We start from the raw sequence: 57671 nt of genomic DNA on the forward strand, positions 1-57671 counted from the left end.
TCAGGCGCAACGATTGCCGCCGCGCTGCTGCTCGGAGTAAAGCGCGAAGATGCAGCTCCTTTCTCATTCCTAATGGTGCTGCCACCTATTTTCGGGGCCACCTTGCTGGAGGTGAAAGACTATCTGGAAGTTACAGAGGCTGCACACATACCTGCAACAGCGCTCGCGGGAGGCTTTGTAGCTGCCTTTCTGGTAGGAATGTTTGCGTGTAGCACCATGATTCGGGTGGTGCGCAATAGCCGCTTGCTATACTTTGCTATCTACTGCCTGCTGGTCGGATCGGGAGTGCTGGTTTATCTTCTTACCCGCTGATTTATTTCGCAATCACAAGCTGACATAGTAACTTTTTGGCGTTTTAAATTTTTACCATGAAAACGCTGAAAAAACTACTGTTGGGTCTGCTCATATTGTTTGCAGTAGCTGCCGTCGGAATTTATGGCTGGCTATTGAGTACCCGCCCCAAAATGAGCGGTTCTTTAGATCTGACCGCCCTGCAAGATTCTGTAACGGTACATTTTGACGAGTTTGGCATTCCGCACATTTTTGCCAAAAACGAACCCGATGCCTACTATGCACTCGGCTACGTACACGCACAGGAGCGCCTCTTCCAGATGGAAATGATCCGCAGGCTGGCGGCAGGCAGGCTGTCCGAAGTATTCGGTTCTGATCTGGTAGAAGTTGATCGCTTTTTCCGCACCATCGGATTGGCTCAGGCTGCCCAAAATAGCGCAAAGGCGCACTTTGCGGCCGTAGATAAACCATGGAAAAAAGCGGCTTTAGCCTATTTACAAGGCATCAATGACTTTATCAACAATGGAAGTACACCACCAGAGTTTGCACTGCTGGGAATTGCTAAGGAAAATTACATTCCTGAAGATTTTTATTTGATCAACAATTACATGACTTTTAGTTTTGCGCAGGCTTTCCGTACCGATCCGCTGTTAGACAAAATTTACCGTCGGCTGGGTGAAGATTACCTGAAAGATCTTTCGCTGAATTTTGATACTGCTGTTACTAAAATTCCTGTGTATCTGCCTGAAAATAAGCTACTTCAAAAAGCTACTGAAGTCAATGTTGCGGCGCAGTTTCCCAAGCGCGAACAAACGGCAGCAGACGCTTCCGACGAGGTAATGTCGGCAATCGCGCAGTTAGTCCATCAGATTGATAGCCGCTTCCCGCTCTTGCAAGGCAGCAACGGCTGGGTGATAGCTCCTTCGCGCTCCAAAAGTGGCAAGGTGATTCTGGCAAACGATACGCACATCGGCTACTCGCAGCCTTCGGTTTGGTTCGAAGCACACCTGAGCTATCCGGGGCTGGATTTTTACGGCAATTATCTGGCAGGATTTCCTTTCGCGGTACTGGGGCACTCGCCCGACAGCGGCTGGGGACTGACCATGTTCGAGAATGACGACATAGACTTCTACCGCCTCAAAGCCATTGACAACCGGCAAATTGAAATAGATGGAAAGCCGCACACCTTACAGGTGCGCAAGGAAACAATCCGTGTAAAAGGCGGCGAACCGATTGATTTTGAGGTTAGAACAAGTCCGTTCGGCATCATTCTGAACGACGTGCTCAAGCCGATCAACGACGGTTTGAATTACGTAGATCAGCGCAAAGAAGCTCCGATTGCGATGTGGTGGACGCTGCACGAGTTCCCGACCAATAGCCTCGAGGCGGTGTATATAATGACCCGCGCCAAAAATATGCAGGAAGCAAGGGTAGGCGCTGCTATGCTCGACGTGCCGGGACTCAATGTGATGTTTGGCGATGCTTCGGGCAATATCGCCTGGTGGGCGACGGGCAAACTGCCCAAACGCAATCCTACAGTGCGTCCCGAATTTATCTTGGACGGAACTACGCTACAATCGCTTCCGCAAGGCTATCACCCCTTCGAAGAAAACCCGCAAAGCATCAATCCGCCTTCGGGTTTTGTGTACTCTGCCAATAACCAGCCCGCAGCCGTACAAGGCTACCTGCAACCCGGCTACTATCTGGCAAACGATCGCGCGGACTACATTACCGCCTATCTAAGCGACAACAGCCGCAAATGGAGCGCAGAGGATATTCAACAAATGGCGTTGGATGTCAAGTCGGGGCAGGCAGTGAAAAACATCGCATTAATTATCAGCGAATTGCAAGGCGATCTTTCTGCCGATGAGCAAAAAGCTACCGATTTGCTCAAAGCATGGGACGGCGACCATACGATCGAGGCCGTTGCCCCTGTGATTTACTACAAGTTGATGCACAACCTCAATATTGAGATTTTTGAAGACGAAATCGGGGCTGCTGATCTGAAGCGCATGGATCATACGCACTTTTTTTACAGAAGTTTTGCCAAAGTACTTGCCAATCCTGATTCCAAGTGGTGGGACAAGGCTAAAACACCAACCAGAGAAACCCGTGCGGAGATCATTACAGCGGCTTTCAAAAAATCAATAGCTGATTTGATACAACAGTTTGGCACGGCAGAAATGGCGCAATGGCAGTGGGGAAAAGTACATACAATCGAGCATTCGCACCTGCTGGGGCGGCAGAAGCCATTAGATCGCCTCTTCAATGTAGGCCCCTTCCCGGTGATGGGCGGCAAAGAGGTGATCAATAATATTTCGTTTACCGTTACAGGTAGCGGGCTGTACGCTGCCACTTTTGGGCCTGCCATGCGTCGCGTGATTGATTTTGCCGATCCGCTGCATTCAAAGAGCATACTTCCAACGGGGCAGTCCGGACACTTCCTCAGCAAGCACTACGCCGATCAGGCTGTCATGTACAACACGGGACAATACCGTTTCCAACGCATGGACAAAGCTGATATTGAGGCAAATAGCATCGGAAAACTGATTCTTTACTAATCAACAACATCAGATATGCAATACCGCACTTTTGGCAGAACAGGTTGGCAGGTTTCCGTTTGTTCTGTCTGGCAAAGCAATGCTCGAAATGGCGCTTGAGTTTATCTTGCACCATCCTGCCGTAAGCACAGGGCAGCTAATGGATGCGTAACTGCTGGCGGCGCTCTGCACCCACCGTTGGGACAGAACGCCTACGAGCTGGTCGCAGTAGGCTATCTGCCAAGTTCGATCGCTCGCTGCCAGGCTGCCCGCAGTCCGTCACCAATCAGGTTTTGCAGGTCGTGTGCCTGAAACTGGTGCAGGGCGGCCTCAGTAGTCCCCCCTTTTGAGGCAACTTTCCCTATCCACTCGCGGCAGCTCAGGTTATAGGTATTGAGCAAGTGTACCCCGCCCATAAAGGTCTGCTCTACCATCATTTCTGCCTGAACTTTGGTAAATCCCATTTGCATAGCAGTTGCTATCATCGCATCCATAAAGTAGAACACATAAGCCGGACCGCTGCCCGAAATAGCTGTAACGGCATCTAACTTACTTTCATCGTCGAAATAGAGCGTTTTGCCCGTCGTATTAAGCAGGTTCTGGATGTTAAAAATTTCTTCTTTCGTAACTGCATCAGTAGAGGTAAAGCCAGTCATTCCCATGCCGATTTGTGCAGGCAGATTGGGCATGGCGCGTACGATTTTATTAGTTGGGAGTGCAGCAGAGATGCTTTCCATCCTAACCCCTGCCATGATAGACAAAATAGTCTGGCGGGGGCTTACCAAAGGCGCAAGCAGCGGAAATAAAGCGTGGGTATCCTGAGGTTTGATGGCCAGAATGATAATATCTACCTGACTGACATAATCGCCAACCTCAAAAAATACATGCTCGAAGCCCAATGATTTAAAAAAAGTAACTTTTTCGGGATAATGTTCCAGTATGTATAGGTCTTCCTTGGCGATGGCGTGGTTAGCAACAAAGGCATCGGCATAGGTTTTACCCATATTTCCACCGCCTGCGATCAGTATCTTCATAAAATGCAATGGTTCTATGAGCCAAAAATAGCAGAAAAACGGACTAATTTTGCTACAGACTTATCAGATCAACACATGAAGTACCATCATTCTATCATTGATACCATCGGGCATACACCGCTGATCAAACTCAACAAAGTTACGCAGGGCATTAAAGGTACCATATTGGCAAAAGTAGAATACTTCAATCCCGGCAACTCGGTGAAAGATCGCATTGCGCTGCGCATGATTGAAGATGCGGAGCGCGAAGGCCGTCTCAAACCGGGTGGTACTATTATCGAAGGGACTTCGGGCAATACCGGCATGGGCTTGGCTCTGATAGCCATTGCTAAAGGCTACAAATGTATTTTCACCGTTTCCGACAAGCAGTCGCAGGAGAAAATCAATATTTTGCGTGCAATGGGCGCAGAGGTAATAATTTGCCCAACCAACGTAGAGCCGGACGACCCACGCTCGTACTATTCGGTAGCTCGCCGCCTAAACAAGGAAATTCCTAACTCAATTTATCCGAATCAGTACGACAACTTGTCGAATACTGCTGCCCACTATGCTACCACAGGCCCCGAAATCTGGGAGGATACCGATGGTAAAATCACGCACTTTGTGGCAGGTGTAGGCACAGGCGGTACTATCTGCGGTACGTCTAAATACCTCAAAGAGCGCAATCCGAACATGCAAACCATCGGTATTGATACCTATGGTTCGGTTTTCAAAAAATATAAAGAAACAGGCGTTTTCGATGAGAAAGAAATCTATCCTTACCTGACCGAAGGTATTGGCGAGGATATTCTGCCCAAAAACGTAAACTTTGATCTGATTGATCAATTCATCAAAGTAACCGATAAGGATGCTGCCATTATGGCGCGTCGGATGGCACGCGAAGAAGGACTTTTTGTCGGTTGGAGTTGCGGATCGGCAATGTTCGGGGCGTTAGAGTACGCACGTCAGCACCTCAAAGAAGATGATGTGATGGTCGTAATTCTGCCCGATCACGGCACGCGCTACCTCAATAAAATCTACAACGATGTGTGGATGAAAGATCACGGATTTTTGGAGCAGCGCCACTTTGCAACCGCCCGCGATATTATTCGCGCACGCAACGGTTCGGCAAAGCTCATCACAGTTGATAAAAACGATACCATTAGTCATGCAATTAAGATCCTGAATAAGGCAGGTATTTCGCAGTTGCCTGTGGCAGATGGCGATAACATCGTTGGCAGCCTCGACGACAGTACGCTACTCAATATACTGATAGACAACCCTCAAGCGAAAGACCTGCCTGTAACTGAAATCATGGGCGCACCTTTCCGATTCGTAGGCATTGACAATACAGTAGATACGCTTTCAGGATTGATAGACAAATCAAATAAGGCGCTTTTAGTACGCGATGAAGCCAATCAGGTGCACATCATCACCCAGCACGACCTTCTGGTTGCTTTGACGAACTAATCGTGGCTATGGATGCAACAGAAAAGAGGCTGTCTAAAAAGGCTGAATGTAGCACATACTTCAGCCTGTAGTTATTTGACTATCAATTATTTAAAAAAAACACAGACTAAAGTCTGCGTTTCTTTTTAGACAGCCTCGTTGTATGGATGCTTATCCTCAGATTTCCGCAGATCTTTACCTACTTTTTGGAGAGCGACTTTTGCCTCCGCCACCTACCAGAAAGCGAACTCCGGCAGTAGCCGCCCCAAAATTGATCAGGCTCGTTTCCCAGATGGTAGTTCGGTTGAGAAAGGCATTCACGTGGATAGCTGCCTTTGCTTCCAGAAACAGGAATGCGCCGCCTACAGGTACTTCGCCGCCCAAACCGAGATTAATGTGCCCTGTTTCAATGCGTCGGTCTTCAAAAAACTTACGCTCACCTGAAGACACTAACTCTACCGCACCACTTACATCGTGGTTCGACAGGATCGCGCTAAAGCCTGCCAATACGTAAGTTTTAGCTTCCGGAAAGCTGTATCTTCCTGATAAATAGCGGTGGTAGTTCAACTCAAGCTCCATATTTTGCACCCGCAGCGATGTTTGCACATAGCTGCCGTAGTTGCCTAATGGTGCAGAAGGAGCAAAATAGCCAAAACTCAGATTGATACTATTTCGCTCGAAAAAGCCATAGCTGCCGCGCAGTTTCCCGCCGAAAATAAAGGGAAAAGTATTAGGATCAACCTGTGGATAAAGACCAATAGTTTTGCCAAAATATTTAGCAGTTCCTCCCCCAAGGCTGACACTGAACTGGGCAAAAGCACGAGAAGTACTTAAAAATAGCAACACAATGGCTGCAACGAGCGTGAAACCTTGCTTCATAAAAGGGCGTATTTGTTGCATAAGTTCGAGCAAATATAGTACCTTTTCGCAACGGGCATTTGTGAATCATGTGGAAAAAGGCTGTAAAAATAAGCATCGGGCTGTTACTAATCCTCGGGCTTGGTAGTTGCGAACGGCAGGAGGTAATAGATCCCGTGCCTTTTGTGTTTGTTCAAAAACTGATAGATCTGAATAATATAGCTTTTCAGGCGCTCAGATTCGATCGCGGTTTTGTGTATGAAACAGGCGGGGTACGCGGGCTGATTATCTTTCGCCGCTCGGCTACTGTGTTTCTGGCATTTGACAGGGTTTGCACTCACCACCCTTCCAATCCCTGTGGGGTTGTAGAGGTAGAGCCGACCGGTTTTTTTATGCGATGCCCCTGCTGTGGTTCTGCATTCGACTTTGAGGGCAACCCGATCAATGGTCCGGCAAATTTTCCGCTGGTGCGTTACCGTACTGCACTGAGCGGGTCGCTGCTAAGTATCAATAACTGATTTACAGCGCCTTTTCAACCTCTGCTTTACCTACCAGTCCTTTATGATGCCAAGTTTGCTGTCCGTTTTTGAAAATCTTCAATACCGGAATTTCCTCTACCTGCAAGTTTTTGGCTAATTGTCTGTTTTCATCAATATTGATGCGGACGATTTCGAGTGTTCCGGCATGCTGCTTTGCCAGTTCGTCCAGCATAGGCTCCATCTGCTTGCAAGGTGTACACCAGGGTGCATAGAAGTCCACCAGTACAACTTTTTCGCTGTGAATCAGGCGCTCGTAGTCCTGCTGTGAAATTTTGTCTTGTGCGGCTACTTGAGGCATCTCAACAGGAAGGCTATTTTTTTGCCAAGCAAGAATACCGCCTTTGAGATCATACACTTTTTTAAAACCGTTTTTGCGCATATAATTGGCAGCAGCAGCGCTTCTTGCCCCTGAGAGGCAGTAAACGAAATAGGTTTTACTCTTGTCCAGATTGGCTACCATGTCGGGGAATTTATCGTCGTTGTAGTCCATACAACTGGCAGCCGCAAGATGTCCTTTGACAAATTCGCCTTTGGTACGTACATCCAGCACCATGTAGTCAGTTGTGTGCTGCATCGTTTGGTAGAATGCGGCCGCATCCAACGATTCGCCGCCTTTACTTTGTCCTGTACACGCGCTAATACTCAGCCAGACAATTGAAATCAGAAACGGAAGATACTTTTGCATAGGTCTGAATTTTAAATCCGAAGAATATTGATCGTAAAGAGTACATCTGCCATCAACAACAAAATAGCAACAAAAAGAAAATAGAAATAGTTGTTTGCCGTAACGTCAAGTTCTTTTTTGTCCATTAGTTCGCCTTCAATCTGGTTGATTGTTTCGATCAGGCGGTTAGTTTCGATCGTGTTGGCATTGATCGCAAAGTAGCGCCCCCCTGTGCGGTCGGCAATACTCTGCAACAGTTCAGGATTGAGTTTGGTAATCACTTCCCTACCCGATAAGTCTCGTTTAAAATTATTATCGCGGAAAGGGATACGCCCCCCCTCTTCAGTTCCTACACCGAGTGTGAAGATGCGAATTTCATCCTGTTCAAATTTTTTGACCATTTGATGGGTTTCATCGCCAAAATCTTCGCCGTCGCTGATGAGGATAAGTAATTTTGATTGCGGCGCTTTTTTCTGGACTTCGGTCGTATCGGTCAGTTTGCGGTGCGCCAAGGCCAAAGGCTGGGCAAAATCTGTACCGCTGGAGGGCAGCAGCGAAGTCTTCAGCGACTCAATCCATGTGTAAATTGCTCCCCTGTCGTATGTAAGGGGGCATTGAATAAATGCTTCTGTTGAGAAAATAATCAAACCGATCCGATCATTGGTAAGGTTATCTACCAGCCTCTTCAGTTCAAATTTTACCTTAGTTAAACGAGAAGGCTGAATATCAGTTGCATTCATAGATAGCGACAGATCTACGGCGATGTAGATGTCCTTACCAACAGATTTAACCTCCTTGCGGATTAATTCGCCAAAAGATGGTCCCAAGAGCGCTATGATCAGCAAAGTAAAGTAAGTGGAGCGAAGCGCAAATTTGATCCAGACACGGCGGGCACTGCTTCGCAACTGCTTTGCCAGCCGATAGCTGCGCCAAATGTACAACCCGTATAATAACAAGTAGCTGCTAATAAGAATTGCTTCGGTGATGCCAAATTTGCTAAACCACTGCATATTGTTTCTTGATTAACAGCTTGCAAAACGACAAAAAATACCCAGCGGCAATCGCTTCCCAAAGCGATCAGGCAGATACAGCTCGCCAATTTCCATATTGGCTACCCTTCCAAAAATACTATTCACCAGATTTTCTACAATCAGCGGTGAAAAGCCGATAGAATACAGGTTAATTATACAAAAATAATTATCAGGGTCAAGAATTTGGGTGCAATTTTTTAGCAGTTCATTGATCTGGTCTTCAAGCACCCATTTTTCGCCATTGGGTCCGCGCCCGTAGGCAGGTGGATCTAAGATCAGACCATGATAGCGATTGCCGCGCCGTCCTTCGCGTGCTACAAACTTAGGCGCGTCCTCTGCCATCCAGCGGATACCATCTAAGCCGGAGGCTTCCATGCTTTCGCGCGCCCAGGTAATAACTTGCTTCACCGAGTCCACGTGTGTAACCTCTGCTCCGGCGTGTCGGGCTGCCAGCGAGGCTACGCCTGTATAGGCAAACAAATTCAGCAAACGCGGCTTGGCAACTTTCATCACCTCGATTTTTTCGGCTATATAGTCCCAATTTACGGCTTGCTCAGGAAATATCCCTACGTGTTTGAAAGAGGAAAGAGAGATCTTCAGTTGCAGATCCATAGCGCCGCGCTTGTATTGCATCCACCATTTTTCGGGCTGTTCAGGGCGGGTATGCCATTTGCCGCGCTCGCTGTTGAGGTCCTTATCGCCCTCGTCGCGGCGAAACCATGCCCCAGCCAGCTTTTGCCACTCTTGCTCCGGCAGGGATTTGTCCCAAACGGCCTGCGGCTCAGGACGGGCAACAATATATTTGCCGAAGCGTTCCAGCTTTTCAAAATTACCGCAGTCTATCAGTTCGTAATCTGACCAGGGAGTAGGCGCAAGGGCTTTTATAGCAAGCATTGATGATCTGTAAAATTAAGCGTTAGGAGTGATAAACGATACTTCGTTGACCTGATTGAGGGCATTGAAGCGGATTTGTATGTAGCGACCTTGTCTGCCGCTGTTATTGCCTTTGCACTGCCGCCCTTCTTCTATGTAGTACTTATAAAATTTCATGCCGCGTTCAGCAATTTCTATGGCATCTGCTTTACCGAGCAGGCTGCGTACTTCTGCCTCGCGCAGCGACTGCTCCAACAGGTATGGCTTAACAATAGTCAAAAAGGCTTCAGATTGTTCAGCGCGTTTGCTTTGGCAACCCATGTAGTCGTTGCGCCAACTTTGATCGTCGAAGCCTATTAAGGTGTTTTTTTTACTACAACTGCTCCATGAAAGCAGCAGAGCAATTAGATAAACTATTCTTTTCATCCGCTAAGGGTTGTAACTTAATGGCAAAAGTACCGTTTTCATACCAAGAAACACTTAATTAACGAGGAAGCCATGTTTAATCTGTTTAAGAAAAAAGACCAAAATCCCCCCAAACCGCACTACGATCCTACGAATATGAAGGTAACTGATCTTCGCGTGGGCTTTATTTTTGACTACGACCTCAAAACCTGGGAGGTAGTGGACGAGTTCGAGTACGACTGGGGCGATAATTTCTTTACCTATGAGTATAAAATCACCAGCGGAACTGAAACGCTATACATGCGCATAGAAGAAGACGATCAGGTGTATTGTATTTTTACCCAAAAACAGCCTTTTGGCAAGTTGGGTGAAGCGGCACAGTACTTCAAAACGCAACAGACCGCCCCTCCTAATATTGAATTTGAGGGAATGACTTTCTATTTGGAGCGCGAAAATCCGGGCTTTTTCCGCAGCACGCAAGACGAAGATTCTATCGAAATGGTGCAGTGGGACTATCTGGACGACACAGGCAAACGCATGCTCATTATTCACCAGTGGGACGAGCAAGACTTTGAACTTTCTATCGGCATTATAGAGCCTGCTTCGGTGGTCAGCAATATTTTGCCGCGATAAACTTTATCAGCCGCGCAAACGTTTCAATTAAACAAACACTTGCATAGAGCAGGTATAAACTAAAATCAGACACAGATGAAAAAATTTCTTTTCATACTTCCCATTGCCCTGCTTTGGCTGGCATCATGTGGAAGCAACGAGCGCAAATTCGTTAAGTCGCCGTTAGATGACCTGATCCGCGACATGGATGCAGAGCAGAATTTCACCATCCTGCTCTACGATATGGCGATGGAAGACAAAATTGGCAGCAACGAGTTCAAGCACAGGTATAAGATAGTAACTATCAAAGATAGCGTACCACAAGAGCGCATTACCGACTGGTTGCCTGTGAGTGAGCAGTTTTTCTTTGAGCACGAAAACAACATGGGCATGGAGATCGCCAGCAAGAAAGATGGCAAACTCAGCAAAGTAGTATCGCCTCCCGGCTACTCTAACTATGTAGGCAACACACAGTACGGACAATGGCGCACAGGCTCAGACGGTAGTTCCTTCTGGGAGTTCTACGGCAAATATGCGATGATGAGCAGCATGTTAGGCCTTGTAGGCAGCATGATAAACCGCAACAGCTACTACGACTACCGCGACAACTACTATGGTCGTCGCCCATACTATGGCACATTACCCGATGGTCGTCCGGCTTATGGAACCTATTCGCCGCATGGACAACGCGCCAATCCTGACTTTTACAACCGCACAGGCGGTGCTACAGCCTTCAAAGAAAAGGTGAACAGTCGCGTAACACGCAGTAGCTCTTCTGGTCGCTCCTCTTCCATAAACAGCAGCAGCAGTAAAAAACCAAGTTCTTCAGGTCGCTCTTCAGGCGGTATGCGCAGAAGACGATAGACTTCCGGCTTCATACGTCCGTCCGTATGAGCCAAAAATTAATAAGTTTTAATTACATTCATTTCATTAAAAAGCCTGATAAAACAAACACATGTAAGTTTTATCAGGCTTTTATATTGGTATGAACCTAACAATCAATGGCGTCCTGCAAATAGACATGTATAAGACAATTAAAAATAAAAAAAATACAATTTTTGAGTTAGCAACCATGCCTCTCATTCTATCCAAGAAGTCCACAACTACAACCCCAATTTGACATAAACTAAGCGTAAAAGTTGCTTAGCATGACAATTACAATGCTATGCGGTGGAACTTTACATAGTCAAATGGTTGTAATTTTGATAGGAAACTGAAAAAGTGGAAAATCCTATGGTACGATTTTTACAAATTTTTATTTTGACCTTATGTGTCATAGCTACGCTTTGCAACAAGGAGGCTTTGGCGCAAATAGACCGCACGTTTTGGTTTGCGGCTCCTGATGTATCTCAAACGCACGGAGATAACCCTATTCTTATCCGTGTAACCACTTTTTCAGACCCTGCTATCGTTACCATCAGCATGCCGGCAAACGGCTTGTTTACGCCGATTAACCTTAGTATCCCGGCAAATACGACAGTTTCGCAAGATTTGACGCCTTTTTTGGCGATGATAGAAACTCCTTTTGACACAGGCGGACCGCCGGCGGCAAAAAACACAGGCATTTTGATAGAGTCTAACGCTAACATAGCCGCTTACTACGAAGTAAACAGAGTCAATAACCCCGATATTTTTGCGCTGAAAGGAAAAAATGCCTTAGGAACCAACTTCTATCTGCCGCTTCAAAATGTATGGGACCATCAACCTTTGACGATTCAAGGTCGTTCGGGTTTTATAGTGGTAGCCACCGAAGACAACACGACCGTTACCATTACGCCAACCAAGACGCTGGAAGGCGGACGAACCGCCGGCGTGCCTTATACCGTAACGCTCAATAAAGGTCAAAGCTATGCCGGAACGGTAGCAGGCGCTACAGGCCCCAATATGCCTGCCGGAACGCACATCACCGCCAACAAACCGGTGGCTGTAACCATGTTTCACGATTCTATTAAAACTTCATCGGGCGGATGCTATGACTTAGCCGGCGACCAATTGGTGCCTACCAATATTTTGGGAACCGATTACGCCGTTGTGCGCGCATTTTTGAACAACGACGAGCGTGTGGTGGTGATGGCAACGCAGCCTAATACAACCGTTACCATGCAGCGCGTAGGCGATGCCACCCCGTTTAACGTTACCCTGACTTCACCCGGCAATTTGTACATTCTCAATTTAAACGCTACGCAGTTGCGGGCCTCTATTAAAGCCAACAAGCCCATTTACGTGGCGCACTTTGGCGGGTTTGGTTGCGAAACAGGCGTAGCGTTAGTGCCGCCGCTGGCTTGTACCGGCTCTCGCACCGTACGATTTACCCGCTCTACCTCTGATTTTTTTGGCGTTTATATCATGGTCAAAGATGCGCATAAAGGCAGTTTTACCTCTAATTTTCTTACCATCAATCCGGCAGATTTTCAAAACGTTCCTAATTTGCCCGGTTGGGTGGTGGCGCGTTATGACAACATCCCTGTTACCAGCCTCAACGCTGGCGGCACCGGTCTGATTAGCAACTCCACAGGGCTTTTTCATGCGGGCATTATCAATGGCGGCGCCGCTTCAGGAACGCGCTACGGTTTCTTTTCCAGCTTCAACTCAGTGAACTTGGGCGCCGATATTAACGTGGCTTTTAACACCACCATCACCTTAGACGCCGGACCCAACGGCATCAGCTACAAGTGGTATCGCGTGCCAAACCCTACCGTCATCGGCACATCGCAAACGATTTCATTGAACATTTACACACGCGGCAACTACGCCGTTGAAGTGGAAGGCAACGACTGCGTCTTGAAAGATACGATTTGCATCGGCACTTTTGAGTACGTGTGGGAAGGTGGCAAAGATAATAACATCAACGACCCGGACAACTGGAGCATTCCCTGCGGCTTGAACGGTTTGCCTAACTGTAATTACGATATTATCATTCCGCAACTTTCTCAGCGGACAGGCACGCACTGGCCTACGCTTGCCGCTAACGCCTCTTTCTCGTGCCGCGATATTTATCTGTATCAAACAGGGCAATTAACGCTTGCCGCCAACAGTACTTTTAATATTTGCCGCCATTTTTGGCACGAAGGCATACTAAACGCCAACGCTTCGGCGAATATGAAATTTATCGGCACAACTCCGCAAAACTATTCTTTCTTTACCGCCACCGCTTCGGGTGAATTGCCTAACGTAACGCTTAACAATACTACGCCCACCATTTCAATTAACACGGACGCCTATTTGAAAATCAAGGATGGCGCGGGATTAGGCAACATGGTGTTGCAAAACGGCTCTGTGTTTACTTTCCAAAACGGGCATGTGCGCACCGAAGGGCTTCGTGAGTTGGTGATTAAAAACCGCGCGACCAATGCCGTGCAAGGGCACAACGAAGCGGCTAAGCGTTTTGTCGCCGGCAGATTGCGCCGCTATGTCAATTCGCTGGGCAGCTATGACTTCCCTGTGGGGCTGGTCAAATCTATTGTCAATACAACCATAGACCCTGCCAAACAAGGAACTTTGCAAGGCAACAGCAGCAACCTGCCAACTTGGCAAACGGCCAACTACAGCCCCGGCATTGGCCCTACCAAAGTGCTTAGCTTCAATCCAACGCACAATCAGTTTGTTCAATTGCCCGCTGCGGTAGGAATTTCGGGCAATGCGCCGCGAACCGTAGAAATGTGGGCGCGCCTGAGCGCTTTTGACGGCAGCAGAGGGTTGTTTTCTTTAGGCTCTACCGGAACTAATTTGCAAGATTTCTCCTTGCGCGTTAATAACGGCACAAACTCAGTCTATAACTTCCGCATTAACTTGGAGGGCAGCAACATTGATGGCAACAACGCGCCTTTTGCTTTACACAATCAATGGGCGCACTATGCTATCACTTACGATGGCTCGCTGGTGCGTTTTTACATCAACGGGCAACTCTTTGTGCAAGGCAATCGGAATTTGAACACCGTCATCGGCACGCAAAATTACTTAGCCCGTTGGCTGAACAGCTACATGAACGGACAAATAGACGAGGTGCGCATCTGGAATGTAGCCCGCAGCCAAGCCGATATAGACGCTTGGCGCAATCAGTTGATAGACCGATGCAATCCGCCTGCCGGTCTGGTGGCTTACTACGACTTTGAAGAAGGAACAGGCAACGTCATTAACCACTACACAAGCGCCTGTTCGGTAGAAAAGCAGTACCAACTGGCAAATGTGAACTTTACAACCGCTTCGGGTGTGGATAACTTGTTGGCCTATTTCAATCCGTTTGGCAGCGTGCCTACGCTGACCGGGCTGCCGCTTAGTTGCAACGCAGACTTCAACTGCCAAATGCTCAACCACGGGTATTGGACAATTAACGCCTTCAATGCGTCTAACACACAGATTACCACATCGGGCAACTACAACATGACGCTCTACAATCGCCATTATTCCAACTTTGGCATCACTTGCAACAGCGCTACTACCGTTAGCACTACCATTATTCGCCGCGCCAACGGCAGCAGCCCTTGGCAAATAGGCGGCGGCATCTGTTTGGACGATAACCCCAACAATACTGCGCGCGGCGGCATGTCGGGCTTCTCTGATTTCGGCATTGGGCAGTCGCCGAATCTGGCGCTGCTGCCGGTTGAGTTGGTTGAATTTTCCGGTAAGAAAAACGGCGCCACCGCTTTATTGCAGTGGCAAACCATAAACGAAGTAAATTTCGACCGATTTATTGTAGAAAAAAGCTCTGACGGGAAAAATTTCTTTGTCATCGCAGAGATACCCGGCAGAGGCGCGCGTGGCGGATTCTACACGCACACCGATGAAGAGCCTCGCCGAGTGAATTACTATCGCCTTAAAATGACCGATAAAGACGGTTCTTTTGAATACTCAAAAGTTATCGCTGTCTTGTTTGACGACTTGCAAAGCGATTTGAGGGCTTATCCTAACCCAGCCGAAATAGGCAAAGGATTCTACCTGAACGAGAAAGCTGACAGAATAGAGCGCGTAATGATTTACAACCTCTTAGGGCAACTTGTCTATGAAGACGTTCCGCAACAGACGCTCCAAGACGCTTATTTGCCTTTCTATGGAGCGGCAGGCGTGTACATTATCAAAGTATTATTTAAAGGCGGCGCGACAGCCTCTGTCAGAATGACCGTTCGTTAGCGTTTTGGAGGCGCGTAGAACCATGAAACCTGTCGGCAATGATAAATGCCGACAGGTTTTTTTGTTTACTTTGCCCTATGAAAAAGTTGTTCCTACTCGACGCTATGGCGTTGATTTATCGCGCTCACTTTGCCCTGAGCAAAAATCCGCGCATCACTTCCAAAGGGCTGAATACAAGCGCCGTTTTTGGCTTTACCAATACCTTATTGGAAGTAATAACCAAAGAAAAACCCACTCATTTGGGCGTTGCTTTTGATACGTCAGCGCCTACTTTTCGGCACGACGCATTTGAAGCCTATAAAGCCCAACGTCAGGAACAACCCGAAGACATCACCATAGCCATTCCCTTAGTGAAAAGGCTGTGCCGGGCGATGGATATTCCCGTTTTAGAATTAGACGGCTACGAAGCGGATGACATCATCGGTACGTTTGCCAAAATTGCCGCCCGCCGCAACTTTCAGGTGTACATGATGACCCCCGATAAGGATTACGGGCAACTGGTTGAGGAAAATATTTTCCTCTACAAACCCGCCTTTATGGGCAATGGAGTAGAGATTTTAGGCTCGAAAGAAGTCTGCGAAAAATGGAGCATTAAGCGTGTAGAACAAGTTGTAGATATTATAGGCTTAATGGGCGATTCAGTAGATAATATTCCCGGCATTCCCGGTATTGGCGAAAAAACCGCCGCCAAACTCATCGCCGAATTTGATACTTTAGAAAATTTATTAGCTAATACTGATAAACTCAAAGGCAAGCAAAAAGAAAATGTGATTCAGTTTGCCGAGCAAGGGCGCATATCAAAAGAATTAGCAAAAATTGATACAGAAGTTCCCATAGTATTCGATGAGGAACGGCTCAAACTGCACATCACCAAAGGTGAAGAATTAAGGCAACTGTTGGACGAGTTGGAATTTCGCACCATTAAAAAGCGCATTTTTGGTGAAGAGGCAGGGCAGGAAAAACCTATAGCGCCTGCCGCTAAGGTCTCGGCACAAGGTATGCTCTTCGAAGGGTCTTCGCCTGCTGCGGCAAAGGAACGTCCGCATGATGATGAAGTTGTTGCCATCCAAGAAAAACAAACCATCCGCACTGTAGCCGTTGATTATCACACAGTAGATACACCTGAATTGCGTCGCCAACTTATTCGCTTTCTAGCGCTGCAAAAGGCTTTTTGCTTTGATACGGAAACCACTTCGGAAAGCGCCTACGAGGCCGAAATTGTAGGTTTATCCTTCTCTTATCGCAAAGGCGAGGCTTTTTACGTACCCCTTCCCGAAGAGCGAGAGGCTGCCGCCGCTGTCTTGCAAGAATTTCAACCTGTCTTTTCAGACGAAAAAATCGGCAAAATCGGTCAAAATTTAAAATATGACCTCATTGCGCTTGCCAACTATGGGATAGAGGTCAAAGGCGAACTTTTTGACACCATGCTGGCGCACTACCTCATAGAACCCGAAGGCAGGCACGGCATGGACATCATGGCTGAAAACTACCTCAACTACAAAACCATCAGCTATAACGAGCTGACTATGCGCGGCAAAAAGCAACTCTCTATCCGCGAAATACCCCTCGCCGATATAACCGAATACGCCGCCGAAGATGCAGACATCACCTTACAACTGTACGAAAAATTTGCTCCGCTGCTCAAAAAACAAGAGCTGGAAAAGCTGTTCTACGAGGTAGAAATGCCGCTCGTACAAGTGCTGACAGACATGGAAAGGGCAGGCGTACGCATTGATACTGAGGCGCTTGCAGCTTATTCTAAGGAGTTAGAAGTGGATATTCGCGCTGCCGAGCAGAGAGTTTATGCCGATGCAGGCGAACAGTTCAACATCGGTTCGCCTAAACAACTGGGGCATATTCTGTTTGATAAACTCAAATTAATTGACAAGCCTAAAAAAACCGCCACAGGTCAGTACGCCACAGGCGAAGAAATTTTAATACAATTAGCCGCTGAATATCCCATTGCGCAGCATATCTTAGAATTCAGGCAGTTGCAGAAGCTCAAATCTACTTATGTGGATGCTTTGCCGCAACTGCTAAGCCCTAAGGACGGACTGATCCACACCACTTACAATCAGGCAGTAGCCGCCACAGGGCGATTGAGCAGCAACAACCCCAACCTGCAAAACATTCCCATCCGCACTGAAAAAGGGCGCGAAATCCGTCGGGCTTTTGTGCCGCGCAGCCCCGACTACGTACTTATGTCGGCCGATTATTCCCAAATAGAACTGCGTATCATGGCATCGTTTAGCAAAGACGCATCTATGATAGAGGCTTTTCGGCAAAAGCGAGACATTCATGCAGCAACTGCTGCTAAAATTTTTAAAGTTACGATAGAAAAAGTAGACATCGAAATGCGCCGCCGCGCCAAAACTGCCAATTTTGGCATCATTTACGGCATCTCCGCCTTCGGATTGGCGCAGCGACTCAATATCCCGCGCAAAGAAGCTACCGAGCTGATCAATGCCTATTTTGCCGAGTTCCCCGCCGTGAAGCAATACATGGACGACGTGATACACACCGCCCGCGAACGCGAATACGTAGAAACCATCCTCAAGCGCCGCCGCTACCTGCGCGACATCAACAGCCGCAACTTTACCCAGCGCGGCTTTGCCGAGCGCAATGCCATCAACGCACCGATTCAAGGCAGTGCTGCCGATTTGATTAAAATTGCCATGATTAAAATTCACAACTGGCTGAAGAACAGCGGGATACAGTCAAAAATGATTTTGCAGGTGCATGATGAACTGGTGTTTGACGTGTACCGCCCCGAACAGGAAATCATGCGCGCCAAAGTGAAAGAACTGATGGAATCAGCCTATACTTTGGAAGTGCCGCTCGAAGTAGAGGTTGGCATAGGAGAAAATTGGTTAGAAGCGCACTAACTAATCGAGCGATTTTGTAATTTTCTTATTGCAAAGCATCTGAATAAATTGTAGATTCACAGTCAAACTAAATCAAACAAGCAATACGATTATGAAAAAGGTTTTTGAAAACCCATTTGCAGAAATTTACGACATTAGAGACGAAGTCAATGACACAGTTTTTGCTTATTGGAAAGGTTTTTTGTCGTTAGATTTTCCCGAAGCTATTGAAGCCTGCCAGTTTTCCTTGGATTTTTTCAAAGCGGAAGGTATAAAAGCGATGATTTCTGATCATACTTATCTGGAAAGTGCTTCGCTTGATTTTTTAGACTGGATTCAAAAATACTATTTTCCCACTTGCATTAAAAATGGCTTAAGAGCGGAAATAATTTTAGAGTCTTCTTACGCTATGGGCAACATTACCCTCGAACTGATGTATGACCAAGAAGACCTTCAAAAAAATATGAGTGCCGGCAATTTATACACGCCTAAGGCAAAAAATTTGGAAACAGCCAAGGAAATGGCGCGTAAAGTGGTGGCCCATAATTGTAGCCTTAATTGAATAGTGTGTTAGTATTTATTCAATCGCTTGTCATCATGTCTAAAAACGTTTTAGGGGGTCGGTTGATTCCTTGCAGTTTAGCGCCGCTGACCGGCTATTACCGCAATGGCTGTTGCCATACGGGCGAAGAAGATCTGGGCACACACACCGTTTGCGCCGTTGTAACAGATGAGTTTCTACAATTTTCGCTCAGCAGAGGCAACGATCTAATTACCCCACGCCCTGAGTACCGTTTCCCGGGCTTAAAGGCAGGCGATAAATGGTGCCTGTGTGCCTCGCGGTGGGCAGAAGCTCATCGCGCCGGAGTTGCGCCACCCATCGTACTGGAAGCTACGCACGAAAAAACGCTGCAATATGTACCGTTGGATGTGCTGATCAGGCATGCCGCTAAGCACCCATAGTGGCCTGTAGCTGCGCTTTATACTCCTCCGGAATGTACGCAGAATGCATGTGTACAAAGTCAAAACCGACTAATGTAAAAGTAGCATCGGCTGTAATGCGCCAGTCTTCACCATTCTGTTCGGCCAGCATACTACTGAAAGTCAGACTTTTATTGCCAATATGTGTACATTGTAAAAAGCCGTAAAGCTCACCTTTATAGGTCATCGGGAGCCTGTAGTTGATATTTGCATTGGCAACGACCAGCCCGTGCTGCTCCCAATCCCACGACAGTACCTGATTCAAAAAACGAATGCGGACTTCCTCGAAATAAGTCATCACCTTAGCGTTATTCACAACACGGGCCTCATCCAGATCTGACCATCTTTTGTCTAATTTTGTCTTGAAAAAGTACTTTTTCTCAGGATTCATTGTCGCTTAAATTAGGTTTTTAGGAAATCCGTGCTATTTTTGCGATCGGATGGCACAAAGCTATACGAAACAAACTACATAATTAGGCATGATTTTACTGCAACGAGGTCTGTGGACAGTGTTGTGTATATCAGTGATTGCATTCACAAGTTGTACACAAACAAGTCCGCTCGCACTGTTAGTCAAGAATCGCCCGGACAGCTTAGGTAAGCGCGTTAAGTCTACCCAACCTGCTGCTGTAACTATTACCGAGCTTCCCACGCTTCCTATCAAGTGGGAATTTGAACTTCCCCAAATTGCTGCCAATCCGCAGCCCATTCCCTTCAGAACTCCCTTGCAGCTATGGCTGCCCGATCCTTATGAAACCCTCCGCGACAGTATCGTTCTCTACGCCAAGCAGTACCTTGGCAGACCCTATCGCCGTGCGGGACAAGGCCCCAGAGGCTTTGATTGTTCAGGTTTTACATCTTACATCATGAGTCGTTTTGGCTACTCGCTGCCCCGTTCCTCTGCATCTCAGGCAGTATTTGGCACTCCGATAGCCATTGAAGAAGCCCGAAAAGGCGATCTGATTTTCTTTGGCAATAAAGATCGCCGTGGCAAATTCAGAGTCAATCATGCAGCTTTGGTGATCTCTGAAGCAGGCGAAGAATTGGTAATGATCCATGCTGCCAATCGCGGAATCACGATTGATAACGTCAATAATGTTAATTGGGAATCTTATTACGGACGCAGGCTGATAGGTGCCCGTCGCGTTATCCACGACGGAGTTATGCCGCCGATCGAGCAGTTACTCGAACTGATTGCAGATAATCAAATCGTTACAGATAATCTGTTATCCACCAGACATACAATGGAGAACTTCACTGATTGATTGTCGTAAAGCCAACGTCTCGTATACATACGTCAATCTTTCACGATCAGAGTTTTACACCGACAATAAGCATATCGTCTAATTGCTTTTCGTTGCTTTCCTTTTGCCACTCATCAATGAAGGTCTGAAACTGATTTACCTGCATATCGACAGGTAAATTGTGTACAATCCCTAATAATTCTCTGAAGTTCTTTATCCCGAGTTTGCGCTTTTGAGCGCCGCCAATCTGGTCTTTGTAGCCATCTGTAAATGCGTAAAAGCAAGTTTTGTTGCAAATACATATGCTGTGATTATTAAATGCCTCCCTTCCAATGCTTCCGCCGATGCTGATTTTATCGCCCTTAAAGATCTGCTGATTACCTTTGTCATCAAAAATCACCAAATCACTTTTTGCTCCTGCAAAATGTAATTTTTTGGCTTCCTGATCAATCACAATAACACTGACATCCATCCCATCCCGATTACCGGTGGTTTCCTGCTTCAGAGCCTTGTAAACTCTTGTCCGTAGTTGTGCAAGTATCAGCGCAGGCGAGATAATCTTATCCATTTTAATAATCTGGTACAAAAAATTGATACCAATTAGGCTCATAAAAGCACCCGGTACACCGTGCCCTGTACAATCGCCTACGACCAGAATCTTCTTTCCGTCAACTTCCTCGACCCAGAAAAAATCGCCGCTGACTATATCGCGGGGCCGGTAAAAAACTACAGCCTGAGGGAATATCTCGTGCATGCGTTTTTCATCGGGCAGCAGCGCCTCTTGTATGCGCTGGGCATACTGTATACTCGCCTGCACATTCTGATTCTGTCTCTGCAGCATTTGGTTCATATACGAGATCCGCTCATTGCTAGCGTAAAGCTCCTCAGATGTCTGTTTAATCTCTTCGATGTAGGACTCGTTGCGCTCAAGAGTCGCCAGTAACTCGTATTGTTGTTCATCAAGAATTTTGGCATATGCGGCATCTTTAAGCGTCTGTTTGTGCAGCATATGCCCCCACAAGCCAGAAATACCCGCTACAGTAGCAGCCAGCAGCCCATGGAAGATAAACGTCGTCAGATCCATATAGTCTAACTGCGTAAAATAAACTTCCTTGATACCTATATACTGTAAATAAGCAAATATGGCATGGTGCACCACAACGATTGTAATGAGAGGCAGTTGCAAGCGCCAGTTCTGGTAAGTAATCAGAACTGTAGCACTAATGAATACCCAGAAGTGCATCTCAAAAAGCCCGTGCATCTGGTAAATGAACTGTGCTGCAAAAATTGCAGAAATAGCGCTAAGCACATATTGGTATAGATTCTTTTCAGGATAAATCCACTTAGCCGCGTAATAAAGCCCTATCGAGGACCCACCTACAATCAGTGCTATGAGCCAAGTATCATAAAAAGATGCAATAGCAAGCCCAAAGAGAAATTTAACTGCCAGCACATAGTTGATAATCTTGTCTGACCTTCTGTATAGTTTGCTAAATATTTCTCTTTTTTCTGCATCAGAAAGACTGACAGCATCAACAGTGTGAATCTTCTCCATTTCAAATAGTTTAATAACAACTGCTTATTGTGATACTGATTATTGCGATAGCGCACAACCATAAGATATAGTTGCTAAGGAGTCGAAAGCAGGTAAGGGGCGGTTATTTATTAAACTGACTAATGCCTGTTCCACGTAATTGGTTGCTTTGTCGGTACAATAGCGTGAACGATTGTAATTACCCCTGAAAAACAAGGTGTTATCTGTTCTGATAATCGCTGCCTGTGGCGTAGAATAGACTCCGCAAGCCTGCGCCAGTCGGTCATCTTTATCGTGTATCACAGTTATACCCTCCGGCAAATATCCTCTGGCTTTTTCTATGTCCTGTGCATCGGGCGTTACGGCAAAAAAATCTATCCGGTTGCGGTATGTTTTGTACAGCGCAGCAAAATGGCGCAGGTTAAAACGCGAGCAAGGACAGGAAGGGCTGAAGAAGTGCAGCACAATCGGCTTTTTGTGCTGTTGCGGAAGTAATTGCTCATTGAAAGCTACCAGCTCGCCCGGCGAGACGATTCGATAGCCTTTGGGTACAGGTGTAGGCAAGAGATATTGTAGTTCTTGGTACCAAAAAGTAGCGCCAATAAGTCCGAGCAGCAGGCTGCTGACAGCGCCAAAGAGTAATATTCGTTTCATTACCGCAGGTCTTTTATGATTATATGTCGTATTGTACGAAAACTGTGCCTCACATGTTGGGTACATGAGAAGGCACTTGATGAAAAAGTGGATAAATCTAAAAATCGCGCAGAACTTCTTGAGCAGCCTACACTGAACAAATCGTATTGACAGGTTGTTATCTATTATGAAATATTTTCTGAAAAATTACTTTTTACCGGCAACATGCAACAAGTTCCCCGATGGAAAACGGCTATCGTTATATGGATAGCTATCTACCCGACCCTTACACTGCTCCTTTCCATCATTGGCGATTATGTAAATAGCATTCAGGTGCTACCCCTGCGCACTTTAGTACTGACGCTCATTATTGTACCGCTGATGGTTTTTGTGCTCTTGCCTCTTCTAAACAAACTGCTGCGCCCTTGGCTGCACAGCTAAAAACTCAGATCTACCGATGTGCAGCATTCCCTTTGCCCAAAAATTGCTGTAGGTTTGTATCGGATTTAATCATCAATTGCATGTCCTACACCATCCTTACCGTATATGCTTCCGGAGATCTGTCAGATATACTCAAAGCAGAACTCTCGCTGACGGGCTTCGATACTTTTTTGGATCTGGAAAGTGGCGCATTTGAAACCTCTGTTGAAACAGATCTTTTTAACCCGACAGTTGTTCAGCAGATTATCAGCCGCTACAGTGGCGGCGCTGACATCCGCATGGAAATTCGGGAGGAAGCTAAACAAAACTGGAATCAGATTTGGGAGGAGAACTATCAGCCTGTGGTAGTGGACGACCGTTGCATTGTACGGGCAGAATTTCACACTGCTCCAACAAATAGCCAGGGACTCCCTTACCCCTACGACCTGCTGATTACCCCCAAAATGTCGTTTGGTACAGGGCATCACGAAACAACCTCACAGATGCTGGCACTGATCTTAGATCTGGATTGTACAGGCAAAAAAATAGCTGATTTTGGATGTGGAACGGGTATTTTGGCAATTCTGGCGCTGAAAAAAGGCGCTATACAAGCCGATGCATGCGATATTGAGAACTGGTCGGTAGAAAGTACTAACGAAAATGCCCAACTCAACGGCGTACGGATAAACACTTACGTGGGTACAGTAGCAGATTGTAGCCGCCCTTCGGGCTACTATGACCTGATTTTTGCTAATATTAACCTGAGTGTATTGCTGGCAGAGATTCCTGCATATGCCTCGCTACTAGCACATGGTGGTAAATTGCTCCTTAGCGGCTTTTACACAAGGGATGTTGCTTATGTAGAGGCTGCCTGCCAATTGCAAGGACTGAAAAGAGAACGCATGAGCGAGAAAAACAGTTGGACAGCGCTGCAATTCGCAAAACAATAATGCGTTATTGAACCAAAACAAGTTGAATTATTTATGGGAAAATTTGTGCTTTATCGTTGGCTACTCATCTGCTGCTTTGGCATAGCTGCCGGCGCTGTTCATGCGCAGTCTATTGCGCTGAAAGAAGAAGGCAGCTTTATTGGCAATCTGGAGGTACTCTACCAACGTTCGACCAGCCCAACTGCCAAAACAACCCTGACCAATTTCCAGCCCATCTGGGACGGACAAATGGCAGCCGCAGAAAAAACAAAGCTTTTTAATATCGCCCGCAATATTCAACTCAAGAATCCTAATTTTCTTACCCATATAGAAAATCTGCTCATCTGCTCTACTATTGCAGTAAGAGATCGGAAACTGCCCGCAGATCAGCAAGCGGCAATGCTATCTATGATTGAAGCAACAGCCGAGGAGAAAAAATATGCCTCTGAAGCCTTGATGCGAATGCTGACTATTCTCAAGCAATTCCTCGCAGAAGGAGTGATGTACAAATCAACAGCCTCTACCGTCAGCATACCCATGACCACTAAATTCAGCTTTGAATATGCTAAAACAGGCGACCGAACAGCCGCACCACCCGATACCGAAGAATGGATGCCACAGGAAGAGCCGGTCGCACAAAACCCGACACCTGCCGCTGACCCCTGGGACGACAGCAACTGGGACAACAGCAGTGGTTGGGATACTTCCGAACCCGAGGTTGCACCTGAACCCTCCAAAAGAATGCGTCCGGGACAGACGGCTATTATTTTTGAAAAACCGCAAATGCCTGTACTTGGCGGTGGATTCATCAAAATTGAGCCAACAGACCTGACAATCCGCACCTCTGCCGATACGCTAACAATCAGAGGAACAGAAGGCAGGCTCTTTATCATGCAAACCCGCTTTATCGGCAAAGGCGGAAAAACAGACTGGACGCGCGTTGGGCTACCTGCCAACGAAATCACCTGTACTTTCGACGAATACCATTTCGATGTGCGTCGCCCTACGCTCAAAGCAGAGTTTGCCCGCCTGAGCTACCCTGCCAAAACAGACTCCGTCGTATTGGGTGTGTATGAGTTTAACAGCCAGCGCGTCGCACAGCGCGAAAAAGCTACTTACCCACGCTTCCAATCCTACTATGCCAATATTCCTGTCAAGGGGATCGCCAAAGATGTTGAATATATCGGTGGTTTCAGCCTCATCGGGCGGAATTTTTCAAGTGCTAATTTCAGCAACCGCCCATCTACTGTTTTTATCAAAAAGAACGGTGAGTTAAAATTTCGGGCTGCCTCGCGCCGCAACTTCAACTTTACAGACAGCACCTTAGCCAACCCTGCATCGGAAGTGGTAATTTATCTGAACAATGGACAGGACTCTGTTACGCATCCCGGAGTGATGCTGCGCTACAACCATGGCGCAGGTAAACTTTCTGCCCGCAAAGAACGCCGCGAATATGGAATGGCGCCGTTCATAGACACCTACCACAAGGTAGAAATGTATGCCGACCGCCTCACGTGGGACGTAACGCAGGACAGCATGATCTTAGACCTAACCGTATCGAACAAAAATGTTTCCGATACCAACCGCGTTGCGCTCTACATCCGCTCGCTTGACTATTTTTCTGACATGGTCTACACGCAGGAAGTGCGCATGAAATCAACTTTTAATCCTGTAGGAATTGCCGTTGCACATGCCAAACGGGTAAAGAGCAATAACTTTACCGCCCTCGAACTTGCAGATGCTTCCAAAATACCTGTGCGCAACGTAAGACTTGCCATGAAGCGCATGGACAAAATGGGCTTCCTTAGCTACGACGATAGCACAGACTGGATAGAACTCAAGCGAAAGGCAATTTTGTACGCTAACGCCAGCCTTGGGCAGGTGGACTACGACAACCTCGAACTTAGATCTATTACGGAAGACGGAAAAAATATCGTACTCAACCTGTCTAATAACGAAATGAACGTAAAGGGAGTGGCGATCTTCCCGATCTGGCGACCTACCGAACCCGACCAGTACGATACACAGAACGCCCAGCGCACTAAAAGCAGGGACGAAGACTCCCGCGAGGGGGTATGGGCTTGGCCCGCCGACAGTACCGTCCGCATCCGGCAAAATCGCGAAATACTCGTCAGTGGCAAAGTAGAAATCCTCAAACGCAAGCGCATCAAAGACCTTTACTATGGACAAGACATGCGCTTCAGCTACGACAGTTTTCTGGTAGATATGCCCAAGGTAGATTCCATCGTCATGGCACAGCGCGACTCGCTTGGCTTTGTAATAATGGTCAGGAATGAAAAAACGAGAAGAGACGAGGTGCTGATGATGCAAAACAAGATTCAGGCAGCCAGCGGCGTACTCTACGTAGCCAATCCCAAAAACCGATCAGGGCAAATGCGGCGCTATGCTAACGAACCCAACGACCGCTATCCCGAATTCAGGGCAGGTGCAGGCGCTTACATTGCCTTCGAGGGCAGCCAGATCGAGGGCAGTCAATCCTACAAAGACCGCGTCAGATTCGATATGGATGCCTTCAACCTCAAGGGTAGCGATCGGGCGGCAGGGGCCGAACGATTCGACGGTACTTTCAAGACCGAAGGTATCTTCCCCGACTTTCAGGAAACCATTAGCCAACAGCGCGACGGTTCTTTTGGTTTCGTACATAAAACTTCCAAAAATCTCGACAAATTCCCAAAAGGCTATCCACTCTACACTGATTCTATCGGCACTCCAAGGCCAACTACCGGCTACTTTGAAGGCCAAATCGTACTCAACAATGACGGTATTCGCGGCAATGGCAACATCAGCTACCTGTCAGCAGAATTGAACTCAGCAGACTTTATGTACTACCCCGACTCGGTAACTACCATGGGCGAAGCTGCCAAAAATCGCCGCAAAGAGCACAACTCAGGGCGCATTCTTGCGGGTGAATACTTAGGCACCAGCTACCCCGCTGTTGACATGACCGACTTCCAACTCAAGTGGCTCGCAAGGCAAGACAGCATGATGCTCACCACCACCGACACGGTCAACCAGCCCTTCCGCATGTACGGCGAAACAACCCGCGAAGATCAGCGCTCTACTTTCAAAGGCACGCTAACGCTCACTCCCAAAATACTGGCAGGCAACGGAATTATTGATAACAAGGGCGCTATCGCCAAATCTGCCGATTTCGCCTTCCGAATGGATGGTTATGTAGCCCGACACGCCGAATACTTCAAAATCAAAGTAAACGGCAATGCAGACAACCCTGCTATGCTTGCAACAAACGTGCGGATAGACTATGATCTCGGCAGTGAACGAAAAGCCAAGATCGAAACTGAGGTTGCAGGCGAACAAAGTTTCAGATTCCCCTACACGAAATATAAAACCTCGCTGGGTAGCGCGATCTGGAACTTTGACAACAATAACGTGCAGATGAATATGCCGGAGGGCGACGATAATTTGAATAACTCTGTCTTCACTTCTACCGATCCCAAACGCAAAGGGCTTTCCTTTAAAGGTGCAAGCGCTATCTACGACCTGAAAACCTATTTCCTGAATGTTGATGGTGTGCCTGAAATTTTCTCGGTAGATGCCCATATCATACCCGCCGGCAATAAAGTCAAAATTCTCCCCGAAGGCGATATGGAGCCATTGTTAGATTGTCAGGTAGTTGTACAGGCAGAAAATCAATACCACAAATTGCGCAAAGGCAATATCAGAGTCTTCTCTAAACACGAGTACAGCGGCGAGGCTATCTACGACTACAAAAATGACGAAGACAAGGTCTTTGAAATTCCCATGCAGTTCAATCCCGGACTCTACGAGCGCAACAGCAATCGCGAAGCGATCCTGACCAAAACCAAAACTAAAATCAGCGAGGATGAACAGCTGATCTGGAAAGCCGGTACTATTTTCAGAGGCGAGGTAATGATGCGCGGCGACAGTGCCAGCCTTATCTTCAATGGCGAGTACCGCTATCTGGAAGACGAAGAAAGCCAGATCTGGTTTCCTGCCAAGGGCGTATCCGATATTGCCGTACCAACCATTGAAGAGGTGCAAAATCAGATAGTCGGAGCAGGTATTTTCATCAACGAACGCAGCAAAAATATCTATGCTATCTACCGTGCACCGCTCCAAAACAAGAATGACCGGGCAATTTTTGGTACACAGAACGGCATCGAACGGCAGGAGGGCGACATGCGTATCACAGAAACCAAGGGCAGGAAAGAAAACTACGTCGGCAATCGCTTCGGATTCAGCCGATCGAAAGGCATTGCAGAATTTGAAGGCAAAATAGAGTTCGTCAAACCCGACAACCGCTTTGCTATCCTTGCCGCAGCCAAAGGCAGCGCCAAATACAATCAGAACAACTACTCGATGCAGGCACTCATGGCCATCCGCTTAGAAGAAGGAAAAGGCGATATTTTCAAAGACATTGCCCGCCACATCAAAAAGCAAGTTGATTTGGACGAAACAGCTATCCCAAATAATGAGGAACTACTCTACAAATTGGCAAATATTATCTCAAAATCCGATCTGGACGACTTCCAGCGCCGCATCACACGCGGACGAGCCGAAATTTCGGATGTATTGCCGCTTCCTCTGGTCATGCACAATGTCAATATGAACTGGTCGGAAAAACAACGTGCCTTCTACAGCAAAGGCAAGATTCACTTGTCCAACATATTCAAGGAGAATATCAACCTTGTAATAGACGGCTACATAGAAATCCCGATGGCCAGCAAACAGGTGTGTAACATCTATCTGCAAGTCAGCAAGGGACGCTGGTACTACTTCAGCTATCAAGACAACGATGTTAAAATACTTACCTCAGACGAGGATCTGAACAAAAAAATTGCCGATCCCAAATCCAAAGACAAATTTAAACTGGCCGAAAAATCTGAACGCCTGAATTTCGTCAATACGTTCCGTCAGATTTACCTCCAACAGGGACCGATAGAAGATGTTGCCTCCGACGAGGACGACGAGGAAACCATCGAGAAAGACGGCGACGAGTGATGTAAGTTTTGGAATAATTTTTGGACATTTATTGGTAGCAAAAAAGTAATTCTTTAAAGATGAGTTTGTCGTTGATATTTAAAGTTGCGGTAGCAGTACTGTTGATTGGTGTCTTTCCCCTCTTTGTTTTTGCCCAACGCGATAAGAGCAGTGCGCAGCGAGCCGCCCAAATTCGACAGGAGCAAGCCATGCGCAAAGAAAAACTCAAACAGGAAGCTGCCCGCGCTGCTGCTAAAGAAGCGGATAAAAAAACACGGGCAGCAGCCAAACAAGTTGCCAAAAAAGAACAAGCCGCCGCCAAAGCAGCAGCATCCCAACGCAAAGCTGAGGAGATACAAGCTACAAAAACAGCCAAAATAGCAGCAGCAAAGGAAAAACTGGCAGCCAAACAGCAACCCAAGCAACAGAAAGTAGAGCCGGTAGAGGAAAAAAACAAACCGGCAGTAGCAGTAGCCGAACCTCAACCCGAACAGCCCGCGAGCCGCAAACAACCCACTGATAACGCTACAGCCTCGTTGGACAGAGTAGTAGAAACAGATTTAGTACCAACCATAGACCTCAAAACTAAAAGCGACGGCAGCACCGTAGGCAATTTAATGGCGCTCTTCAGCGAAATCAGCGGCAGCAAGAAAAGCAAGAGCAACACACAGTTGATGCCCAAAGCACAGAAATTAACAGCAGAAAAAGGTACGTTCGAGGGTATCAAAGTTTATCGCATGTTTATCCGCCATACAAGCGGCTTCATCGAAAAATTCCACTATGTGAAAGAATTTCAAACGCCCCCTGCCAATATTGACGAGCTTTATTATTACAACAAGCTAACAGGTAAAATCACCATGCGCAACCCGCTGGAAACAGGGATGACCACTTTCGACAAAGAAAATTTTCTCCTGTTGCATGGCCCTTACGTCAAGATCAAGGGCGACCAAACCTACGAAGAAGGCAGTTTCTATTTGGGCGCTAAACATGGCAGATGGGAAAAATTTGACAAAAATTTCGTCCTTTTAGAGAAACTCTACTTCAACAAAGGCATGGCAAAAGATGCCCAAGTGGTCTATGAAAACGATGCAAAGGGCAACCAGAGGATCAAAGAAATTGTCCCCTTGCAGCACGGCCTCAAACATGGTACCTACATTGCCTACTATCCCAGCGGACGAATAGCAGCACGCGGACAGTACACAGAAGGCTGTAAAACTGGCAGATGGACAGAGTACTACGACCGCGACCACAACCCGCGCAGGAAAGAGATCATCTATCCGCGCCGCCCACACGACGACACAACACAACCCTATACAAGCCGCGAGTGGGACGAAAGCGGCAAGTTGATAACAGATGTGAGGAAATAAAACCTTTGGCAGTTTTACAATGGAATACCTGTCTGGCGCGAAATATCTTGCAGGTCATCCACCACTGCCTGAATAAGTGGAATACCTTCCTTGCTGCGGATAGCTTCGGCTTCGCGTTCAGGATCGCCAGGGATAAGTACGCCTCCTGTACCCGGTGCAGGCTTGGTAGCCCTGAATGTGCGAATCCAATCGTCAATTTGGCGTTTAAACTCCTCTACGTCCATAAAGCCATCAATCTGCATCGCTCCGAAGAAGTGTCCGATGCCCTTGCCTACCGAACGGGTGGGAATTTCCTGACGCAGCGCAAAAGGCGGCGCAAAAGGCCCCCAGTTAGCGCCGCTAAGCACGCAGCAAAGAATATCTACCATCGCCGAGAGTGCGTAGCCTTTGTGTCCTCCGTGTTCGCGGTCGGAGCCGAGCGGCAGCAGCGCCCCGCCGTTGATCATATCCATCGGGTTGGTGCTCATATTTCCCTGATTGTCAATGATCCAGCCTTCGGGAACAGGTTTTCCTGCTCGTCTGGCAATTTCGATTTTGCCGTAGGCAGCCGCACTGGTCGCAAGGTCAATCACAATCGGCGGCTCTTCCAGTCCAGGAAAAGCAATGGCAATCGGGTTAGTGCCCAACATGCGCTCCGCACCCCATAGCGGCGCAACGAGTTTGGTTGAGTTGGTCATAGCCCAGCCGATCATATCGCGCTTGAGGGCTTCCAGCACATAATAGCCCGCGATGCCGTAATGATTGGTATTGCAAACGCTCACCCAGCCCGAACCTGCTTTTTCGGCTTTTTCCATTGCGATTTCGTTGGCTTTCGGACCGACAACCAGCCCAAGTCCGTTGTCGCCGTCCACAGTTGCTGTTGACAATTTTTCCCGCACAATGCGAATATTAGGCTTAGGGTTAATCCTGCCTAATTGCAGCATGTCAAAATAGGTGTGCAAACGCGCTACCCCATGCGAATCTATGCCGCGCAGGTCAGCAGCAGCAAGTACTTCGGCAGCCAATTCCGCATCAGCCTGCGGCACGCCAAAATAGCGGAATGTTTCAACAGTAAAAGCCCGCAGCCGCTCTACGGGAAAGAGATGGTATTGTGGTTCGGTCATGTTCTAGGTGTTTTTTCGCAAAGGTAGGCGGAAAATGGGTGCTGGAGAGGCGGAATTAGCACTGATTCCTGTTGCAGCCTGTTATTTTATATATTCGCATACCAAATATGCTGATACATGATCGATACGCTTAAAGATACTGTTACCAGATTAGAACAATTAGAAATTCCGTATATGTTGTCCGGAAGTATTGCCCTTATCACTTATACGACCCCTCGCATGACACGAGATATCGATATAGTTATAGAACTTATGCCTGAACATATTTCCAAATTTGTAATGGCATTTCAGCAAAACTATTACTGCCACCAGGCTACAGTAGAAGAGGAAGTTGTAAGAAAGGGTATGTTTAACATCATTGATTACAAAACAGGCTACAAAGTAGACTTTATTGTTAGAAAAAATAGCGAATACCGAATCAAAGAATTTGAGCGGCGGCAAAGAACCAACGTACTCGGAGTAGATGTTTGGTTAGTATCTTTGGAAGATTTAATCTTGTCCAAGCTGATTTGGATACAGGATTTACAAAGCGACAGGCAAAAAGAAGATATCCAAAACCTGCTTGCTAACGATGATGTAGATACAGAGTACCTCAAATTTTGGATTCATCAACTTAAGCTCAACACCTTTAACTTATTGTAGTCATGGACGATACCACACCCGAAATGCGCAAGAAGCAGCTGGAAATAGTAATGCGTATGACACCGCAACAGCGTTTTGAAGAAGGTATGCGCATGATTGAGTTTACCCGCAAGGTAGTGGAAAACAGCATCTTGCAAAAAAAACCGAACCTAAGTGCAACCGAACTTAAAATAGAGGTGTTTAAACGCTACTACGGCAAGGAATTTTCCGAAGAGCAACTCTCTCGTATTTTTGATTATTTCAGACATAAAAAGCATCCTACTTAAACCACAGCTACTTTTTGAAAAACGAAACCTTCTCTTTCTGAGGCGGAATGGGCGTCTCATCATCTGTAACCTGCTCAATAGCAATCAGATAGGCTGAAAAATTATCCCGACTGCCTGATAGCCCTTTACGGCGAATTTCTTCCATTTTTTCACTGTGCGTCGCGTCTTTTTGCAGAATTTGCAGCAGTTGTGCATCGCTCAGGTTTTCCAATACGCCATCGGTGCACAGCATAAAGTAATCGCCTGCCTGTAAGTCTGTAATCACCTGAACATCAGCTTTTACTTTGCTGATAGCAGTGCTATGCAGCACACGGGTAATGACGTTGCGGCTCGGGTGATTAATAGCTTCTTCAGGCGTAATAATACCCAGCGACACCCATTCATTGACCATGCTGTGGTCGCTTGTCTTGTGAATAATATTATCTTTTCTGATGTGATATACGCGGCTGTCGCCAATGTGTGCCACCGTTGCGCCCTGCGCGTGCAGATGCAGCAGCGTGAGCGTAGTTGCCATGCCTTCCGCCTCGCTGTGCGCGGCAATGTAGCTGTCAATCATCTCTTGAGCAGCGGCAACCGCTTGTTGCACAAGCGCTGCATCGGAAACGCCTGTGCAGTGTTTCGCAAAAAAGCGGCTGATGCTTTCACAGGCAAGGCGGCTGGCTACTTCCCCTTTGGCAGCCCCGCCGACCCCATCGCAGACGATAAACAAGCGATCCGCAGCGGTGGCAGTACCCACCGTCGGAAAAATGTAATCTTCGTTGTTGCTGCGTTGCCCCAACTCGTGAAAGGCAAGGGGCGGGGCAATCCTGATGTTCATGGCGTTATGAGAGCATATAAATTTAACCATAGTCAGACCCGCAGGGTGCAGACCGCAATGGATACTGAGGCTGTCCAAAAAGTAACACGGACTTTAGTCTGTCATTTGTTAGTTACCTGATAATCAAATAGCTACAGACAGAAGTCTGTGCTACATTCGTCTTTTTTGGACAGCCTCATTAACAACAATCCGCAAAAACCTGCGCCGTCTGCCTGTATCAGCGTGTTAATACGCCGCCAGCGCTTTGATTTTGTCGCGCATCCGACCTTTGGGCAGGAAGTTCTGCTCCAGCGTCGGGCTGAACGGAACGGCGGTGTCAAGGCTGCCTTCGCGCATCACGGGAGCGTCCAGATGCTCAAAGCAGTGCTCGGCTATCCATGCGGCAATTTCGCCACCGATGCCGCCTGTGAGGCAATCTTCGTGGCAAACCAGCACTTTGCCTGTTTTTTTGACAGTTGCTGCAACGGCTTCTTTGTCCCAAGGCAGCAAGGTGCGCAAATCAATGATTTCAATGGACACATCGGGCATTTCTTTGGCGATTTGCAGCGCCCAGTGTACGCCCATGCCGTAGGTAACAATGCTCAGGTCGTTGCCGCTTTGTACGGTTGCCGCTTTGCCTACTTCTACGGTGTAGAAACCATCGGGAACTGCCCCCGTAATGGAGCGGTACATGGCTTTGTGTTCAAAATAAATGTAGGGGTTCGGGTCTTCCAGCGCTGCCAGCAGCAAACCTTTGGCATCGTAGGGATTGCTCGGATAAACGACTTTCAGCCCGGGTGTGTGCGTAAACCACGCCTCGTTGCTTTGGGAATGGAACGGTCCGGCGGCGACTCCCGCCCCGGTCGGCATCCGCACCACTACATCGGCATTTTGTCCCCAGCGATAGTGGATTTTGGCAAGATTATTAACAATTTGATTGAATCCACAGGTAACAAAATCGGCAAACTGCATTTCTACCATACTCTTATACCCCTTAATAGACAGCCCCAGCGCAGTTCCGACGATGGCGCTTTCGCAAAGCGGAGTATTGCGCACACGTGCGCGACCATACTGCCGCACAAAGCCTTCAGTAACTTTGAATGCGCCTCCGTACTCGGCGATGTCCTGCCCCATTAATATAAGGTTATTCCAGCGCTCCATGCCCTGCCGCAAACCGTCCTGTACCGCATCAATGAAGCGTTTGTCCGCCCCCGCATTGGTTGGCGCAACTACTTGCTGAACATAGGGCGCGTACATGTCGGCCAGTTCTTCGGCTGTATCAGCAACGGGGTCGGGTTCGGCGAAGGCTACGGCGATGCCACGCTCAATTTCCTCGCGAATTTCAGCGCGGATAGCGTCCACATCTGCCTGTGCAAGTACGCCTTCGGCAAGTAAATACTGCTCATAATTGCTTACGGGGTCTTTTTTGCCCCACTCTTCAAATAGTTCCTGCGGAACGTATTTTGTGCCCGAAGCCTCTTCGTGTCCGCGCATACGAAACGTGATGGCTTCCAGCAATATTGGGCGCGGGTTTTGGCGAATGTCTTCCAAAATGTGGAGGATGGCATCATAAACTTCCAGCACGTTGTTGCCGTCCACTTTTACGCCTTCAATGCCGTATCCGATGCACTTGTCAATGAATTGCTTGCAGCGGAACTGTTCGCTGCTGGGCGTAGAAAGCCCGTAGCCGTTGTTTTCCACTACGAAAATGACAGGCAAATCCCAAACGGCAGCAACGTTTACGCCTTCGTGAAAATCGCCTTCGGAAGTTGCGCCGTCGCCTGTGAATACAAGGGTAGCTTTTTTATTTTGCTGCAACACGTCGGCAAGTGCGATGCCGTCGGCAATGGCAAGCTGCGGGCCGAGGTGCGAAATCATCCCGACGATGTGGTGCGGCTTGCTGCCAAAGTGGAAGGAACGGTCGCGCCCTTTGGTAAAGCCCGATTTTTTGCCCTGAAACTGTGCAAACAGTTGCCCCAAATCTATACCGCGCCCGGTAAAAATGCCCAGATTGCGGTGCATGGGGAGGATGTACTCATCGGCAGACAGCGCGCAGACAGCGCCCACCGAAATAGCTTCCTGCCCGATGCCGGAAAACCACTTGCTGATTTTGCCCTGCCGGAGCAACACGAGCATTTTTTCCTCAATCATGCGAGGTTTTACCAGATTTTTATACAAATGAATCAGCGTATCGGCGCTGTAATTTTTGCGGTCAAATGTGAGTTGCATGGATGATATGCGAAAAAGTTTGAAACGGCTGCAAAGTTAAGTATCCGATGCTGCATGGACTATATCTATCCAATCGCTAACTCAAAATCGAGCCAGTCGCTGTTTTGCTTCGCCCCTGCATTTTCGTAGAAACTGATAGCGGCTTTGTTCCACTTAGCTACTTTCCAGCTCATCCGATCGCAACCGGCGTTATGTGCCTCGCTGCAAAGAACTTTCATCAGATTTTTGCCGATGCCCTTACCGCGCAGCGCCTCGCGCACATAAAACTGCTTGATAAACAGCGTAGGACGTGCAGTAGTCGTAAACGGAATAAAGTAGTAAACCGCCATTGCATCTATTTCTTTGGTATGCAGATTTTCGGCCACCAATGCGCGAAAGTCGGGATGCTCTTTGGCAAATCCCTGCTGCCGGATGATTTCCTCCGTTACCTGAAAACGATCAATATAATGCTCAAAAACGGCTAATTCGCGCATCAGTTGCCACAGGTGCTGCGTGTCGCGTTCGGTAGCGTGGCGGATAATGTAAGGTAAATGTTCACACATATGTACACTTGGCTGCTGTGCAAAATACACAAGGTTTACAAGATCGCAACCTAAATTCTCCTATTTTTGGCTACTCTTAGTTCGTTATGGAAGCCTTGCATACGTCTTGTCTTGTTTGCCGAAGTCCGCACCTGAAGCGATTGGAACGCTATTATGCCAAAGATTACTTAGTGCAATGCCGGAACTGTGGCTTTGTCTTTGCTCAAAAAATCCCTTCGCCGCAGGAGCTGGAGGCGTACTACGAAGGCTACGGACGCAACGACTACCTTTCGCCGCTGACTGTCAGGCGCTACGAAGAACTGCTGCAAAGTTGGGAACCTTATCGGCAAACTAACCGCCTGCTCGACGTGGGCTGCGGCGTCGGCTACTTTCTGGAAACAGCCAAAACTAAGGGCTGGGAGGTACATGGCACAGAATACACCGACCGCGCCGTAGAGATTTGTGCTGCAAAGGGCATTGCCATGCAGAAAGGCGCACTCAATCCTGAGTTGTACGCGCCCGAATCGTTCGATATTCTGACTTCTTTTGAGGTGATTGAACACATCAACCAGCCACGTGATGAGATGGCAAAGTTCTATCAACTGTTGCGCAAAGGCGGATTGGTCTATATCACAACGCCCAACTTCAATTCCACGCTGCGCTACTACCTCAAAGAACATTACAACGTTATTGCCTATCCCGAACACTTGTCTTATTACACCCCTGCGACGCTCGAGCGCCTCATGCAATCAATAGGCTTTCGCAAAGTGAGGGTCTGGACGACAGGCATCAGCCCGATGCGTTTCAGAAGCAGCCTGCGCAATAAAGCACAAAAAAACAGCGACAGCTCCGGTATTGCACCTGAGCCGCCGCCGGTCTATGTAGCCCCGACCAGCCCCGATGAGCGCCTCCGACAGTCGTTTGAAAGCAACCCGCTGATGGCCTTGGCAAAAAACAGCATCAACGGCGTTTTGTCGGCACTCGGTATCGGCGATTCGCTGAAGGGACTTTTTGTTAAAGTATAAAATTGCTATCGGGTAGGAACATTGAATGTTACCCGCACAGGCATGTGGTCGCTGATGGCGCGCTGCGCCGCAGGATCGTCTTTCAGCAATCCGCCAATAGTCGCAGACTCAGGTCGCACCAAAGGTTGCATGGTTTTATTAACCAAAATGTAATCAAAGCGGCGTTCGGGCTTGTCTGACGTATGCGTAAATACGGTTTTACCTTGCCATGGATCCTGCCATTTCAAAGGGTTGTCTTTGCGCAGCAGTTCGTTCATTTCGCGGCTGCCCTCCAGTGCATTGAAATCTCCTGCAAACACCAAAGGCAGGCGTTTGTTGCGCTTGGTAAGCTGCTGCAGCTGGTACTGAATCGCCTGAATCTGCCCCATGCGCGTAGCAATATCCTCCTCGTTGCGCCCCGCTTTCAGGTGTACGCCTGTCAGAACAAAGGAATAATCGGGACGAATGAAAATTTCCTGCGCTACGATCCTTGAGTTGATGTTGATTTGGGTGCGCGGCTGACCGTCTTTGTTTGTTATCCCCAGAAGGGGCGTGTAGAGGCTGCGAAAACTGTAGGTCATGCCCATCGGGTAGCGACTCATAATCACCACGTTCATGTACCAGTCGGGGCTTTCTCCGCCTGCAAAAAACTGGTAGCCCATGTCGGCGAGATGCTCGCGGGCGATCTGGCGTAGGAAAGCTACGCTCTCAAATTCTTGCAACACAACAATATCAGCATCGGCTTCGCGCAGGGCTTTGACGAGCATCGCTATCTTTTGCTTCACCTCCTCCTGCGCTTTAGCATCTTTCACATCTTCGCGCTCGTTGCGGATGTAGGGATTGTCAAAGGCATCAACAAAATGTTCTACGTTCCAATTGAGAATCGTAAAGGTGTTTTTCTGTGGAAACTGATACGCTTCGGGTAGCGCCATTCCGCGCCGGCTCAGGCTTTGCGCTTCTATGCGCAGCGCTAAACCCAACAGCATCAGCCCTAACAGCAGTGATTTTTTCATCAGCATGAGTGATTGGGTGTTTCTAATTGCCGCAAAGATGCATCAAGTCTGCAAAAGCCGCCAACTTACCAGTAAATCATCTGGATTTGCTGCCTGATTTCGGGCTTGTCTAACTTGAATTTGGCATCTGCGTACTTAGGCGCACCCAGCGAGTTTTTGGCATTGTTAGACGCGGCATAGCCCTCTTTGGGAATACCCAGCATATTGGTATCCATCTTGCCGTTGCCGTTTTCGTCGTGCAACAGCGAAAAAGCATATTCCCCGTAAGGCACTTCAAAAATAATTTTTGCAGTGTTTCCTGAAACTACCGCCTGTGCAGTAGCCAAAGCAGATTTCTCATCTTTCATAAAGCCTTTTTCACTCGGATAGATGGCTGCCAGCACTTTTCCGGAGTTGGTGCGCAGATTACTGACCTCTACGATGATTTTTCCGGTTTGCGCGGCGAGGCTGCCGCTGAAGAAAAGTGATAAAACAAACATCACAGATGCGCATAAGAACTTATTTGATTGCATAAGATTGATTTTTTGTACAATTTGCCGCAACTCTTACACCAAATTGTACTGCGCGTACCCTAATTTTGTTTTGTTAAATAGTTGTGCATGAAAAGCAATAAGCTATCGGATAAACAGTTACTCTACCTGATCCTGCAAGGATTCATCGCCTACGTCGGCATTGTTTTATGGCATGAAGGCGTACTTCGCGGCGAATACGAAGCCAGCGTAGCAGCCTTGTACGACCAATCTATGCAAAAATTATCCAATGAATCGCCCGAAATGGTAGCGCGGTGGGCTGTCTTAGAGCGCAACTATCTTAAGCAACGCATACGCGACAAAGGCAACCCGATCAATAAAATTTCAGCAGAAAACCGAAATATTGCCAAATACGGCAATCCAATCGGCCCTTCGTATGAGTTTCTAACCGCAGAATTGATAAAAAAAGGCATTCCTGCCGACATGACCGATCAGCAGATCATCTCCAGCGCTGCCACTTCCAACCAAAGCATCAACGAGCGCATGAATCGAACAATGATTATCGGAATTTGTCTGTGCCTACTCTACTTGGTTATTACAGGTATCAAGGTTTTTATTTCACACGAGGATAAAGTAGCGGTAATCAAGAGGGAGCTGATCGGGCTGGCAGCCTCCGTTGCCTCAGGCACTCTGATCTCACAGGTAATTGCCAACGTTTATTACTTCTTCACTGCCTAAGACTCATCAGCACAACAGAAAATAGCTATATTGGCGCAGTTATTCAAACAAGCCATTTGCTATGTCCGGCAAAAAGAAAATACTCGTACTTACGGGCGGCGGCGACTGTCCCGGCCTGAACGCTGTCATTCGCGCCATTGTCAAACGCGCCTCGCAAACCAACGAGTGGGAGGTTTGGGGCAGCATAGAAGCCTATAACGGGATGCTGCGCGAGCCGCAGGAAATCGTCTTGTTAGACAATAAAGCGGTAGCAGGCATACACGTGCGCGGCGGCACTATTCTTAAAACGACCAACAAAGGCGGGCCTTTCAACTGGCCGGTAAAAAATCCCGACGGCTCGTGGACAAGTATTGACCGCTCGCAAGAACTCGTGCAACTACTTCGCAATCAGGGCTTTGCAGCTGTTATCAGCATCGGCGGCGATGGTTCGCAGCGCATCAGCAAAGCGCTGTACGATTTGGGCGTACCTGTTATCGGTGTACCTAAGACGATTGACAACGACCTTGGCGCTACTGACTATACTTTCGGCTTTCAGACAGCCGTACAAATTGCAACCGAAAGTTTCGACAAACTCGTAACCACCGCCGAAAGTCATCACCGCGTCATGATTATGGAAGTCATGGGGCGCGATGCCGGCTGGATTGCTTTGCATACTGCCATTGCAGGAGGCGCGGAAGTCTGCCTCATTCCGGAAATTCCCTACGATATAGAAAAAGTAGCAGCCCGCCTCAACAGTCGCTTTGACAACGGGCGCGGATTTGCCCACGTCGTCATTGCCGAGGGCGCAAAACCCAAAGAAGGCAACATCACTGCCAGAGCAGCCACCGAAGTAGGCTACGAAAACCTGCGACTGGGCGGGGTTGCCTACCAACTTTCCTGGCAGCTAAAAGCCGCCGGATGCACTGCAGACATCCGCGAAACAGTGCTTGGGCACATCCAGCGCGGGGGAACGCCTACAGCTTTCGACCGTGTACTGGCCACGCAATTTGGGGTCAAAGCCTTTGAAATGGTGCTGGCAGGTGAATTTGGACGCATGGTTAGCTACCGCAACCACACCATCACCAGCGTAAGTTTGGAGGAGGCAACGGCAAAGTACAACGGGGTGCAGCCCGATTCGTTTTTGGTACAAACAGCGCGCGGCGTAGGCATCAGCATGGGCGATTAGCCTCAACTGATCTGGCTCCAGCCTTTTTGCTGCTTGCGGCTGCGTTGGAGTTGCTGTTTAGCAGGCAGGTGCTCGGGAAGAGAAAGAAGCGGATCTTTGGCAAGGATTTCGGCAGCGGTTTCGCGGGCTGCCTGCAAAATCTTCTGGTCGCGGCTAATGTCGGCTAAGCGCAGGTCTAACACTCCGCTCTGCTGCGTTCCTTCCAGATCTCCGGGGCCGCGCAGGCGCAAATCAACATCGGCAATCTCAAACCCGTTATTGGTGCGCACCATCGTTTCTATGCGCAACTTGGCTTCCTTGCTGAGTTTGAAATCGGTCATCAGGATACAGTAGGACTGCTCTGCTCCCCGCCCAACGCGCCCGCGCAACTGGTGCAGCTGTGCCAAGCCAAATTTTTCGGCATTTTCAATCACCATTACGCTCGCGTTGGGTACGTTTACGCCTACTTCAATCACAGTAGTAGCTACCATGATTTTTGTTTCGCCGCGTACAAAGCGCTGCATCTCAAAATCCTTGTCTTGCGGCTTCATTTTGCCGTGTACAATGCTGACAGGCGTATCAGGAAAGGCGCGACAGATGCTCTCGTAGCCATCCATCAGGTTTTTATAGTCCACCTTTTCCGATTCTTCAATTAGCGGATAAACAACATAAACCTGCCTGCCCAGCGCAATCTGTTGTTTCATAAAGCCAAAAACTTTCAGGCGGTTGGCATCGTAGTAATGCACCGTCTGAATTGGCTTGCGTCCTGCGGGCAACTGGTCTATCACCGATACGTCCAAATCGCCGTAGAGCGTCATGGCAAGCGTGCGCGGAATCGGTGTAGCCGTCATTACGAGTACATGCGGCAATACCTTCGGATTTTTTTCCCAGAGTTTGGCGCGCTGGGCGACTCCGAAGCGGTGCTGCTCATCAATCACACAAAGCCCCAAGTTGTTGAACTGCACCACATCCTCGATCAGCGCGTGCGTACCAACAAGGATGTGCAAGCTGCCATTTTTCAAATCCTCCAGCAGCGGGCGGCGGTCGGCTGTTTTGGTTGAGCCTGTCAGTTTAGCAATCCGAATGCCGATTTTATCGGCAAAGATTTTCAGCCCGTTGTAGTGCTGGTCGGCGAGAATTTCCGTAGGTGCCATCAGGCAGGCCTGTGCGCCGTTGTCTATCGCAATCAGCATACAAATAAAGGCAACGATGGTTTTGCCGCTGCCTACATCGCCTTGCAGCAGGCGGTTCATCTGCCGCCCCGATTTCATATCAGCAAAAATTTCTTTGATTACGCGCTTTTGTGCATCGGTCAGGTCGAAGGGGAGATGCTCGTTGTAGAAAGTAGTCAGCAGCGCTACGTTGCGGAATACCTGCCCTGCATTTTGTCGCTTTCTTGCACCCATTTGCATCAGCAGCCGCAACTGAATGAAGAAAAATTCTTCAAACTTCATTCGAGCCAATGCCTTGCGCAATAATTCGGGCGTTTTGGGAAAATGTACGTTCAGCAGCGCCTGACGACGCGGCAGGAGCTTGTATTTCTCCAGTACCGCAGGCGGCAGATTTTCTTCAATCTGTTCGTAAACGGTCTCAAAGAGATTTTTTTGGAGCAGCGCAATGCCTTTGCTGTCTAAGAATCGCTTTCTGAGCTTATCGGTTGTCGGATAAACGGGAGTGAGCGCGGTGGCTTCGCTTTGTCCGGCTATGTAGGGTTCTATTTCGGGATGCGCTATGTTGAAACGCTTGCCAAAGAGATTGGGCTTGCCAAAAACTACGTACTCGATGCCGCGCTTGAGTTTGGGCATTATCCACTGGATACCCTGAAACCAGATCAGTTCCACAGTACCCGTAGCATCGGAAAGTTGGGCGGTAAGCCGTTTCTTGCCGCCCTCGCCTTGCAGTTGCACGTTGTCTATAACGCCGCGCAACTGCACGTAGGGATAGTCCTCTGTAATTTCAGCAATGTCGTAGAACTTCGTGCGGTCTTCGTGCCGAAAGGGATAATGCTCCAACAGCTCGCGATAGGTAAAAATTCCCAACTCGGTATTGAGCAGGGCAGCTTTTTGCGGGCCGGCGCCTTTGAGATATTCTATTTTAGTATCTAAAATGTCAGGCAAAGCAGTAGGAATTGCATCTACAGGACAAAAATAAGCAATCCTGTGCGATCGGCGCTATACTACTTGTCTAACCATGCCTGCGCCTGTGCAACTGTTTCAAAGTAGCTTACTGCCATTGCAGCAGCGCTGTCTGTTGCCTGAATGTCGTCTAAGGTTTGCTCTAAAGAAAGGTTAGAAATCAGTTCTGTAGGAACAACCAATGCCATGCATTATTTCCAGCCTGCAGCATCAAATACTTTTACTGCATTGGCATTTAATTGCCCCATAGTAACGATGCTCAGGGTATCTCCCTTGAAAGCGCCCCAGCCCGCAAGCGTTGCTGAAAGCGGTATGCCGGGCTTTACAGGATATTCCTGATTGGCTTCGGCAAATACTTTCTGTGCCTCGTCTGAAACAAGAAACTCGAGCAGTTTGATCGCATTGGCTTTATTAGGCGCGTACTTAGCAACCCCGCCGCCGCTTACGTTCATGTGCGTACCACGGTCGTTTTGGTTAGGGAAAAACACACCGATCTTTTGAGCAGCTAGTGTATCTGCCGCTTCTTTTGAGTTCAGCATTTGCCCCAGATAATAAGTATTTACAATCGCAACGTCGCCTTCGCCGTTAGCTACGGCATAGATCTGATCGCGGTCGTTGCCTTTCGGGGCGCGTGCCATGTTGGCTACGATGCCTTTAGCCCATTGGAGCGCAGCCTCTTCGCCGCTATGTGCAATGATTGATGCCAGCAGCGATTGGTTGTAGATATTGTCCGAAGGGCGTACCAATACCCGCTTTTTCCACTTGGCAGCGGTCAGGTCTTCGTAGGTGCTTAGGTCGGTAGGCTTTACTTTTTCCTTGTTGTAGATAATGACACGGGCGCGTTGCGTTAGCGCATACCAGTATCCTTCGCTGTCTCGTAGGTTAGCCGGTATGCTGGCGTTAAGCACCTCCGATGCTATGGGCTGCAAGAGATCTTTTTCTTTGGCACGCACCAAACGCCCCGCATCAACGGTCAGCAGCAAATCGGCAGGGCTGTTTGCCCCCTCCATCTCCATGAGTTTTTGCAACTCATCGGCGCTGGCAGTTTTTACGTTTACCTTAATCCCCGTCGCTTTTTCAAAGGCAGCAAAAAGTTCTTTATCAGCGTCGTAATGGCGATGTGTGTACACATTAACCACCTGTTCCTCAGCGGCTTCAGTCTGCTCCTTATTTTGGTTGCCCTGATCGCTGCAAGCAGCCAGCAACACAAGCGAAGCGGCTGCGATAAAATGCAATAGTTTCATAAATTTTTGGGACAGCTATATTATTTAGAAGTGTTCTAAACAGCCTGCAAATGTCTGCTATTACCAACACATATGCAAGCGGTTAGCTACTGTCTTCTGGCAGCTTCGGCTCTTTGGTCGGGATCAATAATCAGGTAGGCATCGGGAAAGCCTTTTTTGCGGACTTCGCGCATCAATTCGGTTGCTTTGGTGATATCGTCAAAAGAATCGCCGACTGTGTAGCGATAGCGAAAAGTTGTGCTATCAAACACATGCTCTTTGACGGGAAGGGCAAGGCGTTTGAAGTCGTAATGCGTCATGGGGATTTTCTTTTCCGATGCGGTGATTTGTACTCTGTAACGGATTTTGTTGCTGTCGCTTTTTTCTTCTGCTAACTTTTTCGCCATCGGACTGCCCGGCTTGAACCGTACCCCTGAACCAATAGCGACCAGATAGTTGCGCAACCCGCGATAGATTGCAGAAGCTATAATTTCTTTGCCGTGCTGCCCGTTCAGATAGCGCTCTTCTTCTTTGTTAGACAAAAAACCCACCTCTATCAGTACGCCGGGCATCGTTGTATATTGAAGTACATACAGGCTCTGGCGGCGGTCTTTGGTATTGACGATACCACGGCTGGGACGGCGCGCCCGCACGCGAAACTCTTCGTCAATACTTTTGGCAAGCGCAAGGCTGCGAACAAAAGCATGGTCGTGGATGTGTACCTCTGTGCCGCTTACCCAGTTGCGGGGGCTAGCGTTGCAGTGAATACTGATAAAAAAATCAGCCTCTGAGCTATTGGCGAGTTGCACGCGCTCTTCAAGCGTGACAAAATTATCTGCCTGTCGGGTATGGATTAGCTCTATGTTCTCTAAGTTTTCTTCGATGTATTTTGCTACCAGCTGCGTAATTTGCAGCGAAATATTTTTTTCATGGCTAAACTGCTTATCGCTCCGCAGCGTACCGGGGTCGTGTCCGCCGTGTCCGGGATCCAGTACTACGCGTATCGTTTTGCCAACCAGCGGGCGGTTATACTCCACTTTGGGCGGCGTTTTCATTGCCGCATCACTAACTCTTTTGACAGGATTTTTTGCAGGTATCGCAATAGCCTTTTTTTGAGCAGCACATGGCACAGATATTATTCCTGTAAATAATCCAAACGTCAGAATCAATGCGTAAAATGCTTTATTTAGAGGCAAATGCTTCATACTGAGTCAAATTTATAAATTTGTTACATGGATACCTTTAAAAGACGCAACTTTCTTAAAAAGAGCGCTGTTGCCGCATTAGCTGCCGGCAGTGGATTGACAGCCTGCCAACCAACAAACAACAGTAACAATGAGCAGGCAAAGACCCGATCGGATAAAATCTTTCGCTGGAAGATGGTTACTACCTGGCCGCCGCATTTCCCTGTCTTAGGAGAAAACGTAGATAAATTTGCGCAGTTGGTTGAAACAATGAGTGATGGTCGCATACGGATACAAGTTTACGGCGCAGGCGAACTGATCCCGGCCTATGAAGTATTCGAGGCTGTCAGCCTAGGCGCTGTCGAACTGGGGCACTCGGCACCCTACTATTGGGCTGGGCGTGTGCAAGCCTCACAGTTTTTTGCATCTATCCCTTTTGGCATGAACTCTCAGCAAATGATTGCATGGATTCTAGGCGGGGGCGGGCTGCAACTCTGGCGAGAAGTTTATGCACCGTTCAACATAGTTCCCTATCTGGGCGGCTGTACGGGTATGCAGATGGGCGGCTGGTTCAACCGCGAGATCAAAACTCTCAGCGACTTTAAAGGACTTATCATGCGCATTCCCGGGCTGGGCGGCAAAGTAGTCAAAAGTATTGGCGGATCGCCGATTACGGTTGCCGGTGCAGAAATTTATACCAACTTAGAGCGCGGCGTGATTGATGCCTGTGAGTGGATCGGGCCCTTCCACGACTACCTGCTCGGACTGCACCGCGTTGCCAAATACTACTACTATCCGGGCTGGCAGGAACCCGGCACGCCGCTGGAGGTATTGGTTAATCAGCAGGCACTTGCAGAACTGCCCGCCGACCTAAAGGCGATCCTCGAAACAGCCATTATGCACCTGCATACGACTATTTTTGCAGAAGCAGAAGCTAAAAATGCCGAATATTTAGACAAACTGATCATAGAAGAAAAGAAAGAGTTGCGCCGTTTTCCGCCTGATGTACTGGCTGCAATGAACGAACAACTCATAGCAGTCGTCCGCGAAATGATCGCTACTGATCCGGTCAGCAAAAAAGTTTATGAAGCGTACGAAAACTTCCGCCAACGTGCTGTCCGCTATTCAGAAGCAACAGAACAGTCATTCTATCGCGATTTGCAGGCTGCTAAAGGTGCTCTGTGAGAAATCCGCAAGAGGAATGAACAAATCTGCACCTGAATCTGTTGTAGCAATAGTGAACTTTAAAATAATTTTTGCAGCACTATGACTTATATTGTACTATCAATTTTGTTGTTTCTGGGTGCCTGCATGGGTGCGAACACTACTAAATCAAAACCCGACACAGACCTAATCACAATTAATACAAGTATGCAGGACAGACCCTCATTCTACGACTTCAAAATGAAGGACATCAATGGCGAAGTAGTGGACTTTAGTACTTTCAAAGGTAAAAAAGTACTGATAGTGAATGTAGCATCTAAGTGTGGATACACCCCACAATATGCAGAACTGGAGGAATTGCACAAAAAATATGGCGACAAAGTTGTCGTTCTTGGTTTCCCTGCTAACAACTTCGGCGGGCAAGAACCAGGCACTAATGCAGAAATTGCAGAATTTTGCCGCAGTACCTACGGTGTTTCTTTCCGCATGTTCGAAAAAATCTCTGTAAAAGGCGACAACATGCACCCGCTCTACAAATGGCTTTCTACCAAAGAATTGAACGGCTGGAATAGCGATGCACCTAAGTGGAACTTTACTAAATACCTGATCAACGAAAAAGGCGAATTAGTGAAATTGTTCGGCTCCGGCGTAAAACCGCTGAGCAGCGATATAGTTTCAGCAATTGAAGTAAGCGAGTAATCAACCATTGCAAACGAATAAAAAAGAGGCTGTCCAGAAAGGCTACATGTAGCACAGACTTCAGTCTGTAGCCGTCTGGTTGCTTCTCGGACGGCCTCTTTTTGTGTTCCTATTAATCGCGAATAGTCTTTCCAACCTCGCACAGGGCTTCAGTAACCAGATCCGATTCAAAACCTTTGCCTGTCAGATAATGGAAAAGCGCATGCTGCCAGACTGTCTTACCGGGCTTTTGCATCAGCTTTACGAGTTTTTTTTCTGCTAATGCCAGCAATACCTGCCAGTACTCGTCAGGATCTATGCTATTGATGGCTGCGCGGATGGCAGGCTCGGGCAGCCGTTTTTGCTTAAGCATCAGGCGGATCTTGCCCCTTCCCCACTGCTTTTGGCGAAACTTACTGCGCGCATAGGCCGCCGCAAAACGCTCGTCGTTCAGGTAGTTTTCCTCCTGTAAGTAATTGATTAGGCGCTCCTGTAGCTGTTCGGATAATTGTAATTCCGCCATTTTATTGCGCACTTCGCTGCTGCACCGCTCGCGGTAGGCACAAAATGACGCAAGTTTTAGAAGGGCTTTCTCAAATTCCATTGCCGGCAACAAAAAACCCTTAAGCAACAGCCTAAGGGTTGACAGCTATCAACGTGGAAGCTATAGGATTCGAACCTATGACCCTCTGCTTGTAAGGCAGATGCTCTGAACCAGCTGAGCTAAGCTTCCGATAACTTGATGATCTTTCGTGGAAGCTATAGGATTCGAACCTATGACCCTCTGCTTGTAAGGCAGATGCTCTGAACCAGCTGAGCTAAGCTTCCAATTGTTATTGCTTGCGCAATAGGACTGCAAAAATAGGGTGCTTTATTAATTATGCAAATCCTTCAGAAAAAAATTTATTCGAATTGTTGCCTGTTGCTAAGCACAAATTTTAAAAGTCCATTTTTACCTTTGATGTTCAGCTTCTTGCAAATATTAGTGCGGTGGTTTTCTACTGTTTTGACACTAATAAAAAGTTCATCGGCAATTTCCTGACTGGTTTTCATAGCTGCAATCAAGCCAATAATGCGCAGTTCCGTCGGGGTCAGTTGGTCAGCTAGGCGCTGACGGCTGCGTCGACTTTTGTCGTCCTGCTTAATTCGATTGAGCAAATAATCCGAAAAAACGCTACTGAAATAGTTTTTTCCCTGTGCGACCTGCCGAATACCCTCAGAAAGATCATCAAATACATTTTCCTTTGAAATAAACCCCTCAACCCCTGCGTCTATGGCTTGATTGAAAGCCTCTTCGTTGTGGTGAGCCGTAAAGATTACAATTTTAAGTTCCGGCAACTCCGATTTGAGCAGATGCGCCAGCGAAAGCCCGTCCATTTCGGGCATATCAATATCCACGATAATCAGGTCGGGGCGTGTACTTTTTGCCAGATGGATAGCCTCTGTTCCATTGGCTGCAATACCGACTACCTGCATACGAGGTTCGTTTTTGATCAGGTAGCTCAGCCCAAGCCGCATAACGGGATGGTCATCTGCAATCAGAATCTTAATATCTTCAGGCATATAGGTTGGGTGGTGTCTCTTTGTACACTAAAGTAGTACAACTCTTATTAATCCCCAAATTTATTTAGGGGTTCACCCCTATTTAAAATGAATGTAAACATGGATTTCAAATGCTTGGGACTTGCTTTACTTTTGTAGCAGATAAGTAGAGGAAAGTAATTCGAGTTCCGCTCGCTTTGATAAACTAACTATACTTCAATAAGCTAAACTACTTTCAAACAAACTATCTGATTACGGATAAACTAACGGGTTTAATTCGGTCGCGTTTATTAGCTTTACGGCTCTTAAGCGCGATTTTTTTATCTACACAATATCCGAAATATAATTGAAGATGTCACTGAAACGAACCGCCCTTTTTGATACCCACCAGAAATTAGGTGCCAAAATAGTACCCTTTGCCGGCTATGAAATGCCGCTGCGCTACACCTCAGATATTGAAGAACATCAGATCGTCCGCAAAGGAGTAGGCGTGTTCGATGTATCGCACATGGGCGAGTTCGTGCTTACAGGGCCGCATGCCTTAGACTTGATCCAATACGTTACTACCAACGATGCGGCAGCCTTATTCGATGGCAAGGTGCAGTACAGTTGCCTACCCAACGGCAAAGGCGGGATCGTGGACGATCTGCTGGTTTACCGCATCAGCGCGGAAAGCTACATGCTCGTTGTAAACGCTTCCAATATAGAAAAAGACTGGCAATGGATCAGCAGCCACAACAAATGGGGCGTGCAAATGGAAAATATTTCCGACAATATCTCGCTGTTTGCCGTACAAGGGCCTCAGGCAGCAGCAGCGCTACAAAGCCTGACCTCTGTAGATCTGCATCAAATGGAGTACTACACCTTTAAACGCGCCCGATTTGCAGGAGTAGATAATATTATCATCTCGGCAACAGGCTACACCGGCGCAGGCGGATTTGAGATATACGTACCCAACGATCAGGCACAACACGTCTGGCAACATATTTTTGAAGCAGGCAAACCATACGGTATTCAACCGATCGGTTTAGCAGCACGCGATACGCTTCGCCTAGAAATGGGTTTTTGCCTCTACGGAAACGATATTGACGAGACTACCTCGCCTATAGAAGCAGGACTGGGCTGGATTACCAAATTCAACAAAGACTTTATAGACAGAGCTTTTCTTGAGCGACAAAAAGCCGAAGGCACCGGCAGAAAGTTAGTTGCCTTCCAGATGCAGGAACGCGGCATTCCGCGCCCGCACTACACTATCCACAACGAGCAAGGCGAAGCTATTGGCAAAGTTACTTCCGGCACACAATCCCCAAGCCTTAGCGTAGGAATCGGTCTAGGCTATGTACAAACCGCTTACAGCAAAGTCGGTACACGGTTGTTTGTAGCTATTCGCGATAAAAAGATCCCCGCTCAAGTTGTCAAATTGCCTTTCTACAAAAAGGGATAATTTTGCGGCAAATATTTTTGTATCACAACACATGACCACAGAAACACAGCCACTCGTTGCTACGGAAAGCAACGTTTTTGCGCAGGTAGATGCTTTAGGACACGAGCAGGTCGTTTTTTGCCATGACTCGTACACAGGACTCAAAGCAATCATAGCGATCCACAATACCGTACTTGGCCCTGCGATGGGCGGTACGCGCATGTGGGCCTATAGTTCGGAAAGTGTAGCATTAGAAGATGTCCTGCGCCTTTCGCGCGGCATGACTTTCAAAAATGCCATTGCAGGTTTGCATCTGGGTGGTGGTAAGGCAGTTATCATAGGCGATTCGCGAAAAATCAAGACCGAAGCTCTGTTGCGCATGTACGGCAAATTTATCAAAAACCTGAATGGAAAATATATCACCGCAGAAGACATGGGCATTACCGAGCGCGACATGGAAGACATTGCGCAGGAGACCTCTTTCGTAGGAGGATTGCCTGAATATCGCGGTGGAAGCGGATCGCCTTCAGGTATGACCGCACTGGGTACTTATGTAGGCATGAAAGCTGCAGCCAAAAAAGCATTTGGCACTGACAGTCTCGAAGGAAAAACAATTGCTGTACAAGGCGTTGGCTCGGTTGGTGAAATTCTGGTAGAATATCTGGCAAAAGAAAATGCCAAAATTTTTATTACCGATGTCTTCGAAGAACGCATCAAGAAAGTCGCTGCCCGTTTCAATGTAACGGTTGTAAATGCGGACCAGATCTACGATGTACCCGCAGACATTTACTCCCCATCGGCAATGGGCGCTACGATCAATGATAATACTTTGAGCCGACTCAAAGCGCAAGTAATTGCAGGCTGCGCTAACAATCAGCTGGCTGATGAAGATATTCATGGAACAATTTGTATGAACAGGGGTATCATCTACGTTCCCGACTTTGTTATCAACAGTGGCGGAGTTATCAACATTGCCACAGAAATTGCAGGCAGCTACAACCGCGCTTGGGCAATTGCCAAAACAGAAGAAATCTACGACCGCGTTACACAGGTACTCAACGCTGCGGAAAGTCAGCGGCGCAATGCACAGGTAGTCGCTACTGAGATCGCATGGCAGCGTATCCAGGATATTGCACGCATCAAGGCAACCTATTAGAGAAATCTTTCGTAAATTATTGATAAAATGGCTTTCTTTACGGAAAGCTATTTTTATTTACAATTTACTGCCACTAAAATCATCACAGACTATGAACTATCGGCTCATTACGCTCGCGCTGATGTGCACCTTCGCGGCTGCATGTACCCACACTGCCAACGATAACCAAGAAAATCAGATAGTTAGCGTACCTACAGAGGAAGCAGATCCTTGGGAGGCTGCTACTGCAACCGAAGAAGACGAGTTTCCCGACCTCCCACTCAAAGAGTTGCTCAGCGCACTGAAAGACAGTGTAGACCGCACATGGTACCTTTCCGTAAAGTCTGATGAGAAAAAACTGAGTAAAATTTTGCAACTGACTACCCGTATAGAGAAATACCCACAGCATAGTAAAAGTGCCGTAGACTCGGTGCGTATGCTGCACAAATGGCTAACCACCAATACATTGACATGGGAAACGCTGGCAGATACCGAAAAGACACTTGCCTACGACAACAACTTTGAACAGATGATGCAACTGATCCGCACGCTGCGCGAAACCCCGGGCAGCGAGAGTTGCACCGCCTGTATCGAGCTTTATGATGAGATTTCGGCTTCCTACGACGACGATCTGATCTTGCGCCGTCGCTACGATCGCTTTGCTATGCTACTCAACAAGATAATTGATAAAAAGCAAGACAGCATTCGCCTGCTCCCTCCGCCACTTAATCAGGTAAGCCGCAAACCTCTGTTTATGCCGCAGACCACTTCCTTATAGTTTACGCTGCCAGAAGGAGCGGTTGAACCAGCGTTTCGGCTGCTCCATCTGAACACCCACATATATAGCTGTCAGTGTGCCTATACAAGCGCCCGCATAAGTATCTATACCAAAATGCTGTACCAGATATACCCGTGAAAAGGCAGCCAGAAAAGCCAGCAGGAAACACAGCAAAGAAAGCCACACGCTCCGCCCCTGCAAAATGATGCTGAGTGTGAGAAAAAGCGCAAAGGCAGTTGTAGCATGTCCGGAAGGAAAACTGTTGGTCGTATGAATAGTTATGCCTTCTACATAATGCAGCGGAACCCACTCACCAAAGTAAGCTGCCGGGCGCGGCATATCAGCGAAAAAAGTTCGCTTCAGCAACTGCGTAAAAAGCCCTGAAATTCCCCATGCAAGCAGCACCTGTATAGCGTGCCTGAAGCGCACCCACAGCATGAACGCGGCTACAAATACAGCAAACAGCCCATCGCCCAGATGTGTAATATACGCAAAGAACAAATCTGCCGCAGGGTTATGTATCCGGTTAACATAAATCACTTCATCGCCTTTGGGCAGTTTTATGAGGATAATGCCCACAACAAGCAACGTCAAAGTAAAAGGTATCAAAAAGCCATTGTTGCGGCGCAGGAGTTCATTCAAAGATCCCATCACTATGCCCCAAAAATAGTTGTACTGAGTTGCATTGCATATCCAAAGGCTTCTTTATTAATACCTGTCGGAATATTTTCGTTTTCAAAGTAGCCAATCATTACCTCAGTAGCAATGTTTCCCGTCAGTTCGTCCTTTGCCATTGGGCAGCCGCCAAAGCCGCGCACCGCTCCGTCGAAGCGCCTGCAACCTGCCTGCCAAGCAGCTGCTATCTTGCGAACAGCCGTGCGTGGATGCGAATGGAAATGCGCTCCAAATTCAATCTGCGGGAATGCAGAAATCAGGGTACTGAAGGCAGTTTTAATACTTTCAGGATTAGCAACCCCTATTGTATCTGCTAATGCAATGATTTTAATACCTAATGCACTCATTTGCAGCGCCATCTCGCCCAGAACATTTTCATCATAAGGGTCGCCGTAGTGGTTGCCGAAGCCCATCGAAAAGTAAATTACTAATTGCTTGTTGTGCTGTGTGCAGAGTTGCTGGATATCTTTTACTACCTCAACTGCCTGTGCGATGCTTTTATTCGTATTGCGCATTTGAAAAGTTTCTGAGACAGACAAGGGAAAACCTAAATAATGGATTTCGGGATGCTTTACCGCTGTTTTAGCCCCGCTGACACTTGCCACAATCGCCAGCAGTTGAGTAGTGGTTGCGGACAGATCAAGCCCTGCCAGCACCTCAGCTGTATCGCGCATCTGCGGGATCACCTTAGGGGATACAAAACTGCCGAAATCCAATGTATCAAATCCGGCTTTCAAGAGTGCGTTCAGGTAGTTGATCTTCAGCTCCGTAGGTACAAAGTTGTGCAGCCCTTGCATCGCATCGCGTGGACATTCAACTAATTTAATCATGAAAATGCAGTGTCGGTGTTGTTTATTAAGCGCGAATTTATTGCTTTGTGTGCAAAAGACAGTAAATTTTCAAGTATGCTTACCAAACGCATCATCCCTTGTTTAGACATTAAAGACGGTAAAACTGTCAAAGGCATTAATTTTATCAACCTTGTAGATGCCGGAGATCCGGTGGAGCAGGCTTACTACTACGCCCAAGCAGGTGCAGACGAATTAGTTTTTCTGGACATCACCGCTACTATCGAAGGACGTAAGACGTTGATAGCATTAGTAAGAAAAATTGCACGAGAGATCAATATTCCATTTACTGTAGGGGGTGGTATCAACTCGGTTGCAGACGTAGATGCATTACTCAAAGCCGGTGCAGATAAAATTTCGATTAACTCTTCTGCTGTGCGCCAACCCGAACTCATTAGTCAGATTGCCCTCGAATTTGGCAGCCAGTGCGTCGTTGTTGCAATAGACTCGCGCAATATTGAGGGGCAGTCCATCGTTCATACACATGGGGGGCAAACTCCAACTGCGCTCAAGACACTCGAGTGGGCCAAAGAGGCACAAGAACGAGGTGCGGGCGAAATTTTGCTGACTTCTATGGATCACGACGGAACTAAAAGCGGATTCGCAAAACAACTTACAGGCCAAATGAGCCATTTGCTTTCCATTCCGGTTATAGCCTCGGGTGGTGCAGGAACAATGGAGCATTTTGCAGAAATCTTTGAACAAGACGATGCTGCCGCAGCACTTGCAGCCAGTATTTTTCACTTCAGAGAAGTGGACATCACAGAGTTGAAATATTTCCTCTTGCAGCGAGGCTTTCCGATCCGGACTGTATCCAAAAATTTACTTGTTTAAAAGAACCTAAATGTATAACTTTGGCATAATAATATCGGTGTATATAGGTGAAACACATCATCCATTGCCCATGGCTAAATCTTACTCAGTGATCTTATGAAAATGCAATTCTGGTTTTGCCTTACATGGCTGTTAGTAACATCTTTCTTTGTCCGAGCGCAACAAGACGGCGCACTTGACTTTTTTTTGCGTGCTGAGGAAAAGATTAGGAATAACAAGCCCAGAGAAGCGATTGATGAATACAACAAGGCAATACAATCTGACCCTACAAATCCTGAATACGTATTTCGCAAAGGCAGAACTTACATCTTGCTGAAAGATATAGACAATGCAATTGATTGTTTTGAAAAAACTATTCAGTTACGCAAAGACTACTTAGCAGCCTACACGAGACTTGCGAAACTTTATGCGGTAAAAAACAAGACTAACGAAGCCATAGAGGCTTTCAACAACGCTTTTAAGTACGACAGCAACCCCAAAGAAAAAATTGAGTACAAAATCAACATCATAAAAGTACTCATGCGGGCAGACCGATTTATAGAGTCTGCAAGCCATATTGCAGACGGATTAGCCATAGATCCGGGTAATTTGCAGTTGTTGTTTTTTAACGCCCACCTGAATAACAAGCTAGGCAAACACGATCTGGCAGTAAAGGATATGCTCAAAGCAACTTCAATCATCACCAGCCAAGACCCGCGCGATTTTGCCCGCTTTTATTACGAACTTGGCTTAGGCTACTACAAACTTGGAAAATATGCCGAAGCGCAGCAAGCATTCGCCAAAGCTAACTTTGGCCCCTATAAAGCCAAGATATTCGAAATGTCTCATATCTACTTCCAACACCTGTCAACCGCCTATTTTCGCGTGTATGAGTTGGAAGAGAGTAAAAAAATGGCAGAACAGGCTATCAGGATCAAGCCGGATTTCTCGCCTGCTCACGAGATGCTGGTGAATATTTCCAAAATGACCGTAGATCAGAGTGCTGTAATTAAGCAACAAAAACTTGCCGCCGAAGCCAAAAAAGAGCCGGGTGAGAAAGCAATGATATTAGCCAAAGTAGCACAAATAGAAATTGGTGCAGGATTGAACAACGACGCACTTGCCTCTGCGGAAGCCTGCCTTGCTACCCAGCCTTTCAACTATAACGTCGCCTTTATTAAGGCTGTTGCTTTGTCAAGGCTGAACAAGTTCAACGAAGCAATAACTACCATCAATGAAATATTGAAAAACCAAAGCATTGACCCTGAAACCAAAGCGCAGACTTTTTTCTTCCAAGGTTTGGTTTTCAATAAAATGAAAAATACAAAAGCTGCTAACGAAGCCTTCAAAAAGGCAGAGCAAAGTGTATTTAAATATGCTGCTATCCACGAACTACGTAAAAATAACGATGAAAGCGTAGCAGACAAAGAGGTTGAAGATAGCAATATCTCTACCCGAGATGATGATTAACAACTGACCTATTTAAAGTAGGCTTCTCTGAAAATGAACAACGAGGCTATCCAGAAAGGCTACACGTAGCACAGACTTCAGGCTGTAGTTGCTTCATTACCAGTTATTTAGGAAATCATAGACTAAAGTCTGTGTTACTTTTTAAACAGCCTCAATGCAGACAGTCGGGCATAAAACGATGGTCAATTAACAGATTGTTTTCAGCGTCTTGCTTATAGGTGGAGTACTATGTCTTTTTTACACCGACTATAAAACGCTCCGCTTGACTCCCTTAATGCCTTCTAACTTTTCGAGGTCTTTGATAAGGCCATCTAAATGCTCGATGTCTTTTACCCGGACAACGATCTGGCCTTCAAACATGCCCTCAGTTTCGCCCATAGTAATTGACCGCATACTGACTTTGTGCGTATGTACGGCCTGTGTAACCTCATTGACAATACCATCGCGATCGAAGCCATACATACTAAGCACTACCTCATACTGCATCGGCGCGGGTGGTGGAACAGGAATCACTTCTTCCGGCTCTACTTCTATTACTTCTTCTGCCGATTGGGCAGGCTGTGTACGATCGCCTTCGGCAATCTTGGCAAAAACTTCGGTGCGTTTGTCAGTACTTTTCTCCTCGTCCACCCACTCCAGCGGAATAACTTTACTGTTATCTTTTGCCATCTGGTTCACAGCATTCACACAGTCAATCCTATGCACCATCAAACGGCGGCTGACAGTCATATAACCGATCACCTCGTCGCCCCGAACAGGTGAACAGCATTTAGCAAGCGTATAAAGAATATCGCCCGACTGCCCTCCGATCATTAACTTACCACTATTGGTGGCTTTGAGGCTTTTAATAGACTTCTCAGGCGCTGTGAGTGCCACTTTTTCCTGCTTTTTCATGTCTTGCAACAGCGTCCGGATTGCCTCTTTTAGTTGCGTATGATCCAGCTCGCCTTTGCCAAGTTTCTCTTCAAAGTCTATGATGGAATTTTGTCCGAATTTTTTGGCAAGTTTCAGGCGGAATTCTTCTGTCTGCGGCACTTGAATATTCATCTGCTCAATTTTGCGCTTGATAATCTCGCGTCCTTTTTCAACAGACGAATTGCGTTTACTATTGAGAAACTGGTTGATTTTGGAATGCGTTCTTTTGTTATTGGCGATCTTCAACCAGTCGGAAGTAGCTTTGGGCAGGCTGCTTTTGATAATTTCTACTTTTTCCCCATTTTTCAGCACGTAGCTGATGGGTACTAGCTTGCCGTTCACTTTTGCGCCAAGACAGTGTAAACCCAGATCGGTGTGGATCATAAAGGCAAAATCGAGCACAGTCGAGCCGTTGCGCAATATCTTCATTTGCCCTTTGGGGGTGAAGACATATACTTCCTCTTCGTGCAGATCTTTGTGTACCTCGCCCATCATCTCCAGTGCATCCAGATCGCGGTTTTCCAGTGTTTCGCGGATGCGGTTCAGCCAACTTTCGAGCGAATTGGTAGAGTGCCGAGCATTCTTCGGCAATTTTTCCTTGTACTTCCAGTGTGCGGCAAGTCCTTTTTCGGCTATCTCGTCCATGCGCTTGGTGCGGATTTGTACCTCTACCCACTGCCCTGTATCGCTCATCACAGTAATATGCAGGGACTCGTAGCCGTTGCTGCGCGGATTCCCGATCCAGTCGCGCATGCGCTCCGGATTAGACTGATAAAAATCGGTTACGATACAGTAAGCAACCCAGCAATCGTCCTTTTCTCGCTCATAAGGCGAGTCGAGAATAATTCGAATGGCAAACAGATCGTACACCTCCTCAAAGGGTATTTTCTGCTTCTCCATTTTGTTGTAGATAGATGCAACCGATTTTACCCTACTTTTAATGGTAAACTGAAAGCCGCGTTCGCGCAATTTCTCATCAATTGGCTTGATAAAATTCTTGACAAATCTATCACGGGCAGGCTGTGTTTTCTTGATCTTTCGCAGAATATCGTTATAGATCTCAGGCGACTTATATTTCAGACAAAGATCTTCCAGTTCGCTTTTGATTTCGTATAAGCCCAGCCTATGCGCAAGCGGGGCGTAGATCAGTTGCGTCTCTGAGATGGTGCGTAGCTGCTTGTCGCGCCTCATGCCGTCTAGTGTGCGCATATTGTGCAGCCGATCTGCAATTTTGATCAGCACCACGCGGATGTCTTGCGAAAGATTGAAGAGTACTTTGCGGAAGTTTTCGATCTGCTCGGTAGTACTGTCGTCCAGCAGCGTACCCTTAATCTTCGTCAGCCCATCAATAATGTGCGCTTCTTTATCGCCAAACTTACGGCGAATATCTTCTATAGTAATGTTA

At 47.5% G+C, this 57671-nt stretch carries 51 protein-coding genes and 2 tRNA genes (2 of these 53 cut by a window edge); 27 read left to right on the forward strand and 26 right to left on the reverse strand.

The window, feature by feature from the left end; translation table 11 throughout:
* Positions 1-312, forward strand: partial view of an undecaprenyl-diphosphate phosphatase gene (locus ACWIP2_RS10110; RefSeq protein ID WP_448519810.1) — the end only. The gene continues 486 nt to the left of window position 1, outside the view; only the last 312 of its 798 coding nucleotides appear in the window; the start codon falls outside the window, past its left edge; the stop codon is at positions 310-312.
* Positions 313-368: 56 nt separating this feature from the next.
* The gene (locus ACWIP2_RS10115; RefSeq protein ID WP_448519811.1) at positions 369-2852 is read left to right on the forward strand and encodes a penicillin acylase family protein; all 2484 of its coding nucleotides are present in this window, start codon (positions 369-371) and stop codon (positions 2850-2852) included.
* 212 nt (positions 2853-3064) lie between these two features.
* Here the strand turns inward: ACWIP2_RS10115 and proC are convergent, their stop codons facing one another.
* The gene (proC, locus tag ACWIP2_RS10120; protein WP_448519812.1) at positions 3065-3865 is read right to left on the reverse strand and encodes a pyrroline-5-carboxylate reductase; all 801 of its coding nucleotides are present in this window, start codon (positions 3863-3865) and stop codon (positions 3065-3067) included.
* 75 nt (positions 3866-3940) lie between these two features.
* Here proC and ACWIP2_RS10125 point away from each other — a divergent pair, with 75 nt between their 5' ends.
* Positions 3941-5314 carry a cystathionine beta-synthase gene (locus ACWIP2_RS10125; protein ID WP_448519813.1) on the forward strand — a complete coding sequence of 458 codons (1374 nt, stop codon included), beginning with the start codon at positions 3941-3943 and terminating at the stop codon, positions 5312-5314.
* 174 nt (positions 5315-5488) lie between these two features.
* On the opposite strand, the gene ACWIP2_RS10130 is transcribed toward ACWIP2_RS10125, so the two are convergent.
* Positions 5489-6172, reverse strand: a complete 684-nt coding sequence (locus tag ACWIP2_RS10130; protein WP_448519814.1) for a hypothetical protein — start codon at positions 6170-6172, stop codon at positions 5489-5491.
* A gap of 68 nt (positions 6173-6240) precedes the next feature.
* Here ACWIP2_RS10130 and ACWIP2_RS10135 point away from each other — a divergent pair, with 68 nt between their 5' ends.
* Complete coding sequence (locus ACWIP2_RS10135) at positions 6241-6669, forward strand: Rieske 2Fe-2S domain-containing protein (protein WP_448519815.1); 429 nt, start codon at positions 6241-6243, stop codon at positions 6667-6669.
* A gap of 1 nt (position 6670) precedes the next feature.
* Here ACWIP2_RS10135 and ACWIP2_RS10140 read toward each other — a convergent pair whose 3' ends face one another.
* Genes ACWIP2_RS10140 through ACWIP2_RS10155 form a run of 4 tightly spaced genes read right to left on the reverse strand, consistent with a single transcriptional unit; the run spans position 6671 to position 9684 of the window.
* Positions 6671-7375, reverse strand: coding sequence for a thioredoxin domain-containing protein (locus tag ACWIP2_RS10140; protein ID WP_448519816.1), 705 nt, complete (start codon positions 7373-7375; stop codon positions 6671-6673).
* Positions 7376-7386: 11 nt separating this feature from the next.
* Complete coding sequence (locus ACWIP2_RS10145) at positions 7387-8364, reverse strand: vWA domain-containing protein (RefSeq protein ID WP_448519817.1); 978 nt, start codon at positions 8362-8364, stop codon at positions 7387-7389.
* 12 nt (positions 8365-8376) lie between these two features.
* Positions 8377-9279: a class I SAM-dependent methyltransferase gene (locus ACWIP2_RS10150; RefSeq protein WP_448519818.1), complete on the reverse strand. Its 903-nt coding sequence runs from the start codon at positions 9277-9279 to the stop codon at positions 8377-8379.
* A 15-nt stretch (positions 9280-9294) separates the two neighbouring features.
* On the reverse strand, positions 9295-9684 hold the full coding sequence (locus ACWIP2_RS10155) for a hypothetical protein (RefSeq protein ID WP_448519819.1): 390 nt from the start codon (positions 9682-9684) through the stop codon (positions 9295-9297).
* A gap of 72 nt (positions 9685-9756) precedes the next feature.
* Between ACWIP2_RS10155 and ACWIP2_RS10160 the strand changes: the two genes are divergently transcribed.
* The 6 genes from ACWIP2_RS10160 (at position 9757) to ACWIP2_RS10185 (ending at position 19229) form a co-directional block, all read left to right on the forward strand.
* A complete protein-coding gene (locus tag ACWIP2_RS10160) occupies positions 9757-10296 on the forward strand; it encodes a DUF4178 domain-containing protein (protein ID WP_448519820.1) in 540 nt (179 codons plus the stop codon).
* A gap of 75 nt (positions 10297-10371) precedes the next feature.
* Entirely contained in the window at positions 10372-11139 is a 768-nt protein-coding gene (locus ACWIP2_RS10165) for a hypothetical protein (protein ID WP_448519821.1), read from the forward strand.
* Between the two features lie 369 nt (positions 11140-11508).
* Positions 11509-15402 carry a LamG-like jellyroll fold domain-containing protein gene (locus tag ACWIP2_RS10170; protein ID WP_448519822.1) on the forward strand — a complete coding sequence of 1298 codons (3894 nt, stop codon included), beginning with the start codon at positions 11509-11511 and terminating at the stop codon, positions 15400-15402.
* A gap of 77 nt (positions 15403-15479) precedes the next feature.
* Positions 15480-18287: a DNA polymerase I gene (polA, locus tag ACWIP2_RS10175; RefSeq protein WP_448519823.1), complete on the forward strand. Its 2808-nt coding sequence runs from the start codon at positions 15480-15482 to the stop codon at positions 18285-18287.
* 91 nt (positions 18288-18378) lie between these two features.
* The gene (locus ACWIP2_RS10180; RefSeq protein ID WP_448519824.1) at positions 18379-18828 is read left to right on the forward strand and encodes a hypothetical protein; all 450 of its coding nucleotides are present in this window, start codon (positions 18379-18381) and stop codon (positions 18826-18828) included.
* 35 nt (positions 18829-18863) lie between these two features.
* Positions 18864-19229 (forward strand): DUF2237 family protein, encoded by a 366-nt coding sequence (locus ACWIP2_RS10185; protein WP_448519825.1) that lies wholly within the window; start codon positions 18864-18866, stop codon positions 19227-19229.
* Here the strand turns inward: ACWIP2_RS10185 and ACWIP2_RS10190 are convergent.
* Positions 19216-19638: an acyl-CoA thioesterase gene (locus ACWIP2_RS10190; RefSeq protein ID WP_448519826.1), complete on the reverse strand. Its 423-nt coding sequence runs from the start codon at positions 19636-19638 to the stop codon at positions 19216-19218. The two genes, ACWIP2_RS10185 and ACWIP2_RS10190, sit on opposite strands and share 14 nt — an antisense overlap.
* An 88-nt stretch (positions 19639-19726) precedes the next feature.
* On the opposite strand from ACWIP2_RS10190, the gene ACWIP2_RS10195 reads away from it, so the two are divergent.
* A complete protein-coding gene (locus ACWIP2_RS10195) occupies positions 19727-20512 on the forward strand; it encodes a C40 family peptidase (RefSeq protein WP_448519827.1) in 786 nt (261 codons plus the stop codon).
* 46 nt (positions 20513-20558) lie between these two features.
* Here ACWIP2_RS10195 and ACWIP2_RS10200 read toward each other — a convergent pair whose 3' ends face one another.
* Entirely contained in the window at positions 20559-22046 is a 1488-nt protein-coding gene (locus ACWIP2_RS10200) for a PP2C family protein-serine/threonine phosphatase (protein WP_448519828.1), read from the reverse strand.
* A 39-nt stretch (positions 22047-22085) separates the two neighbouring features.
* Positions 22086-22679 (reverse strand): TlpA family protein disulfide reductase, encoded by a 594-nt coding sequence (locus tag ACWIP2_RS10205; RefSeq protein WP_448519829.1) that lies wholly within the window; start codon positions 22677-22679, stop codon positions 22086-22088.
* Between the two features lie 204 nt (positions 22680-22883).
* On the opposite strand from ACWIP2_RS10205, the gene ACWIP2_RS10210 reads away from it, so the two are divergent.
* From ACWIP2_RS10210 to ACWIP2_RS10225, 4 genes are all read left to right on the forward strand, one after another.
* Positions 22884-23099: a hypothetical protein gene (locus ACWIP2_RS10210; RefSeq protein WP_448519830.1), complete on the forward strand. Its 216-nt coding sequence runs from the start codon at positions 22884-22886 to the stop codon at positions 23097-23099.
* An 80-nt stretch (positions 23100-23179) separates the two neighbouring features.
* Positions 23180-24028, forward strand: coding sequence for a 50S ribosomal protein L11 methyltransferase (gene prmA / locus ACWIP2_RS10215; RefSeq protein WP_448519831.1), 849 nt, complete (start codon positions 23180-23182; stop codon positions 24026-24028).
* A gap of 33 nt (positions 24029-24061) precedes the next feature.
* Positions 24062-29011 (forward strand): hypothetical protein, encoded by a 4950-nt coding sequence (locus ACWIP2_RS10220; protein WP_448519832.1) that lies wholly within the window; start codon positions 24062-24064, stop codon positions 29009-29011.
* 59 nt (positions 29012-29070) lie between these two features.
* Positions 29071-30357, forward strand: a complete 1287-nt coding sequence (locus ACWIP2_RS10225; protein WP_448519833.1) for a toxin-antitoxin system YwqK family antitoxin — start codon at positions 29071-29073, stop codon at positions 30355-30357.
* 14 nt (positions 30358-30371) lie between these two features.
* On the opposite strand, the gene ACWIP2_RS10230 is transcribed toward ACWIP2_RS10225, so the two are convergent.
* Positions 30372-31460, reverse strand: a complete 1089-nt coding sequence (locus tag ACWIP2_RS10230; RefSeq protein ID WP_448519834.1) for an Ldh family oxidoreductase — start codon at positions 31458-31460, stop codon at positions 30372-30374.
* A gap of 117 nt (positions 31461-31577) precedes the next feature.
* On the opposite strand from ACWIP2_RS10230, the gene ACWIP2_RS10235 reads away from it, so the two are divergent.
* Entirely contained in the window at positions 31578-32102 is a 525-nt protein-coding gene (locus tag ACWIP2_RS10235; protein WP_448519835.1) for a DUF6036 family nucleotidyltransferase, read from the forward strand.
* 2 nt (positions 32103-32104) lie between these two features.
* Positions 32105-32368 carry a hypothetical protein gene (locus tag ACWIP2_RS10240; protein ID WP_448519836.1) on the forward strand — a complete coding sequence of 88 codons (264 nt, stop codon included), beginning with the start codon at positions 32105-32107 and terminating at the stop codon, positions 32366-32368.
* A gap of 7 nt (positions 32369-32375) precedes the next feature.
* On the opposite strand, the gene ACWIP2_RS10245 is transcribed toward ACWIP2_RS10240, so the two are convergent.
* The 3 genes from ACWIP2_RS10245 to ACWIP2_RS10255 form a co-directional block, all read right to left on the reverse strand.
* Positions 32376-33185 carry a PP2C family protein-serine/threonine phosphatase gene (locus tag ACWIP2_RS10245; protein WP_448519837.1) on the reverse strand — a complete coding sequence of 270 codons (810 nt, stop codon included), beginning with the start codon at positions 33183-33185 and terminating at the stop codon, positions 32376-32378.
* A 225-nt stretch (positions 33186-33410) separates the two neighbouring features.
* Complete coding sequence (locus tag ACWIP2_RS10250) at positions 33411-35393, reverse strand: alpha-ketoacid dehydrogenase subunit alpha/beta (RefSeq protein ID WP_448519838.1); 1983 nt, start codon at positions 35391-35393, stop codon at positions 33411-33413.
* A gap of 65 nt (positions 35394-35458) precedes the next feature.
* Complete coding sequence (locus tag ACWIP2_RS10255) at positions 35459-35935, reverse strand: N-acetyltransferase family protein (protein ID WP_448519839.1); 477 nt, start codon at positions 35933-35935, stop codon at positions 35459-35461.
* Between the two features lie 86 nt (positions 35936-36021).
* Here ACWIP2_RS10255 and ACWIP2_RS10260 point away from each other — a divergent pair, with 86 nt between their 5' ends.
* Entirely contained in the window at positions 36022-36939 is a 918-nt protein-coding gene (locus ACWIP2_RS10260; protein WP_448519840.1) for a class I SAM-dependent methyltransferase, read from the forward strand.
* 5 nt (positions 36940-36944) lie between these two features.
* On the opposite strand, the gene ACWIP2_RS10265 is transcribed toward ACWIP2_RS10260, so the two are convergent.
* Positions 36945-37931: an endonuclease/exonuclease/phosphatase family protein gene (locus ACWIP2_RS10265; protein ID WP_448519841.1), complete on the reverse strand. Its 987-nt coding sequence runs from the start codon at positions 37929-37931 to the stop codon at positions 36945-36947.
* 65 nt (positions 37932-37996) lie between these two features.
* Complete coding sequence (locus ACWIP2_RS10270) at positions 37997-38443, reverse strand: DUF2141 domain-containing protein (protein WP_448519842.1); 447 nt, start codon at positions 38441-38443, stop codon at positions 37997-37999.
* Between the two features lie 87 nt (positions 38444-38530).
* On the opposite strand from ACWIP2_RS10270, the gene ACWIP2_RS10275 reads away from it, so the two are divergent.
* Positions 38531-39139: a hypothetical protein gene (locus ACWIP2_RS10275; RefSeq protein WP_448519843.1), complete on the forward strand. Its 609-nt coding sequence runs from the start codon at positions 38531-38533 to the stop codon at positions 39137-39139.
* Positions 39140-39200: 61 nt separating this feature from the next.
* Positions 39201-40304 (forward strand): 6-phosphofructokinase, encoded by a 1104-nt coding sequence (locus ACWIP2_RS10280; RefSeq protein ID WP_448519844.1) that lies wholly within the window; start codon positions 39201-39203, stop codon positions 40302-40304.
* A 2-nt stretch (positions 40305-40306) separates the two neighbouring features.
* Here ACWIP2_RS10280 and recG read toward each other — a convergent pair whose 3' ends face one another.
* The 4 genes from recG to ACWIP2_RS10300 form a co-directional block, all read right to left on the reverse strand.
* Complete coding sequence (gene recG, locus ACWIP2_RS10285) at positions 40307-42400, reverse strand: ATP-dependent DNA helicase RecG (RefSeq protein ID WP_448519845.1); 2094 nt, start codon at positions 42398-42400, stop codon at positions 40307-40309.
* Between the two features lie 59 nt (positions 42401-42459).
* Entirely contained in the window at positions 42460-42606 is a 147-nt protein-coding gene (locus ACWIP2_RS10290; RefSeq protein WP_448519846.1) for a hypothetical protein, read from the reverse strand.
* Positions 42607-42609: 3 nt separating this feature from the next.
* Positions 42610-43662 carry a Fe(3+) ABC transporter substrate-binding protein gene (locus tag ACWIP2_RS10295; protein WP_448519847.1) on the reverse strand — a complete coding sequence of 351 codons (1053 nt, stop codon included), beginning with the start codon at positions 43660-43662 and terminating at the stop codon, positions 42610-42612.
* An 86-nt stretch (positions 43663-43748) separates the two neighbouring features.
* Positions 43749-44696 carry an N-acetylmuramoyl-L-alanine amidase family protein gene (locus ACWIP2_RS10300; RefSeq protein ID WP_448519848.1) on the reverse strand — a complete coding sequence of 316 codons (948 nt, stop codon included), beginning with the start codon at positions 44694-44696 and terminating at the stop codon, positions 43749-43751.
* 177 nt (positions 44697-44873) lie between these two features.
* Between ACWIP2_RS10300 and ACWIP2_RS10305 the strand changes: the two genes are divergently transcribed.
* Positions 44874-46010 carry a TRAP transporter substrate-binding protein gene (locus ACWIP2_RS10305; protein WP_448519849.1) on the forward strand — a complete coding sequence of 379 codons (1137 nt, stop codon included), beginning with the start codon at positions 44874-44876 and terminating at the stop codon, positions 46008-46010.
* 81 nt (positions 46011-46091) lie between these two features.
* Complete coding sequence (locus ACWIP2_RS10310; RefSeq protein ID WP_448519850.1) at positions 46092-46688, forward strand: glutathione peroxidase; 597 nt, start codon at positions 46092-46094, stop codon at positions 46686-46688.
* Between the two features lie 112 nt (positions 46689-46800).
* On the opposite strand, the gene ACWIP2_RS10315 is transcribed toward ACWIP2_RS10310, so the two are convergent.
* The 4 genes from ACWIP2_RS10315 to ACWIP2_RS10330 all read right to left on the reverse strand — a co-directional run bounded on the left by ACWIP2_RS10315 (position 46801) and on the right by ACWIP2_RS10330 (position 48230).
* The gene (locus tag ACWIP2_RS10315; RefSeq protein WP_448519851.1) at positions 46801-47271 is read right to left on the reverse strand and encodes a regulatory protein RecX; all 471 of its coding nucleotides are present in this window, start codon (positions 47269-47271) and stop codon (positions 46801-46803) included.
* A 54-nt stretch (positions 47272-47325) separates the two neighbouring features.
* Positions 47326-47400, reverse strand: a tRNA-Val gene (locus tag ACWIP2_RS10320).
* Positions 47401-47420: 20 nt separating this feature from the next.
* A tRNA-Val gene (locus tag ACWIP2_RS10325) sits at positions 47421-47495 on the reverse strand.
* 75 nt (positions 47496-47570) lie between these two features.
* On the reverse strand, positions 47571-48230 hold the full coding sequence (locus ACWIP2_RS10330; RefSeq protein WP_448519852.1) for a response regulator transcription factor: 660 nt from the start codon (positions 48228-48230) through the stop codon (positions 47571-47573).
* Between the two features lie 331 nt (positions 48231-48561).
* Between ACWIP2_RS10330 and gcvT the strand changes: the two genes are divergently transcribed.
* From gcvT to ACWIP2_RS10345, 3 genes are all read left to right on the forward strand, one after another.
* A complete protein-coding gene (gene gcvT / locus ACWIP2_RS10335) occupies positions 48562-49653 on the forward strand; it encodes a glycine cleavage system aminomethyltransferase GcvT (RefSeq protein WP_448519853.1) in 1092 nt (363 codons plus the stop codon).
* A 31-nt stretch (positions 49654-49684) separates the two neighbouring features.
* Complete coding sequence (locus tag ACWIP2_RS10340) at positions 49685-50788, forward strand: Glu/Leu/Phe/Val dehydrogenase dimerization domain-containing protein (RefSeq protein WP_448519854.1); 1104 nt, start codon at positions 49685-49687, stop codon at positions 50786-50788.
* Positions 50789-50879: 91 nt separating this feature from the next.
* Complete coding sequence (locus ACWIP2_RS10345; RefSeq protein ID WP_448519855.1) at positions 50880-51545, forward strand: hypothetical protein; 666 nt, start codon at positions 50880-50882, stop codon at positions 51543-51545.
* Here the strand turns inward: ACWIP2_RS10345 and ACWIP2_RS10350 are convergent.
* Both ACWIP2_RS10350 and ACWIP2_RS10355 read right to left on the reverse strand, forming a co-directional pair.
* Complete coding sequence (locus ACWIP2_RS10350) at positions 51540-52196, reverse strand: phosphatase PAP2 family protein (RefSeq protein WP_448519856.1); 657 nt, start codon at positions 52194-52196, stop codon at positions 51540-51542. The two genes, ACWIP2_RS10345 and ACWIP2_RS10350, sit on opposite strands and share 6 nt — an antisense overlap.
* 2 nt (positions 52197-52198) lie before the next feature.
* Complete coding sequence (locus tag ACWIP2_RS10355; protein ID WP_448519857.1) at positions 52199-53050, reverse strand: hydroxymethylglutaryl-CoA lyase; 852 nt, start codon at positions 53048-53050, stop codon at positions 52199-52201.
* 75 nt (positions 53051-53125) lie between these two features.
* Here ACWIP2_RS10355 and hisF point away from each other — a divergent pair, with 75 nt between their 5' ends.
* Positions 53126-53902 carry an imidazole glycerol phosphate synthase subunit HisF gene (hisF, locus tag ACWIP2_RS10360; RefSeq protein ID WP_448519858.1) on the forward strand — a complete coding sequence of 259 codons (777 nt, stop codon included), beginning with the start codon at positions 53126-53128 and terminating at the stop codon, positions 53900-53902.
* Positions 53903-54004: 102 nt separating this feature from the next.
* Entirely contained in the window at positions 54005-55351 is a 1347-nt protein-coding gene (locus ACWIP2_RS10365; protein ID WP_448519859.1) for a tetratricopeptide repeat protein, read from the forward strand.
* Between the two features lie 246 nt (positions 55352-55597).
* On the opposite strand, the gene ACWIP2_RS10370 is transcribed toward ACWIP2_RS10365, so the two are convergent.
* Positions 55598-57671 carry the 3' portion of a RelA/SpoT family protein gene (locus ACWIP2_RS10370; protein WP_448519860.1) on the reverse strand. 389 nt of this gene lie beyond the right edge of the window, so the window shows 2074 of its 2463 coding nt (coding positions 390-2463); the start codon falls outside the window, past its right edge; it ends in the stop codon at positions 55598-55600.

The organism is Rhodoflexus sp. (assembly GCF_053489755.1).

What these genes read in the sequence shown, in the direction of transcription:
- ACWIP2_RS10345 (WP_448519855.1), top strand. Translation starts at nt 50,880, where the DNA reads ATGAACTATCGGCTCATTACGCTCGCGCTGATGTGCACCTTCGCGGCT.
- ACWIP2_RS10270 (WP_448519842.1), bottom strand. Translation starts at nt 38,443, where the DNA reads ATGCAATCAAATAAGTTCTTATGCGCATCTGTGATGTTTGTTTTATCA.
- ACWIP2_RS10115 (WP_448519811.1), top strand. Translation starts at nt 369, where the DNA reads ATGAAAACGCTGAAAAAACTACTGTTGGGTCTGCTCATATTGTTTGCA.
- ACWIP2_RS10340 (WP_448519854.1), top strand. Translation starts at nt 49,685, where the DNA reads ATGACCACAGAAACACAGCCACTCGTTGCTACGGAAAGCAACGTTTTT.
- ACWIP2_RS10240 (WP_448519836.1), top strand. Translation starts at nt 32,105, where the DNA reads ATGGACGATACCACACCCGAAATGCGCAAGAAGCAGCTGGAAATAGTA.
- ACWIP2_RS10150 (WP_448519818.1), bottom strand. Translation starts at nt 9,279, where the DNA reads ATGCTTGCTATAAAAGCCCTTGCGCCTACTCCCTGGTCAGATTACGAA.
- polA (WP_448519823.1), top strand. Translation starts at nt 15,480, where the DNA reads ATGAAAAAGTTGTTCCTACTCGACGCTATGGCGTTGATTTATCGCGCT.
- ACWIP2_RS10315 (WP_448519851.1), bottom strand. Translation starts at nt 47,271, where the DNA reads ATGGAATTTGAGAAAGCCCTTCTAAAACTTGCGTCATTTTGTGCCTAC.
- ACWIP2_RS10185 (WP_448519825.1), top strand. Translation starts at nt 18,864, where the DNA reads ATGTCTAAAAACGTTTTAGGGGGTCGGTTGATTCCTTGCAGTTTAGCG.
- ACWIP2_RS10235 (WP_448519835.1), top strand. Translation starts at nt 31,578, where the DNA reads ATGATCGATACGCTTAAAGATACTGTTACCAGATTAGAACAATTAGAA.
- ACWIP2_RS10260 (WP_448519840.1), top strand. Translation starts at nt 36,022, where the DNA reads ATGGAAGCCTTGCATACGTCTTGTCTTGTTTGCCGAAGTCCGCACCTG.
- ACWIP2_RS10165 (WP_448519821.1), top strand. Translation starts at nt 10,372, where the DNA reads ATGAAAAAATTTCTTTTCATACTTCCCATTGCCCTGCTTTGGCTGGCA.
- ACWIP2_RS10220 (WP_448519832.1), top strand. Translation starts at nt 24,062, where the DNA reads ATGGGAAAATTTGTGCTTTATCGTTGGCTACTCATCTGCTGCTTTGGC.
- ACWIP2_RS10365 (WP_448519859.1), top strand. Translation starts at nt 54,005, where the DNA reads ATGCAATTCTGGTTTTGCCTTACATGGCTGTTAGTAACATCTTTCTTT.
- ACWIP2_RS10250 (WP_448519838.1), bottom strand. Translation starts at nt 35,393, where the DNA reads ATGCAACTCACATTTGACCGCAAAAATTACAGCGCCGATACGCTGATT.
- hisF (WP_448519858.1), top strand. Translation starts at nt 53,126, where the DNA reads ATGCTTACCAAACGCATCATCCCTTGTTTAGACATTAAAGACGGTAAA.
- ACWIP2_RS10145 (WP_448519817.1), bottom strand. Translation starts at nt 8,364, where the DNA reads ATGCAGTGGTTTAGCAAATTTGGCATCACCGAAGCAATTCTTATTAGC.
- ACWIP2_RS10350 (WP_448519856.1), bottom strand. Translation starts at nt 52,196, where the DNA reads ATGGGATCTTTGAATGAACTCCTGCGCCGCAACAATGGCTTTTTGATA.
- ACWIP2_RS10295 (WP_448519847.1), bottom strand. Translation starts at nt 43,662, where the DNA reads ATGAAACTATTGCATTTTATCGCAGCCGCTTCGCTTGTGTTGCTGGCT.
- ACWIP2_RS10205 (WP_448519829.1), bottom strand. Translation starts at nt 22,679, where the DNA reads ATGAAACGAATATTACTCTTTGGCGCTGTCAGCAGCCTGCTGCTCGGA.
- ACWIP2_RS10300 (WP_448519848.1), bottom strand. Translation starts at nt 44,696, where the DNA reads ATGAAAACGCCGCCCAAAGTGGAGTATAACCGCCCGCTGGTTGGCAAA.
- ACWIP2_RS10230 (WP_448519834.1), bottom strand. Translation starts at nt 31,460, where the DNA reads ATGACCGAACCACAATACCATCTCTTTCCCGTAGAGCGGCTGCGGGCT.
- ACWIP2_RS10125 (WP_448519813.1), top strand. Translation starts at nt 3,941, where the DNA reads ATGAAGTACCATCATTCTATCATTGATACCATCGGGCATACACCGCTG.
- prmA (WP_448519831.1), top strand. Translation starts at nt 23,180, where the DNA reads ATGTCCTACACCATCCTTACCGTATATGCTTCCGGAGATCTGTCAGAT.
- ACWIP2_RS10170 (WP_448519822.1), top strand. Translation starts at nt 11,509, where the DNA reads ATGGTACGATTTTTACAAATTTTTATTTTGACCTTATGTGTCATAGCT.
- ACWIP2_RS10190 (WP_448519826.1), bottom strand. Translation starts at nt 19,638, where the DNA reads ATGAATCCTGAGAAAAAGTACTTTTTCAAGACAAAATTAGACAAAAGA.
- ACWIP2_RS10195 (WP_448519827.1), top strand. Translation starts at nt 19,727, where the DNA reads ATGATTTTACTGCAACGAGGTCTGTGGACAGTGTTGTGTATATCAGTG.
- ACWIP2_RS10200 (WP_448519828.1), bottom strand. Translation starts at nt 22,046, where the DNA reads ATGGAGAAGATTCACACTGTTGATGCTGTCAGTCTTTCTGATGCAGAA.
- ACWIP2_RS10135 (WP_448519815.1), top strand. Translation starts at nt 6,241, where the DNA reads ATGTGGAAAAAGGCTGTAAAAATAAGCATCGGGCTGTTACTAATCCTC.
- ACWIP2_RS10210 (WP_448519830.1), top strand. Translation starts at nt 22,884, where the DNA reads ATGCAACAAGTTCCCCGATGGAAAACGGCTATCGTTATATGGATAGCT.
- ACWIP2_RS10130 (WP_448519814.1), bottom strand. Translation starts at nt 6,172, where the DNA reads ATGAAGCAAGGTTTCACGCTCGTTGCAGCCATTGTGTTGCTATTTTTA.
- ACWIP2_RS10245 (WP_448519837.1), bottom strand. Translation starts at nt 33,185, where the DNA reads ATGAACATCAGGATTGCCCCGCCCCTTGCCTTTCACGAGTTGGGGCAA.
- ACWIP2_RS10140 (WP_448519816.1), bottom strand. Translation starts at nt 7,375, where the DNA reads ATGCAAAAGTATCTTCCGTTTCTGATTTCAATTGTCTGGCTGAGTATT.
- ACWIP2_RS10225 (WP_448519833.1), top strand. Translation starts at nt 29,071, where the DNA reads ATGAGTTTGTCGTTGATATTTAAAGTTGCGGTAGCAGTACTGTTGATT.
- ACWIP2_RS10255 (WP_448519839.1), bottom strand. Translation starts at nt 35,935, where the DNA reads ATGTGTGAACATTTACCTTACATTATCCGCCACGCTACCGAACGCGAC.
- ACWIP2_RS10265 (WP_448519841.1), bottom strand. Translation starts at nt 37,931, where the DNA reads ATGAAAAAATCACTGCTGTTAGGGCTGATGCTGTTGGGTTTAGCGCTG.
- ACWIP2_RS10180 (WP_448519824.1), top strand. Translation starts at nt 18,379, where the DNA reads ATGAAAAAGGTTTTTGAAAACCCATTTGCAGAAATTTACGACATTAGA.
- ACWIP2_RS10160 (WP_448519820.1), top strand. Translation starts at nt 9,757, where the DNA reads ATGTTTAATCTGTTTAAGAAAAAAGACCAAAATCCCCCCAAACCGCAC.
- gcvT (WP_448519853.1), top strand. Translation starts at nt 48,562, where the DNA reads ATGTCACTGAAACGAACCGCCCTTTTTGATACCCACCAGAAATTAGGT.
- ACWIP2_RS10305 (WP_448519849.1), top strand. Translation starts at nt 44,874, where the DNA reads ATGGATACCTTTAAAAGACGCAACTTTCTTAAAAAGAGCGCTGTTGCC.
- ACWIP2_RS10310 (WP_448519850.1), top strand. Translation starts at nt 46,092, where the DNA reads ATGACTTATATTGTACTATCAATTTTGTTGTTTCTGGGTGCCTGCATG.
- ACWIP2_RS10330 (WP_448519852.1), bottom strand. Translation starts at nt 48,230, where the DNA reads ATGCCTGAAGATATTAAGATTCTGATTGCAGATGACCATCCCGTTATG.
- proC (WP_448519812.1), bottom strand. Translation starts at nt 3,865, where the DNA reads ATGAAGATACTGATCGCAGGCGGTGGAAATATGGGTAAAACCTATGCC.
- ACWIP2_RS10280 (WP_448519844.1), top strand. Translation starts at nt 39,201, where the DNA reads ATGTCCGGCAAAAAGAAAATACTCGTACTTACGGGCGGCGGCGACTGT.
- ACWIP2_RS10355 (WP_448519857.1), bottom strand. Translation starts at nt 53,050, where the DNA reads ATGATTAAATTAGTTGAATGTCCACGCGATGCGATGCAAGGGCTGCAC.
- ACWIP2_RS10290 (WP_448519846.1), bottom strand. Translation starts at nt 42,606, where the DNA reads ATGGCATTGGTTGTTCCTACAGAACTGATTTCTAACCTTTCTTTAGAG.
- ACWIP2_RS10155 (WP_448519819.1), bottom strand. Translation starts at nt 9,684, where the DNA reads ATGAAAAGAATAGTTTATCTAATTGCTCTGCTGCTTTCATGGAGCAGT.
- ACWIP2_RS10275 (WP_448519843.1), top strand. Translation starts at nt 38,531, where the DNA reads ATGAAAAGCAATAAGCTATCGGATAAACAGTTACTCTACCTGATCCTG.